49 protein-coding genes and 5 pseudogenes (2 of these 54 cut by a window edge) are annotated in these 57,671 nt (G+C 41.5%); 31 read left to right on the forward strand and 23 right to left on the reverse strand.

Annotated elements, in window-relative coordinates; all coding sequences use genetic code 11:
- Positions 1 to 508 carry the 5' portion of a class I SAM-dependent methyltransferase gene (locus NSTC745_RS23625; RefSeq protein WP_445633136.1) on the reverse strand. The gene continues 203 nt to the left of window position 1, outside the view, so the window shows 508 of its 711 coding nt (coding positions 1–508); the start codon lies at positions 506 to 508; its stop codon lies off the left edge, out of view.
- A 272-nt stretch (positions 509 to 780) separates the two neighbouring features.
- Between NSTC745_RS23625 and NSTC745_RS23630 the strand changes: the two genes are divergently transcribed.
- The 3 genes from NSTC745_RS23630 to bioF all read left to right on the forward strand — a co-directional run bounded on the left by NSTC745_RS23630 (position 781) and on the right by bioF (position 3,455).
- On the forward strand, positions 781 to 1,542 hold the full coding sequence (locus NSTC745_RS23630) for a sucrose-phosphate phosphatase (RefSeq protein WP_445633137.1): 762 nt from the start codon (positions 781 to 783) through the stop codon (positions 1,540 to 1,542).
- Positions 1,539 to 2,177 carry a Holliday junction branch migration protein RuvA gene (gene ruvA, locus NSTC745_RS23635; RefSeq protein WP_096538744.1) on the forward strand — a complete coding sequence of 213 codons (639 nt, stop codon included), beginning with the start codon at positions 1,539 to 1,541 and terminating at the stop codon, positions 2,175 to 2,177. Before NSTC745_RS23630 ends, ruvA begins: the two co-directional genes overlap by 4 nt.
- A gap of 105 nt (positions 2,178 to 2,282) precedes the next feature.
- Positions 2,283 to 3,455 (forward strand): 8-amino-7-oxononanoate synthase, encoded by a 1,173-nt coding sequence (gene bioF, locus NSTC745_RS23640; RefSeq protein ID WP_445633138.1) that lies wholly within the window; start codon positions 2,283 to 2,285, stop codon positions 3,453 to 3,455.
- A gap of 37 nt (positions 3,456 to 3,492) precedes the next feature.
- On the opposite strand, the gene NSTC745_RS23645 is transcribed toward bioF, so the two are convergent.
- Positions 3,493 to 4,194, reverse strand: coding sequence for an SDR family NAD(P)-dependent oxidoreductase (locus tag NSTC745_RS23645; RefSeq protein WP_445633139.1), 702 nt, complete (start codon positions 4,192 to 4,194; stop codon positions 3,493 to 3,495).
- A gap of 831 nt (positions 4,195 to 5,025) precedes the next feature.
- Between NSTC745_RS23645 and NSTC745_RS23650 the strand changes: the two genes are divergently transcribed.
- The 7 genes and pseudogenes from NSTC745_RS23650 to NSTC745_RS23680 all read left to right on the forward strand — a co-directional run bounded on the left by NSTC745_RS23650 (position 5,026) and on the right by NSTC745_RS23680 (position 16,825).
- A complete protein-coding gene (locus tag NSTC745_RS23650; RefSeq protein ID WP_445633140.1) occupies positions 5,026 to 5,220 on the forward strand; it encodes a hypothetical protein in 195 nt (64 codons plus the stop codon).
- A 711-nt stretch (positions 5,221 to 5,931) separates the two neighbouring features.
- Complete coding sequence (locus NSTC745_RS23655; RefSeq protein ID WP_445633141.1) at positions 5,932 to 6,222, forward strand: hypothetical protein; 291 nt, start codon at positions 5,932 to 5,934, stop codon at positions 6,220 to 6,222.
- Positions 6,223 to 7,553: 1,331 nt separating this feature from the next.
- Entirely contained in the window at positions 7,554 to 7,838 is a 285-nt protein-coding gene (locus NSTC745_RS23660; protein ID WP_445633142.1) for a hypothetical protein, read from the forward strand.
- Positions 7,839 to 8,366: 528 nt separating this feature from the next.
- Positions 8,367 to 8,621, forward strand: coding sequence for a hypothetical protein (locus tag NSTC745_RS23665; protein WP_445633143.1), 255 nt, complete (start codon positions 8,367 to 8,369; stop codon positions 8,619 to 8,621).
- A 1,215-nt stretch (positions 8,622 to 9,836) separates the two neighbouring features.
- Positions 9,837 to 11,276: an NHLP bacteriocin system secretion protein gene (locus NSTC745_RS23670; protein WP_445633144.1), complete on the forward strand. Its 1,440-nt coding sequence runs from the start codon at positions 9,837 to 9,839 to the stop codon at positions 11,274 to 11,276.
- A gap of 236 nt (positions 11,277 to 11,512) precedes the next feature.
- A pseudogene (locus NSTC745_RS23675) lies at positions 11,513 to 13,735 on the forward strand (NHLP family bacteriocin export ABC transporter peptidase/permease/ATPase subunit); the annotation flags it as partial.
- Between the two features lie 129 nt (positions 13,736 to 13,864).
- Positions 13,865 to 16,825, forward strand: a complete 2,961-nt coding sequence (locus NSTC745_RS23680; protein WP_445638670.1) for an NHLP bacteriocin export ABC transporter permease/ATPase subunit — start codon at positions 13,865 to 13,867, stop codon at positions 16,823 to 16,825.
- Between the two features lie 191 nt (positions 16,826 to 17,016).
- Here NSTC745_RS23680 and NSTC745_RS23685 read toward each other — a convergent pair.
- Together NSTC745_RS23685 and NSTC745_RS23690 are read right to left on the reverse strand one after the other, a co-directional pair.
- Positions 17,017 to 17,268 (reverse strand): annotated as a pseudogene (locus tag NSTC745_RS23685) (IS5/IS1182 family transposase); the annotation flags it as partial.
- 225 nt (positions 17,269 to 17,493) lie between these two features.
- On the reverse strand, positions 17,494 to 17,874 hold the full coding sequence (locus NSTC745_RS23690; protein WP_445633145.1) for a hypothetical protein: 381 nt from the start codon (positions 17,872 to 17,874) through the stop codon (positions 17,494 to 17,496).
- A gap of 654 nt (positions 17,875 to 18,528) precedes the next feature.
- Between NSTC745_RS23690 and NSTC745_RS23695 the strand changes: the two genes are divergently transcribed.
- On the forward strand, positions 18,529 to 20,817 hold the full coding sequence (locus tag NSTC745_RS23695; RefSeq protein ID WP_445633146.1) for an FUSC family protein: 2,289 nt from the start codon (positions 18,529 to 18,531) through the stop codon (positions 20,815 to 20,817).
- On the opposite strand, the gene NSTC745_RS23700 is transcribed toward NSTC745_RS23695, so the two are convergent.
- Together NSTC745_RS23700 and NSTC745_RS23705 are read right to left on the reverse strand one after the other, a co-directional pair.
- A complete protein-coding gene (locus NSTC745_RS23700) occupies positions 20,783 to 21,109 on the reverse strand; it encodes a hypothetical protein (protein WP_445638671.1) in 327 nt (108 codons plus the stop codon). The genes NSTC745_RS23695 and NSTC745_RS23700 overlap by 35 nt on opposite strands.
- A gap of 159 nt (positions 21,110 to 21,268) precedes the next feature.
- Complete coding sequence (locus NSTC745_RS23705; RefSeq protein WP_445633147.1) at positions 21,269 to 22,174, reverse strand: amino acid ABC transporter substrate-binding protein; 906 nt, start codon at positions 22,172 to 22,174, stop codon at positions 21,269 to 21,271.
- A gap of 209 nt (positions 22,175 to 22,383) precedes the next feature.
- On the opposite strand from NSTC745_RS23705, the gene NSTC745_RS23710 reads away from it, so the two are divergent.
- Entirely contained in the window at positions 22,384 to 23,301 is a 918-nt protein-coding gene (locus NSTC745_RS23710) for an ABC transporter ATP-binding protein (protein WP_445633148.1), read from the forward strand.
- 76 nt (positions 23,302 to 23,377) lie between these two features.
- Here NSTC745_RS23710 and NSTC745_RS23715 read toward each other — a convergent pair whose 3' ends face one another.
- The 8 genes and pseudogenes from NSTC745_RS23715 to NSTC745_RS23750 form a co-directional block, all read right to left on the reverse strand.
- Positions 23,378 to 23,827 carry a hydrogenase maturation protease gene (locus NSTC745_RS23715; protein ID WP_445633149.1) on the reverse strand — a complete coding sequence of 150 codons (450 nt, stop codon included), beginning with the start codon at positions 23,825 to 23,827 and terminating at the stop codon, positions 23,378 to 23,380.
- 418 nt (positions 23,828 to 24,245) lie between these two features.
- The gene (locus NSTC745_RS23720; protein ID WP_445633150.1) at positions 24,246 to 24,908 is read right to left on the reverse strand and encodes a tetratricopeptide repeat protein; all 663 of its coding nucleotides are present in this window, start codon (positions 24,906 to 24,908) and stop codon (positions 24,246 to 24,248) included.
- Between the two features lie 224 nt (positions 24,909 to 25,132).
- Positions 25,133 to 25,993, reverse strand: coding sequence for a sulfurtransferase (locus tag NSTC745_RS23725; RefSeq protein ID WP_445633151.1), 861 nt, complete (start codon positions 25,991 to 25,993; stop codon positions 25,133 to 25,135).
- Positions 25,994 to 26,225: 232 nt separating this feature from the next.
- A complete protein-coding gene (locus NSTC745_RS23730; protein ID WP_445633152.1) occupies positions 26,226 to 26,678 on the reverse strand; it encodes a hypothetical protein in 453 nt (150 codons plus the stop codon).
- 128 nt (positions 26,679 to 26,806) lie between these two features.
- Positions 26,807 to 26,944 (reverse strand): annotated as a pseudogene (locus tag NSTC745_RS23735) (oxidoreductase); the annotation flags it as partial.
- On the reverse strand, positions 26,932 to 27,654 hold the full coding sequence (gene hoxU / locus NSTC745_RS23740) for a bidirectional hydrogenase complex protein HoxU (protein ID WP_445633153.1): 723 nt from the start codon (positions 27,652 to 27,654) through the stop codon (positions 26,932 to 26,934). The gene hoxU and the pseudogene NSTC745_RS23735, both read right to left, overlap by 13 nt.
- Positions 27,655 to 27,688: 34 nt before the next feature.
- Positions 27,689 to 28,201: a DUF6920 family protein gene (locus tag NSTC745_RS23745; RefSeq protein ID WP_445633154.1), complete on the reverse strand. Its 513-nt coding sequence runs from the start codon at positions 28,199 to 28,201 to the stop codon at positions 27,689 to 27,691.
- 9 nt (positions 28,202 to 28,210) lie between these two features.
- Positions 28,211 to 28,525: pseudogene (locus tag NSTC745_RS23750) on the reverse strand (NADH-ubiquinone oxidoreductase-F iron-sulfur binding region domain-containing protein); the annotation flags it as partial.
- Positions 28,526 to 28,789: 264 nt separating this feature from the next.
- On the opposite strand from NSTC745_RS23750, the pseudogene NSTC745_RS23755 reads away from it, so the two are divergent.
- A pseudogene (locus NSTC745_RS23755) lies at positions 28,790 to 29,353 on the forward strand (transposase).
- Entirely contained in the window at positions 29,340 to 29,501 is a 162-nt protein-coding gene (locus NSTC745_RS23760; protein WP_445633155.1) for a hypothetical protein, read from the forward strand. The pseudogene NSTC745_RS23755 and the gene NSTC745_RS23760 overlap by 14 nt, the downstream one beginning before the upstream one ends.
- Before the next feature lie 231 nt (positions 29,502 to 29,732).
- Here NSTC745_RS23760 and NSTC745_RS23765 read toward each other — a convergent pair whose 3' ends face one another.
- From NSTC745_RS23765 to NSTC745_RS23790, 6 genes are all read right to left on the reverse strand, one after another.
- Positions 29,733 to 30,329, reverse strand: a complete 597-nt coding sequence (locus tag NSTC745_RS23765; protein WP_445633156.1) for an SMI1/KNR4 family protein — start codon at positions 30,327 to 30,329, stop codon at positions 29,733 to 29,735.
- Positions 30,330 to 30,490: 161 nt separating this feature from the next.
- Entirely contained in the window at positions 30,491 to 30,925 is a 435-nt protein-coding gene (locus tag NSTC745_RS23770; RefSeq protein WP_445633157.1) for a hypothetical protein, read from the reverse strand.
- Between the two features lie 11 nt (positions 30,926 to 30,936).
- Positions 30,937 to 31,689 (reverse strand): DevA family ABC transporter ATP-binding protein, encoded by a 753-nt coding sequence (locus NSTC745_RS23775; RefSeq protein WP_445633158.1) that lies wholly within the window; start codon positions 31,687 to 31,689, stop codon positions 30,937 to 30,939.
- A 190-nt stretch (positions 31,690 to 31,879) separates the two neighbouring features.
- Positions 31,880 to 33,040: an ABC transporter permease DevC gene (gene devC / locus NSTC745_RS23780; RefSeq protein WP_445633159.1), complete on the reverse strand. Its 1,161-nt coding sequence runs from the start codon at positions 33,038 to 33,040 to the stop codon at positions 31,880 to 31,882.
- A 165-nt stretch (positions 33,041 to 33,205) separates the two neighbouring features.
- Positions 33,206 to 34,495 carry an HlyD family efflux transporter periplasmic adaptor subunit gene (locus tag NSTC745_RS23785; RefSeq protein ID WP_445633160.1) on the reverse strand — a complete coding sequence of 430 codons (1,290 nt, stop codon included), beginning with the start codon at positions 34,493 to 34,495 and terminating at the stop codon, positions 33,206 to 33,208.
- Positions 34,496 to 34,680: 185 nt separating this feature from the next.
- Complete coding sequence (locus tag NSTC745_RS23790) at positions 34,681 to 35,253, reverse strand: TetR/AcrR family transcriptional regulator (protein WP_445633161.1); 573 nt, start codon at positions 35,251 to 35,253, stop codon at positions 34,681 to 34,683.
- Positions 35,254 to 36,067: 814 nt separating this feature from the next.
- On the opposite strand from NSTC745_RS23790, the gene NSTC745_RS23795 reads away from it, so the two are divergent.
- The 5 genes from NSTC745_RS23795 to pabB all read left to right on the forward strand — a co-directional run bounded on the left by NSTC745_RS23795 (position 36,068) and on the right by pabB (position 42,248).
- Positions 36,068 to 36,421, forward strand: coding sequence for a hypothetical protein (locus NSTC745_RS23795; RefSeq protein WP_445633162.1), 354 nt, complete (start codon positions 36,068 to 36,070; stop codon positions 36,419 to 36,421).
- A 170-nt stretch (positions 36,422 to 36,591) separates the two neighbouring features.
- Positions 36,592 to 37,944, forward strand: coding sequence for a histidine phosphatase family protein (locus tag NSTC745_RS23800; RefSeq protein WP_445633163.1), 1,353 nt, complete (start codon positions 36,592 to 36,594; stop codon positions 37,942 to 37,944).
- Positions 37,945 to 38,100: 156 nt separating this feature from the next.
- Complete coding sequence (locus tag NSTC745_RS23805; RefSeq protein WP_445633164.1) at positions 38,101 to 39,414, forward strand: dihydroorotase; 1,314 nt, start codon at positions 38,101 to 38,103, stop codon at positions 39,412 to 39,414.
- Positions 39,415 to 39,584: 170 nt separating this feature from the next.
- Positions 39,585 to 39,845 (forward strand): hypothetical protein, encoded by a 261-nt coding sequence (locus NSTC745_RS23810; RefSeq protein ID WP_445633165.1) that lies wholly within the window; start codon positions 39,585 to 39,587, stop codon positions 39,843 to 39,845.
- A gap of 240 nt (positions 39,846 to 40,085) precedes the next feature.
- Entirely contained in the window at positions 40,086 to 42,248 is a 2,163-nt protein-coding gene (pabB, locus tag NSTC745_RS23815; protein WP_445633166.1) for an aminodeoxychorismate synthase component I, read from the forward strand.
- A gap of 470 nt (positions 42,249 to 42,718) precedes the next feature.
- On the opposite strand, the gene NSTC745_RS23820 is transcribed toward pabB, so the two are convergent.
- Entirely contained in the window at positions 42,719 to 43,462 is a 744-nt protein-coding gene (locus NSTC745_RS23820) for a Ycf66 family protein (RefSeq protein WP_445633167.1), read from the reverse strand.
- Positions 43,463 to 43,887: 425 nt separating this feature from the next.
- Between NSTC745_RS23820 and gndA the strand changes: the two genes are divergently transcribed.
- From gndA to NSTC745_RS23855, 7 genes are all read left to right on the forward strand, one after another.
- Positions 43,888 to 45,321, forward strand: a complete 1,434-nt coding sequence (gene gndA, locus NSTC745_RS23825; RefSeq protein WP_445633168.1) for an NADP-dependent phosphogluconate dehydrogenase — start codon at positions 43,888 to 43,890, stop codon at positions 45,319 to 45,321.
- Positions 45,322 to 45,565: 244 nt separating this feature from the next.
- Positions 45,566 to 45,970, forward strand: coding sequence for a 50S ribosomal protein L21 (gene rplU, locus NSTC745_RS23830; RefSeq protein ID WP_445633169.1), 405 nt, complete (start codon positions 45,566 to 45,568; stop codon positions 45,968 to 45,970).
- Between the two features lie 36 nt (positions 45,971 to 46,006).
- A complete protein-coding gene (rpmA, locus tag NSTC745_RS23835) occupies positions 46,007 to 46,288 on the forward strand; it encodes a 50S ribosomal protein L27 (protein ID WP_190953597.1) in 282 nt (93 codons plus the stop codon).
- Between the two features lie 463 nt (positions 46,289 to 46,751).
- Positions 46,752 to 47,267 carry a hypothetical protein gene (locus NSTC745_RS23840; RefSeq protein WP_445633170.1) on the forward strand — a complete coding sequence of 172 codons (516 nt, stop codon included), beginning with the start codon at positions 46,752 to 46,754 and terminating at the stop codon, positions 47,265 to 47,267.
- Positions 47,268 to 47,759: 492 nt separating this feature from the next.
- Positions 47,760 to 48,965: a sigma-54-dependent Fis family transcriptional regulator gene (locus NSTC745_RS23845; protein ID WP_445633171.1), complete on the forward strand. Its 1,206-nt coding sequence runs from the start codon at positions 47,760 to 47,762 to the stop codon at positions 48,963 to 48,965.
- Positions 48,955 to 49,344, forward strand: a complete 390-nt coding sequence (locus NSTC745_RS23850) for a response regulator (protein ID WP_445633172.1) — start codon at positions 48,955 to 48,957, stop codon at positions 49,342 to 49,344. Before NSTC745_RS23845 ends, NSTC745_RS23850 begins: the two co-directional genes overlap by 11 nt.
- Before the next feature lie 233 nt (positions 49,345 to 49,577).
- Positions 49,578 to 51,110: a YifB family Mg chelatase-like AAA ATPase gene (locus NSTC745_RS23855; RefSeq protein WP_445633173.1), complete on the forward strand. Its 1,533-nt coding sequence runs from the start codon at positions 49,578 to 49,580 to the stop codon at positions 51,108 to 51,110.
- Positions 51,111 to 51,136: 26 nt separating this feature from the next.
- On the opposite strand, the gene NSTC745_RS23860 is transcribed toward NSTC745_RS23855, so the two are convergent.
- Positions 51,137 to 51,778, reverse strand: a complete 642-nt coding sequence (locus tag NSTC745_RS23860) for a type I restriction endonuclease (RefSeq protein WP_445633174.1) — start codon at positions 51,776 to 51,778, stop codon at positions 51,137 to 51,139.
- 194 nt (positions 51,779 to 51,972) lie between these two features.
- On the opposite strand from NSTC745_RS23860, the gene NSTC745_RS23865 reads away from it, so the two are divergent.
- From NSTC745_RS23865 to NSTC745_RS23880, 4 genes are all read left to right on the forward strand, one after another.
- Positions 51,973 to 53,004 (forward strand): YihY/virulence factor BrkB family protein, encoded by a 1,032-nt coding sequence (locus NSTC745_RS23865; RefSeq protein WP_445633175.1) that lies wholly within the window; start codon positions 51,973 to 51,975, stop codon positions 53,002 to 53,004.
- Positions 53,005 to 53,245: 241 nt separating this feature from the next.
- Positions 53,246 to 53,797, forward strand: coding sequence for a DUF421 domain-containing protein (locus tag NSTC745_RS23870; protein ID WP_445633176.1), 552 nt, complete (start codon positions 53,246 to 53,248; stop codon positions 53,795 to 53,797).
- Between the two features lie 40 nt (positions 53,798 to 53,837).
- Positions 53,838 to 55,133 carry an adenylosuccinate lyase gene (gene purB, locus NSTC745_RS23875; RefSeq protein WP_445633177.1) on the forward strand — a complete coding sequence of 432 codons (1,296 nt, stop codon included), beginning with the start codon at positions 53,838 to 53,840 and terminating at the stop codon, positions 55,131 to 55,133.
- Positions 55,134 to 55,415: 282 nt separating this feature from the next.
- Positions 55,416 to 55,979, forward strand: coding sequence for a DUF4126 domain-containing protein (locus NSTC745_RS23880; RefSeq protein WP_445638672.1), 564 nt, complete (start codon positions 55,416 to 55,418; stop codon positions 55,977 to 55,979).
- Positions 55,980 to 56,016: 37 nt separating this feature from the next.
- Here the strand turns inward: NSTC745_RS23880 and hemH are convergent, their stop codons facing one another.
- Positions 56,017 to 57,183 (reverse strand): ferrochelatase, encoded by a 1,167-nt coding sequence (gene hemH, locus NSTC745_RS23885; protein ID WP_445633178.1) that lies wholly within the window; start codon positions 57,181 to 57,183, stop codon positions 56,017 to 56,019.
- Positions 57,184 to 57,276: 93 nt separating this feature from the next.
- Between hemH and NSTC745_RS23890 the strand changes: the two genes are divergently transcribed.
- A protein-coding gene (locus NSTC745_RS23890; RefSeq protein ID WP_445633179.1) for a class I SAM-dependent methyltransferase crosses the window boundary here: on the forward strand, positions 57,277 to 57,671 show its 5' portion. 229 nt of this gene lie beyond the right edge of the window; the window shows 395 of its 624 coding nt (coding positions 1–395); it begins with the start codon at positions 57,277 to 57,279; its stop codon lies beyond the right edge, outside the window.

A 57,671-nucleotide genomic window follows, 5' to 3' on the forward strand; every position in this document is an offset into this window, starting at 1 on the left:
TTGAACTTTTATACTCTACAGGTGGAAATGAAAAGATTACATCACGTAGATAAAAAATACCTTTAGGTTTTAGTAGTTCAGCTATTCTCAAAAAAGCAATCATTTTCCAAAAGTCTGGCAAAATGTGAAGCGCATTCTTGGTAACTACGAAATCAACAGGTTCATCTTGATGTTGATAAGTCAAAAAACCTGCTTGGTGAAATTTGATATTAGTAGCGTCAAATATTTTGGCCTTCTTCTGAGCGTAATTTATCATGGCTTGTGAGATATCAACAGCGTGTACGTTAGCACCAATTAGTGAAGCTTGGATTGCGAAAGTACCTGTACCTGCTCCTAAATCAATAACAGTATGTCTCGAAGAAATGCCCAAGCGATTTACTAAAGCTTGCTCTTTTTCTGGCGTACTTACTGTCTGATTGCGATCGTAAGCTTCAACTTGTGCTACATCCTCGAAGTCAACACCAGCCATTTTAGATTCATCGAAGTACCAGGCGGGAAAGCTGTTCATTTTGCTATCTCTTTGTGATATTAATTTTCAATCCGACTGCGATCGATCGCACTAGTTCAGTGGTGAGAAACGCTCGGACTTGATTAGATACAGAGAAACTCTGGTTTTTTAACCTTTGAAATAATTCTTACACAGGTAGGACTACATAAGAGCCAAAATCTGGTAAATTGACTCGGAACGTATGTTTAAGCATTCGTTCCTAAGTATTTTATTTGGTCAATTTTGATATTTTCAGGTATTTTGGCAACTACTAATTTAGGTACATCAAAATTATGAAACCATTTCTTTTTGTAACCGATCTAGATGACACCCTTGTATATCGCACCGTGGGTAATGACGACGCTTTACCAAAGCTGAATCAACTGCTGAACCAGCATCGTGAAGAATACGGTACTAAAATTGTTTATTCTACCGGGCGATCGCCTCAGCTTTACCAAGAACTCCAACTTCAAAAAAACCTTTTGCAACCAGATGCTCTAGTCCTTGCTGTAGGAACAGAAATCTACCTTGATGGCAGTAATACTCCAGATTCGAGTTGGTCAGAAATCCTCTCCCCTGGTTGGGATCGCGAACTCATTTTATCCGTAACCGAGACTTTCCCGGAATTAAAGCTGCAACCAGAGTCAGAACAGCGTGCTTTTAAAGTGAGTTTTTTTGTTCCTCAAGAAATAGCGTTCAGCATTCTACCCCAACTTGAGGCGGAGTTGGATAAATTTAAATTAAATGTAAAGTTAATCTACAGTAGCGGAATAGACCTTGACATTGTACCCCTTACCAGCGATAAAGGTCAAGCAATGCAATTTTTACGCCAAAAGTGGAAATTTGCAGCAGAACAAACAGTTGTCTGCGGTGATTCAGGTAATGATATTGCTTTATTTGCTGTAGGCAACGAAAGGGGAATCATAGTCGGTAATGCTCGAAAAGAGTTACTCCAGTGGCACAACGAGTATCCGGCTGACCATCGTTACCTAGCACAAGATTTTTGTGCGGGTGGAATTCTGGAAGGATTAAAATATTTTGGTTTTTTAGAATGATTAGCTATCTCAAAGGAATCGTTGCTGGTATTCAAACAATTGGTAATCGCACTGTTTTGACTTTGGAAGTCAATGGCTTGGGGTATGATTTACAAGTTCCTCAACGCTTGGCACAGCAGTTACCAGATTCAGGAGGAGTGGCGCAAATTTTTACCCATTTGCAAATTCGCGAAGAAGTGCCATTCCTATATGGCTTCGCTTCTCCATCTGAACGCGACTTATTTCGCCACTTATTGACTGTTAGCGGTATTGGTGCAGCCTTAGCGATCGCTCTATTGGACACTTTGGAACTACCCGATCTAGTCCAAGCAATTATCGCCGGCAATACCCAAATCTTAATTCAAGCCCCCGGTGTCGGCAAAAAAATTGCCGAACGCATCTGTTTAGAACTGAAAAGCAAATTGATCGAGTGGCGCAAATCAGCGGGCTTCTTCGTCGCCACAGGCGGCCCTGCACCAGGAATTCTCGAAGAAGTGCAAATGACGCTGTTTGCTTTAGGGTATACTGCCCATGAAGTCAGTCACGCCTTGCACGTAGTAAGTGAAGACATCGGACTACCAAAAGATGCCTATGTAGAAGATTGGATTAAACAAGCGATCGCTCATCTCAGTAGTAGCGAACAAGTTGGTTATTAGTCATTAGTCATTAGTCATTAGTCATTAGTCATTTCCCCCATCTCCCCACCTCCCCATCTCCCCATCTCCCCACCTCCCCATCTCCCCACCTCCCCACCCTCCTCTATGCCCCATGACCCTTATGCTTGGATAGAAAAATCTCTGGCAACGATTCATCGGGCTGATTGGTATCGTTCAGTACAAACTATTGACGGTCGTCCGGGTGCAACGGTGGTTTTAGCTGGGCAAGAGGTAATTAATTTTGCTAGTAATGATTATTTGGGATTGGCTGGAGATGAACGTTTGATGACAGCGGCGATCGCTGCTATTGAAGAATTTGGTACTGGTAGTACTGGTTCTAGATTACTCAGTGGGCATCGTAAATTACATAGAGAATTAGAAAAGGCGATCGCATCTACCAAACAAACTGAAGATGCCTTGGTATTTAGCTCAGGGTATCTAGCTAATTTGGGTGCAATTACCGCTTTGGTCGGAAAGCGGGATTTAATTTTATCTGACCAATACAATCATTCCAGTTTGAAAAATGGGGCGATTCTCAGCGGTGCAGCAGTTGTGGAATATCCGCACTGTGATGTTGTCGCACTTAAAACTCAGTTAAGTCAACAGCGACAAAATTACCGGCGCTGTTTGATTTTGACTGATAGCGTCTTCAGTATGGATGGCGATTTATGTCCAATGCCAGCACTTTTGGATCTGGCTGAAGAATTTAACTGTATGCTGCTAGTTGATGAAGCTCATGCCACTGGGATATTAGGAAAAAGTGGTGCTGGATGTGTTGAATATTTTGGATGTACGGGAAAACCTCTAATTCAAATTGGTACTTTGAGTAAAGCTTTAGGTAGTTTAGGCGGGTATGTAGCAGGAAGTAGCGTCCTAATCGACTTTTTACGGAACCGCGCACCTAGCTGGATTTACACCACTGGACTTTCACCTGCTGATACAGCCGCAGCCTTAGCAGCGATCGAGATAGTGCAACAAGAACCGCAACGCCGCACCCAATTGTGGGAGAATGTGCGTTACTTGAAAGCTTTGCTCGAACATCTACCTAATTTAAAATTACTGCCTTCAGAATCACCCATATTATGTTTTCAATTGCCTAATGCCACAGATGCACTCAAGGCTGGAAAGTACCTCAGAGATGCTGGCATTTTTGCCCCAGCAATTCGTCCGCCCACAGTGCCCACAAGTCGCATCAGAATATCTGTAATGGCAACTCATGAAGCAGCGCATATTGAAAAATTGGTAGCGGTGGTGAAAGAAATAGGGAGTAGGGAGTAGGGAGTAGGGAGTAGGGAGTAGGGAGAAGAAAATAAAGCTAAAAAGAAATTATTTTGCGATCGCGCAAAAACTTACCGCTTATATTGCGTGGAGCATCAGTAGCCAACCAGATTGCAGTGTCGGCTCCTTGTTCTGGCGATCGCGGTGCTGATGACCCACCCATATCCGTTTTCACCCACCCCGGACAAATAGAATTCACAACGATGCCTTTGGAGTGCAAAGCTTGTGCCAGCATAATTGTTGCGCCATTCAATGCCAGCTTTGATAAGCAGTAACTTGGGACATCGGCAGATAAATCTGACAATGCTCCATAACCGCTGGAAACGTTAATAACTCTAGCATTTGGGGATTTTTCTAACAGAGGTAAAAATGCCTGCACCATGCGAATTGGGCCAAACGTGTTGGCATTCATCGTGGAATCGAGCAACTCACGGTCAATGGTGAGAATATTTACATCCTCGTCTGGATACACTCCGGCATTATTAATCAAAACATCTAAGCGATCGCTCCTTTGGTGCAGGGTTTTTACAGCTTCATTGATGGAGCGATCGTCAGCCACATCCAATTCGATAGGAATTACCTTTCCTTGGAGTTTCTGGGCTGCTTGTTTGGCGTTATCAAGCGATCGCGAAGTAATAATCACTTCATAGCCTTTTGCCAGTAGACCTTGGGCGATCGCAAACCCAATCCCCCGGTTACCACCTGTAACTAATGCCCGTTTATCTTGTATCGGTTCCATCACAGTACTTGCCCTCCAGTTATAGTTGGCAAAAAATATAACAGGCTGTTATCTATTCCCTGCCATATCAACATTCTAGATATCTGCATGGGGATTTAAACTCTAATGCAACAAGCATCTTGCATAAGTCGGGAAAAGGGGAAGGGGAAAAGCTTCTGCAAAAGTCCCCTTCCCCTTTAACCTTTACCCTTTTCCCCCTCTTCCAAAAAGCAATTGATTGCAAGAGGTCTATTCTGTTCATACAAATCCCAGCCACTCGCCGAAAATCATCAACTAGCAAAAGGACTGGGTTGCAATTGTTCGCTGTTGATCGTTGAGTGTTAATTGTCAGTAGACCGGAAACTTTTCAGTCTGCTGAATGATTTCTATTTAAAGGCGTATTGACAAAATGCGCTCTTTTTTAACTTATGACAAATGGTAGGGCTTGACAGCTAGCTGTGCGCCCCTGTTAACGTGTTTTTATTTTGATTAAAATAAATTATATAAATTGCTTATTAATGAACTTTAATCAGCCTTTTGATGTTGACAACATTTATTTTTATATGCTGTGTGTAAGTAACTTGTACACAACTTATCTGTTGATTTACCGTATTGCCCAAAAACTCAACCCATATCAAGCTCACAAGGAAATTTTTTAAAAAACATCTTCCTTTAGGATGAATACAATAAGGTTTTATTAAATACTAAATTCGTAGAAACAATAGTAATAAAAGTAGGAAAAGTAATAAAAGTGGGTTGTTTTTTAAAAGTATTGACAAGCTATTAATTAAACTGTTATTTGTAATTACATCAAAGGCACAAACGCCTACACATTTTCTGGAGAAAAAAATCATGGTTAACGAAAATAACTTGGCACAATCCATCAATCAAGAAGTTATTGTTGAGGAAATTAATGAAGAAGAATTAGAAGAAGTAGTGGGAGGAATAGGATTATTAGGTACGGTAGGTAGAGGAGTGGGTACTTTACTCGTAAGAATCACAGATGGTCTCGACGAGCTTTTAACAGGTCTTGGGACTTTTGGTTAAGTTGCCTAATCTGACGAAGTAAAGTAGAAGAAATCTAATTTCTCAGATATGAGAAGTATTTGAGCGAACCAACATCATAAAATAACTCAAGGTAATTCTTGAGAATTAACTAAAAGCGGTAAACTAACTAGCATAAAAATCTAGCCTACAAAGGCTGTGGTTTTTATAAAAGTTTGTTTAACCAAGAGAATGTTAAAAATTCGTATTCACGGTCGCTTAACTAATTCCTAGTATAATCCGAGTTATACACTCCTCATTATCTGTTTACTATATCGGTCAGAAGTTGGAATACTCTTACTTCTGACCTTTACAGTGCCACAAGCCTAAAGTTTGAAATGAAATTCAAAAATTTGAAACCTTAGAGATTCAGTGTTCTACTAAAAATGTATGATGCTGCCTATATCAGTAGTAATTTTGCAAGTAGCGAACGAATATTTTTATAGTTTTTATTGGTAATTGAATAAAATTAGACTAAATTTTATTCAATTTGGTGGTTGTAAAACAATAAAATTATTCATACGTCATTCATTCTGAATTTTGAATTTTAAATTTTATTCTAATAAACTTAGAAATAATTATAAAAAAGTAGGAAAAGTCAGTTAGTTTATAAAAGTGCATTTTTTGTATTAACTGTTGACAATATAATAAAAAAATTGTTAGTAATAAATACATGTTTAACGCAAGTTATCTACAATATTTTTGGAGTAAATTATGGCTCATACCAATCGAGTTAGTTTAAAATCTCACAGTCATCAAAAAGTTCTTATCGAAGAGCTAAAAGATGGTGAATTAAAGGGAATAGTGGGTGGTGAAACAGTATCTTATTCAGCTTCAAATGTAACGGGGGATGGAACTGAAATTATCATTGAACAATCCATTGAAGACAAGCAGACTGGAAATAATAGAACAGTCACAACAAAGACAAGTAAAACTGTGAATGGAACAAAAGAAGCAACGACAACAATCTTGAATTATGTTAGTGGAGTTCTTCAAGTTCCCTAGCTATCTATAGCATTCCTAAATGAATTGTGAAATTTTTCGTTGAGGTAGCGAACAGGGTTGGGGGAATAGGGAACAGCAAAGAAGGGTTACAAATGTACTTTGATTTTTCACAAATGATTTAGGACTGCTATATGAAGTAGAGCAAGAAGATGTCGAAGTACCAGCTAGAGTGAAAATATTACCCTGGAAAGGTTACAGTTTTTCTAAAAATTTATCGATTGAAGGGAGTACTGTAAATTCATTCTTCGTTGTTGCTCGCATGATGTCTGCTATAACTCCACATTTTACACTTCTGTCTTTCTGAGTTCGACTTTATCCAAAATTAAGAAGCTAGTTATCTTGATACACCCAAAACACCACCTTTTTGGCAAAAACTTTTTCGCTATTGCTGACAATTGGCGAAATTAAAAAGTACAGTTACCGTACTACAAAAGTTTCGCCTCAGCTTGAGCGATGCCAAAAAATGGATAAAGTTGAGTTAACACCGCATTGTTCAATTAAGTCTAACCAACTACTTATTCCAGTATTCCCTAACTAATTGATGGAAAATATCTTAGCTTAAAAGCTAGATATTGCTAATATTCTCGGCTTGTTCAAACAAGTCGAGAATTTTGTTATTTACGAATATTTTATGGGTGTTATTTTAATGCCAAATAAGTAATCTAACCCTGTAATTTGCTTATAAAATTGAAAGTGACTACCTTTAAATATATAATTTTTTATTTTTATATTAGTTCTATATTTACATAGCAGCATTATTTTAATTTTGATGATTCTGTATACTTATAAATCCCTGTAATGTTTTCTGCGCAAAGATTATAGGGGTTGATAATAACTAATCTTTTTTTAGATTGCTTAAGTAAAATGTATAATTTTTAGCACCAAATATTGGTTTTAAATAAATCATTTATAGACTTATTGTGTATTTAGCTATTAGTAGTTAAATTATTTCGCTGATATTGTACTATTTTTAAACTTCCTACTTTTCTTACTTTTATTACCTTGAAAATTTTGCTAATTTTAATTTGAATTACTGTTTTATTTGATATTTTTTAAAATTCAGTCTTTAATAATCCTTTTTATTAACTTTACATTTTCTTTATATATTTTATAAATAAAAGTTGTATAGTTTAAATATGGTGAAATTCAAAGACAACGCCAAGAAAAAATCTTGAGATGTATTAATTTAGTACTATCGAAAGATAAAGTTAACAAAAAAGCATTAGATACTCTTTTTTAAGTATCTCAATTCTTTTGTTAGCCATAATTGTTGGTGAAGTCAAAGAAGAATTGCACTATCCAAATATCATTTTTTAGAAGGAAATAATTTTATGTCAGTTGCAACATTTGAACAAGAAACCCTCGTAGTAATGACAGAGTTAGCTGATGAAGAAATCAGTGGAGTTGTAGGTGGTGGCTACACTTTCGGTGCCAAAAAAGTAGATGTTGATGTCGATAATGACAATGACGTTTATGTCGGAGGTGTCAAAGGCGGCAAGAACGACATCAATGTAACCAATCAAACAGCTACTGCTGTAGCAATTGGTGGTGGAAATGCTTATGCTTCAAACTCCTCTGATAGCAGCAGAGATCGTGCTACCTTGATTAATTGGTAATAAGTTGTCTCTCTAGTACGCTCTGAATTGAGTTATCACCTCAACAAAAGTCACTTTAACCGTTTCGTTTGTTTGTATTGCCAAAAATTTTTCTATCATGATTTGTATTATCGCTACAAATCACGGCAGCACTAAGCTAATAGGTATGGAACTTACACATTATTTCGTTAAGACCTTTATAAACCAGTAGTCCTTCGCCAATTGCTACCAACAACTGACAAAGGACTAGAGACGAGCCTTACGAACAAGTGTATTGACATCTTATAACATAGTGGGCCCACTATTTCTGGCATCACAACTCACAACAACGACAATACTACGTGAATATTGGCGGGTGTAAGCTGGATAATGTGAAAGGTCAAAGGTAAGCGACCAATCATTATTATTCCTTACTTCTTACCTACCCGTCAATGTTTTCTTATAAAGATTACAGAATCGTTACATTAACGGAACTTACTGTAATTTTTGGTTAAGTGACTAAAAAAAATTCGCTAGACCAGAGTCATTTTGTAGACGGAAGGATTTGTTATGGTCAACATCGCTTTTGAACCAGAAGAGGTTGCAGTTATTACAGAGTTGGATGAAGAAAAAACGTTTGCCCTCGTTGGAGGGAGTGGTTGGGAACCATTAAAGTGGGTACCAGTGAAATGGGAATCACCAACCCCACCAGCCCCACCAGCCCAATCAAATTCCCCATTAGGACAACTACCTTGCGATAGTATTGTCATAAACATCAAGATTGACAATAAAGTTGTGGTTGATATCTCAACGAAGGACAAATAATATACTCGTCCTAAATCAACCGTGAGAATTAATCCCGGCTTGAATGCTTGTAAAATAAGGATTTTTTCTCAGTACTTTGTTACGAATGATTCGGGATTGTTATAGAAGAGGACGCTTGCGGTTAAGTGACTTTTTACGAGTTCTCTAAACTCTTTTTTCTACTATTGGCGCGACAAGACTAGAATAATGCATTAGTAAGTTGGGTTGAGCATCGCTCAACCCAACAAACATATTAGCGTAGCGTTGAGTTTTCTTACGTCAAACGCTAGTTGCTCAATTTGGCGTTTCCCCAACCTATAATTTCTTTGCAACATTTAAAGCTTGCTACGCCACTAAATGTAACGATAAATATTCACGCTGACCTATTTAGAACCTCCAGGCAGTAGAGAAGCTGATACCGATTTTAAAAGATAAAGGGCTAGATTCTATTGAATAGACTTCTTGCAGAAGTCGGGACAAGGGGGAAAGGTTTAGTATTTTCCCTTTCCACAATAAAGATGAGTCCCTTTGACCACAAAAGTGCAAAAAGCAATTGATTGCAAGAGGTCTAATGATGCCGCACCACTCAAACACAAATCTCATAAGCGCTCTGGAATTTGTTGCATACCTTATTGATGATTAGCAAATCTTACTTTTCTTACTTTTCTTACTTTTCCTACTTTTCCTACTTTTAGACATCAGCTATATGTGTTTATTTTTAAAGACTTTTAAGCTTTGAAAAATTTAGTATTGACTTCGCTTTTAAAAGTTAGTATTCTCATAAAGATGGCGAAATTCACACTACCCCAATTCATCAGCTAAGTTTAGCTTAGAAGTAGACTGATTGTAAATTATGTCAACTCTGTTCGATATAGAGTGTAAAAGATTGATTATTTAAGTGTAAAAGTATTTTCCATAAACATTACACTATTTTATAAATGCTGTGAAAAGTTTGATTTGTCCTACAGTTCTGAGCAAAGGAGCCTTTACTTAGAAGTTTATTCATGCTTATAAAAAATCAAATAATTAAAAAAATTTAATTTATAAATCTCTCGTTTTCTCATCAGATGATATGATTAAAATAATTTCTATTTGTGAATATTAATACTGTCAAATAAGCAATTGTATTGCCTATTTTTAATTTAGGCTGCAACTCCTAGCGATCGCAGCAACAGTATTGTATTCAGTCAAAGGTATTTTATGTTTTTATTCCCATAGAAATGGGGACGGTGTTTGGTGGTTAGGCAAAAAAGCGACCTGTTCCGCAAAGAAGCTTTAGAGCGTGCTTCTTCACCTGAAGAACTAGATCAAATCATGCAGGTAGTCAGCCCGAAAAAGTGGCTACCTCTAGTCGCTGTTGGTTCTTTGGTGGCGACGGGGCTGACTTGGAGTTTTTTAGGTAGAATTCCAATTACAGTAACGGGTACTGGGATAATAGTTTATCCCAGTACAGTTACCTTGTTTCAGTCACCGATCGCAGGTAAATTGCGAACAATCAACGTCCGAGTTGGTGACTATGTAACTAGAGGAGATGTGCTGGCGACGCTAGACCAAAGCGAACTGTTGAAACAGCTACAACTAGTGCGCTCTAAATTACAACAACTACAAGCACAAGATCGCGCTGCTAACTTAGTGCAATTACAGCGGCAAAACGCAGACAAAGAAGCCATTAAACAGCAACGCCAATCTTTGCTGCAAAATCTCCAGGCAGTACAGAAGCTAACACCGATTTTAAGAGAAAAAGGGCTAGACTCGATTGCTCGCGATCGCGCCAATCAAACTCAAAGCTTACAAGCACTACAACAACTGTTGCCTACCTTCAAACAAAGATGGGACAACCGCAATAAACTATTGGAAGAGGGAGCAATTTCTGGCGATTCAGTCCTACAGTCACAGCAAGACTACTTAAATGCCGTGTCACAAATCAATGAAGCCGAATCGCAACTCAAGCAACTGGATGTCAAGGAAGCAGACGCTCAACGCCAATACCTAGAGAACTTGAACGCAATTAAAGATTTGCAAGCGCAGTTAAAACAACTAGATAGTAAAGAAGCGACTGCCGCACAACAAGACTTAGATGCCGTAACTAACCGCAGAAAAGAAATTCAGGAAGCTCAGCGCAATATTGCTCAATTAGCACTGCAACTATCGAGTAGCAGCTTAGTCAAAAGCAATTACTCCGGACGAGTTTTAGAAATTTCCGCCACACCAGGGCAGGTTGTTTTACAGGGTACACCCATAGGAACGATCGCCGCACAACAGCGAGCCGCTAAACCTGTAAGTGTGGCATTTTTTCCCGTTGGCGATGGTAAGCAAATTCAACCGGGGATGAAGTTACAAGTCACGCCTACTACAGTCCAACGCGAACGCTTTGGTGGCATCATCGGTGCTGTCACAGAAGTCTCAGCTTTTCCCGTGACTAAAGAAGGTGCATTAAGTGTAGTCGGTAATTCTGAATTTGTAGAAGCTATTATGTCACAAGGGCCACAGATGCTAATTACTGCACGACTGCAACCAGACAATTCGACCTTTAGCGAGTACAAATGGTCTTCTTCCCAAGGGCCGCAGATGAAAGTCACTTCTGGAACTACCACCTCCGTACAAGTCATCGTGGAAGAACGCGCCCCGATTACCTTTGTTCTACCGATTCTGAGGTCGTGGAGTGGTGTTTCTTGATACTGGAGATGAGGGAGCAGGGGGGCAGAGGGGCAGGGGAGCAGGGGAGGAGGGAAAGATGAAACTTCTGCCTTGTGCCTCCTGCCTTGTGCCTTGTGCCTCCTAACAACTGACTCCTTATTTAAAAAAATATTTTTATGTTCTGGCGAAATTTGCAAAATATATTAGAGCGATGCCTGCGGTGGGTAAAGCCGACGCGTAAATACAAACGATGTCGCACTCCGACTCTGCTGCAAATGGAGGTAGTAGAATGCGGTGCTGCTGCTTTGGGAATTATTCTGGGTTATTACAATCGCATTGTCCCACTGACGGAATTGAGGCAAGCCTGCGGCGTTTCGCGGGATGGAGTTAGTGCCTTAAATATCTTGAAGGCTGCCAGAAAATATCAACTTACCGCTAAAAGCTTTAAAACCAACTTAACTGGTTTATTACAGTTAAAATCTCCCTATATTGTATTTTGGAACTTTAACCATTTTTTAGTAGTAGAGGGATTCGATAAACAGCGAGTTTATCTTAATGACCCCGCTACTGGACGGCGCACCGTCTCCTTAGAAGAATTCAGCGGTGCTTACACTGGTGTGGTGCTATTTCTAGAGCCTAGTCCAGAATTTCAAACCGGAGGACGCAAGCCCAGCACAATCTTAGCTTTGTGGTCGCGGTTGCGAGGTTCTCTTGGCGCATTACTTTACTGCGTGCTGGCAGGATTTTTGTTAGTCATTCCTGGGCTGGCAATACCCGCATTTTCACAGGTATTTGTAGACAACATATTAATTGAGCGTCGTTATGAGTGGTTGCGTCCGCTAATTTTAGGCATAATCTTCACAGCCGGACTCAGTGGATTTTTGACGCTGCTACAGTTGCAGTTTTTACGTCAAATGAAAATTAAGTTGTCCGTGGGCATGAAGAGTCGGTATTTGTGGCACATTTTACGCCTACCCGTTAGTTTTTACGATCAGCGTTATGCTGGGGAAATCAGTAGCCGGATGCAACTCAACGAGAGCATCGCCGACATGCTTTCGGGTGAGTTAGCAACTACGGTAATTGCGGCAGCATCAATATTTCTATATGTAATAGTGATGTTGCAATATGATGTTGTACTAACTTTAATTGCGATCGCCTTTGTCATTATCAACCTTGCCGCCTTGCAGTGGGTGAGAGGGCGACGGGTAGATGCCAATATCAAACTCATCCAAGAACAGGGAAAAGTTCGCGGCGTAGAAATTTCTGGTCTTCAAAGTATGGAGACGCTAAAAGCATCCGGCTTAGAGTCAGATTTCTTCTCGCGGTGGGGGGGTCACTATGCCAAAGCCATCAACACCCAGCAAGAATTAGAAGAAACAAACCAGACAATAGGTGTTTTACCATCTTTTTTGTCAGCGATCGCTTCCATGCTACTTTTAGCTGTGGGCGGTTTGCGAGTTATGGATGGAGCCTTAAGCATCGGTATGTTAATAGCCTTTCTCGGGATGATGCAAAGATTTTTCGCTCCAGTAAATAATCTCATCAGCTTGGGAAGCGAACTCCAAGAAATGGAAGGTAATCTCAATCGCCTCGATGATGTCTTGCGTAACCCTATTGACCGGCAGTTGCAGGAAAGAGGCAGGGGGGCAGAGGAGCAGGGGGGCAGGGGGGCAGAAGAGGGGGAAAGGGAAAAGGGTAAAGGGAAAGAGACGGATCTCCTCCTTTCCCCTTTTCCCCTTTCCCTTTCCCCAGCGCAGCCATCCGCCTACCCCCTGCCCAAACTCCAGGGGTATGTTGAATTACGCAATGTGACATTTGGCTATAGTCAAATTGCACCGCCGTTGATTGAAAATTTTAATCTTACGCTCAAGCCAGGGCAGCGAGTTGCTTTGGTGGGTGGGAGTGGTTCTGGTAAGTCTACTGTTGCCAAACTTTTATGTGGGCTTTACGAACCGTGGCAGGGAGAAATTCTATTTGACGGCAAACCTAGAGAGCAAATTTATCGTCAGGTACTAGCCAATTCTATTTCTGTTGTAGAGCAAGAAATTTTGTTATTTGCTGGCAGTGTTAGAGACAACTTGACGCTTTGGGATACTACCATACCTGACACTCATCTCGTCCGAGCCTGTCAAGACGCAGTGCTTCACGATGTCATCCTTTCACTGCCTGGAGGCTATCATGCTGACCTTTTAGAAGGTGCTACCAATTTAAGTGGCGGTCAAAGGCAACGTTTAGAAATTGCGCGAGCTTTGGTGAATAATCCCAGTATCCTGATAATGGATGAAGCCACCAGCGCTCTAGATGCCGAAACAGAAAAGAACGTCAATCGTAATCTGCGGTTGCGCGGTTGTACTTGCATCATCGTGGCGCATCGACTCTCGACCATCCGAGATTGTGATGAAATTATTGTCCTCGATCGCGGCAAGATAGTCCAACGGGGAAGTCACGAAAAATTGCGGCAAGTTGAGGGGCCGTACTTACAACTAATTCGCAGTGAAGAAGCAGAGGAGGAGGGGAGCAGGGGAGCAGGGGAGCGGGGGAGCAGGGGAGCAGGGGAGCAGGGGAGCAGGGGAGCAGGGGAGCAGGGGAGCAAGGGAGCAGGGGAAGAAATTACTCCCTTGTCTCCCTTGTCCCCCTCATCACCCTCATCCCTCTTATCCTTCTCAAACCTTAAAGGACAACACCATCGTTTTCAATGCAATGAATCGCTACTGCTAGACGATCCTGAGTCAATTTGGTTAGTGAAATCTGGTTACTTGGCGCTATTTGCGATCGCAGTTAATAATGGCGTTCCCGAAGGTACCCGTCGCTATTTATTTAGCAGCACACCAGGACAGGCGATGTTTGCGATCGCGCCAAGTAACATCGGCAAACAGCAAGATATTTTGGCAGTATCCCTAGAGGAAACAGAAATTCTCAAAATATCGAGAACTGACTTTAACCAGTTGTTTGCTGAGGCTAATCGAGAAGTAATAACTCTGATAGAACGCTGGATTTCTCAATTTGGTTCGGTACTTGCTGGTATTACTACGCCAATAACACCAACATCGCTGCCAGAAATCGGCCACTTATCCTTAGTCAAAGACCAAATCTTCCAGCCGCATCAAATAGTATGGGTGGAAATTCTCCAAGGACGTGCTAGATGGATGGGATTTGACGATCTGCCGTTCACTTGTGCCTGTGGAATGTTGCCTTTAGCTGCAAATATGTGGTTACAAGCAAATAACACTTTAGAATTGCAAAGTATTAACACCGCAGACATCAAAGATATCAATTCTTTGTTAGATGGTTTGTCCGAACTACAAACCTACTTCCTCCAGTGCGTTAATATGCTCCAACAGCAGGAAATGGATGCAGAATTGCTCAGATTTCAAGCTAGGGAACGTCTTGAGAGCCAAGTGATGCAAGAGACGTTAGCAGAATTAGCATCTGTCTTGCCACAGCCAAAGTCAAACAAGCTAACTAATATAGGATTTAGTACTAGTCTTGATGCAACCGATCCAGACCAAGCCTTACTAATTGCTGCTGGTGCTGTGGGACGAGCATTAGGAATTAAGATTTGTCCGCCAGCTGCCTCAGAAGATTTATCAAGAGTACAAGATCCTGTAGAAGCGATCGCCAGGGCTTCCCGCATCCGCGTGCGACGAGTTCAGTTGCGGGACAACTGGTGGCAAAAAGATTGCGGCGCAATGTTGGCATTTACACTTGCCGATAAATTGCCAGTGGCACTATTACCAGTGTCTGATACCAGTTACGAACTCTACGTTCCTGGGAAAAAAACGCCTATCCCTGTCGATGCCAACATAGCAGCAGCCCTAGTTAAGACTGCCTACGCATTCTATCGACCCTTACCCGATAAAAAGCTGAAAACTTTTGATTTACTTCAGTTTGCCCTCCAAGGACATTACAAAGAACTAATTTTAGTTTTTGTAATGGGAATAACTATCAGCCTGTTAGGAATGCTGACACCGCAAGCTACAGCTATTCTCATCGATAAAGCTATCCCAGATGCGAATCGAGGGTTATTGAGCCAAATTGCTCTTGCTTTGGTGGCTGCTGCCTTTGGCGGAACGCTATTTCAACTCGCCCTTGGATTTGCCACCATTAGGCTGGAAACTTTTGCCGATTCCTCTACCCAAGGGGCAGTGTGGGATCGATTATTAAACTTGAAGGCTTCGTTTTTTCGCTCTTTCTCAGTTGGAGACTTGGATTCTAGAGTTACAGCTATTAGTCAAATTCGCCATAAGCTGGGTAACACTGTTTTGAAAACAATCTTTTCCAGTTTGTTTTCGTTGCTAAATCTAGGATTGTTATTTTACTACAATGTCTCCTTAGCTCTCATAGCTTGTGTAGTAGCACTAGTAAACATTGCCGTTACCATCATCTCTGGCGTTCTGATTGTCCGTAAAGTTCGCCCATTACTAGAACTACAAGGACAAATCTTTGGCGTCATGGTGCAGTTAATTAATGGAGTTGCCAAACTCCGAGTTGCCAAAGCTGAAGCCCGCGCCTTTGGCTACTGGGGTAAACAGTATACGCATCAACTGAAACTTATGCTGAGTACCCAAGGCATTGAAGATAGCGTGGTAGTAATCAATCAAATATTACCTGCAATCACCACTGCTGCCGTGTTCTGGTTTGCTACTAGCTTAATTGTGCAGTCCCAACAAACTCCTGGAGGAGGTGGTTTATCCACTGGCACTTTTTTAGCATTCAATGTTGCTTTTGGTACTTTTATTAACGGAGCCACTAGCCTCAGCAGCACAGTTGTGGAAGTTTTGCAAGTCTTACCCTTGTGGCAACGCGCCCAACCAATTTTACAAGCTGAACCAGAAATTAGTTCCGCTCAGGCAGATCCGGGTAGGCTATCGGGCAAATTAGTTGTAGATCGGGTAACTTTCCGCTATCGTGACGACGGCCCTTTGACGCTGGATAATGTCAACATCAGTGCTGAACCAGGAGAATTTATTGCCATTGTCGGGCCTTCTGGCAGCGGGAAATCAACTTTATTGAGGTTACTTTTGGGGTTTGAATTCCCGAAATCTGGCACAATTTACTACGACGGGCAAGACTTAGCTTCTTTGGATGTCCATGCTGTGCGCCGTCAATTAGGCGTGGTATTGCAAAATAGTCGCTTAATGTCAGCTTCAATTTTTGAAAATATTGCCAGTGGAGCCTTGGTGACAATGGACGAAGCTTGGGAAGCGGCTCAGATGGCGGGTTTTGCGGATGACATTGCCGCGATGCCGATGCAGATGCATACAATCGTCAGCGAGGGAGGTAGTAATCTCTCCGGCGGACAACGACAGCGGTTGTTGATTGCTAGGGCGTTGGTATTGAAACCGAGAATTTTGCTGTTTGATGAAGCTACTAGCGCTTTAGATAACAGAACTCAGGCAATTGTCAGTGAAAGCTTACAAAAGCTAAAGGTGACTAGAGTGGCGATCGCTCATCGCCTCAGTACCATTCAAAACGCCGATCGCATTTACGTCCTCGCAGGTGGCAAACTAGTGCAGCAAGGCAGTTTCGCCGAACTAGCAAATCAACCAGGGCTATTTGCACAACTCATGTTGCGACAAATGCTTTAATGCACATAATAATAGCTATTTGATTTCTTGATTGCAGCGATACTGATGGCTGTCTACTTCCAAAAAATGAGCCGAATCAACCAAATGCATGAGGATGTATTTTATCTAGACAGAGATTTTCTCACTGCATTGATGCGGCTTTGTTGCATGAAAGAAAAAAAAGACACACCAATTTGCTATTAGAACAGAAGTTAGTTTTCTACTTTGTAACTGTCTGGCTTGCCCAAGTGGATCGTGCGATTAAGCGCGGCACATTGTAGGAACAACTCAACAGCCTGATTGTCAAAAAAGCGTCTTCTCAACTTACCGCCAAAGATGGTTTTGAGGCGAAAGATAGCAGTTTCGGACAAAGAACGGCGATGATAACCAGACTCTTGTTTCCATTGCTTGCGTCCCACTTGGTTACAGTAGCGCAGGTTTTCATCTCTAGGATGCGGGTGTGCTATCTCGTGTGAGTTTTGTTGAGAAAGATCCAGGTAATGGATAGGGTAAGGGGAGGGGGTTCTTATTTTCGATTTATGCAAGAGGTCTATTATTCTGAGAATTAGAATGAGCGATTAACCTACAACTCTAGATTTTTGCGTTAATACTAAACTTTTAACTTAATAAAGCACCAGCTAAATCCGCGAAATCAAAAAGTTTTAAATTTTTTAATTTTTGATTGATGCTTAAATTCCATAATCTTTTTTTGGTGCCAGTCCTAAGTAGTAGCGCAAAAATTCTAGAAAATTATGCGGTATCGGTCTAGGATAATCAGAAAATTCGCCGCTAATAACAATAAACCCAATAATAAAAGTAATTATCACTCCTAATATACCCATCCCTACTGATGCACGTTTTTTCATTCTGACACGCTGTGCCAAATTGGACATTATGTATCCACTGATGGTAAATAAAATGAGCATTACAGGTGCGACAAAGAAAATCAGACTAAACGAATTAGCTGATGCATTGATGCCAATCTCGTAGTAATTCCAGTAAGCAGCCATTAGATGAATAAAGAAAAGTGTTGTTGGGATAGAAATAACACTATAAAAGCATAAACCCATAAATAAACAGCCTTTGAAAATGTTTGAAAAGTTGGGAGTTGAGTGAAAAAAAGCTCTCAGGGCATAAGCTGTACGAACGTCAGAATACTACTATGAGAGTATGAGTAAACCATACTCTAGTAACCCCATTAATGACCAATAGGAATTGCTATAAGCCAATACGGTTCAGTTAACGGTATTTAGCTCCGGAAGATCCCCCCAACCCCCCTTAAAAAGGGGGGCTTAGTTCCCTCCTTTTTAAGGAGGGTTAGGGAGGATCGAGTCTTAACTGAACTGTATTGTGCTATAAGCTTTAATTCCAAGGAGTTTGGTATAAAAATTGATTTTTCGCCACTCTTTAAATACCTTTTAAGTTAATACGCTTGGTGTTAAGGTTAAAACTCTTTGTCTTTTAACGAACCGCCATCGCGCAGCGTCTCGTTAGAGAAGGGCGCCAAGGACGCAGAGAGAAGAAAGAAATGCTTAACTCAACTGTATTGTCCTTTAAGGAACGTCAGCTAACTGAAGCAGGACTGACGCAAAGTCATGAACCGCAAAGGACGCATGATTAAGTTTATCTATGGGGATTTGATATTATATTTGTTTTCCACGTAGTTAGATGTAGGTAAAATGCTCTAATAGACGATCGCTTTGTTATAGTCCCTAGCCTAAATAATGTCATTTACAGATAAACGCTCTGTGGGTTGGTTGTTACAGCAATTTCAACTCAAGCCAGGTAAACCCGACATTTTTGCTGGATTACGTAGCCTTTTGATACTGGGCGTACCCATTGGAGTCGGAATTGTTACTGGTCATGCTGCTACAAGTGCGATCGCCACTATGGCCGCTTGGTTTGTTGGTATGGTAAATGTTGAGGGCACTTACCGCCAAAAAGCGATGGCAATGAGCGCTGCAACCATTGGGGTAACTGTGGTATTCTTGATTGCAAGTCTGGTTAGCAGTCATTTGTGGTTAGCTATCCCAGCGACATTTTTGGTAATATTTATTGCAGGTTTAGCAAGTCTCTACGGCAACGTCGCTGCATCTGTCAGCTTAGTAACTTCAATTATGTTTGTCATCGCCCTTGCTAGATTTGCTTCATTCTCTAATTTTTCTACTCTTATCCAACATTGTGCGCTTTGTTTGACTGGCGGAATATGGACAACTGTTTTATCGTCACTGCTGTGGGTGGTGCGTCCTGATGCACCTGTCAAGCAAGTAGTCGCTAGGTGTTATGATTCGCTGAGTAAATTTGTAGATTTGGCAAAGGAGAGGGCATTAAATCCACAGGATTTGCAAGAGTGGACGCAACGATTTTTGCAAGCTCAGGATATCGTCACTCAAGATTTGACATTTGCCCGTAGTGTTTGGACAGCGATGTGGACTAGGCAAAGAGGTGCTAATCTGCGGGGGAATTACTTGTTGATGTTAATTGAGGATGTAAATCAAATCCTTAATTCTGTTGTCGCATTGAGTGAATTGTTAGCGATCGCATCCACAGGCCAACTATATTCTCAGCTGCAAAGAGAAATTGAGCAAGCGATCGAACAGTTGGTAATTGCTGTGCAAATGTTATCGCGAGGAATTGCCAAAGAAAAAAACTTAGTTCGTTTGGGAGATTTAGACCGGACAATTGAAGCACTAGAACATCAATGGCAAGTTATTCGCGCTCAAGTCCTCAATCAAACCGTAAATGTTCAAACAGATGAATATGCCGAACTACTCAACCTAAAAAAGATTACAGCCAGTTTGACAAACCTGGCACAGCAAATTCATATTGATGCAGAAATTATTGCAGATTTCAAACAGGGTAAACAGCGCCCCATTTCTCAGCGAAAAATTGCTCCTCCAACTCAGTCAGAGAATTCTACAATTATTGATACACTGCGAAATAACTTCACTTTTGATTCAGTTTTGTTTCGTCACGCGTTGCGTTTAGCACTGGTGACAACGGTTGCTGAATTGCTTGCCTCAGTATTGCAATTACCTAGAGGTTATTGGATAACGCTAACAGCTTTAGTTGCACTCAAACCGAACTTTGGCGGAACTTCCGAGACAACGGTGCAAAGAGTAATCGGTACTATTTTGGGGGGAATTATTGGTATAGGTGTAATTTTATTAGTTAAGAATCAGTTGGCTAATGGAGTTTGTTTTTTGCTGCTGGTGTTTACTGCCATGTCAGTGCGATCGTTGAGCTATAGCATATTTACTATACTGCTAACTCCCGCCATCATCTTATTGCTCAACCTGATTAGTGCAGGTGACTGGAAAATTGGAATATTGCGTATCGTTGATAGTTTGGCTGGCGGTGTCTTAGCACTGCTTGGCAGTTATTTGCTTTTTCCCCGTTGGGAACGACAGCAACTTCCGGCACAACTAGAAAAGACAATTCGAGCAAATCTCGCTTACTTTCAGCAGGTAATAGCTAACTATCTTCATCCAAAACGCGGTACATTTACTGATTCTATTAATACACTACGTCATCAAGCAGCACTGGAAAACGCCAACGCTACCGCCGCCGCTCAAAGATTGTTCAGCGAACCTCGCCATGTCCAGGGAGAAATCGAACCTGTAATAACGTTGATGGTATACATTCGGAGCTTTTTCAGTTCAGTAACAACTCTGGCAGAACACATGCGCGAATTTAGCGGCGAGTACCAATTTACTGAACTCAACCGCCTGACTGATACGATTATTCAAGTTTTGGAAAACTTAGCAGATGCGCTGCAACAAAGGCAGCCACCCCAAAAGTTACCACCACTAGATAACTATCTCGAAACAATTCACGGTCAAATTCAACAATTACATACTGTCAGATTATCAGAGATTGCCACAAATCCGAACGCTTTAACTACTCCTACATTACAAGCGGTTCGAGAACAAACTCCTTTATCGATAGAACTGGAGAGAATTGTTAATGAAGTTAAAGTTATACATTGTGTAATTGCGCGGATGCAAGATTGAAGAAATCGGCTTTTTCAAACTGAATGTAAAAAACCTGGCTTTGAAAGCCTTTGTAAAGGGGGCTAAAGAGGATCGATGCAATTGAATTGTGACCCGATGCAATTGAGTTGTCACCCGATGCAATTGAGTTGTCACCCGATGCAATTGAGTTGTCACTCGATGCAATTGAGTTGTCACTCGATGCAATTGAATTGTGACCCGATGCAATTAAGTTGTCACCCGATGCAATTAAGTTGTCACCCGATGCAATTAAGTTGTCACCCGATGCAATTGAATTGTAACTCGATACAATTCAATCGTGACCTAATATTACCTGTGCTTCTCTGTTCCCTGTATGATAAATATTAGACCTCTTGCATAAATAATTTTTTATCTCACGCAGAGGCGCAGAGGCGCAGAGAGAGAACGCAAAGAAGGACTTTTGCAAGAGGTCTATTCAAGCAGAGGCATATTATAGTTCGCTTTTCGGAATTTCTTCGCGAAATTCTATGACCAATTTCATAGTTTCCACTACCAAATCGCGTAAATCGCGATTGAGTGCTACAGTGCCTTGAGATCCAAACGAACGGTCAAAAATAGCGACATATCGAGGATCGCCATTGACGAATCCTTGCATGAACTTGACCAGAGAATAGTTGACTGTATCCAAGAATTTCGAGTTATTTTCTGGTACCATGCAAGCGATACCTTCTTGTGAATAGGGGCGATCGGGTACGATCGCAAAAGCATCTGGATTTTTTTGCTGTTGCAGCCATCCCTCCAAAATAATGCTATCGGATGAGAAAGCATCAATAGTACCTTTTTGTAATGCTGTGTATCCCTCCGTTCTAGTTTTAAAATATACCAGTTTAGCTTTAGGTTGTATGCGAGCGATCGCCTGTTCGTTTGTGGTTCCAGGTAACACACCAATTCGCTTATCAATCAAGGATTCAGGAGAACCTAGATTACTTCCTTTGTTAACTAATAATTGAGTTCCAGTCGCACCGTAGCTTACAGAAAAGTCTACTTTTTTATCTCGCTCCCATGTAAAACTACTAGCATCACACACAATATCAACTTGTTGATTAACTATTTTAGGAATCCGTTCAGAGGGGCTAAGACCAACTAATTGCAGTTTAATTTTTTTTCGGAGATTTTTTTCTAATTGCTCTTTAATCAGAGTTAGCATATCTACAGAATAGCCATTTAACTTTTCTTGACTATCCACATAGGCAAAAGGTAGCGCATCTTTACTAGTACCAGCTGTTAATACTCCTGTTCTGGCTACTTTTTGCATTACAGTCTCAGCAGCTACCACATTAGGCACGAGCATTGCAAACATGAGACTTAAAATAGGAATAGCAATTTTTTGAGACATCAGCTTTAAGAGTAGGTCGTTTTTTTAGAAATCAAATTTGATTTATATGTTAAGTTCAAAAAGTTATCATTATCGAGTATATAGTAAGGTTATACAGTAACTATTCTTTACATTAGCTTTCTTTTGCAGGCTGGGGAGAGTGAAATCAGCAATTCTATTCCAAATCTTTTTTGATAATCTCAATCTATGCAGTCTAAATTAATGTTGATATGCTAATAATCCAAAATTTAAATAAGTCTTATAAGCTGAGGAAAGTTTTACAAAATTTAAATTTACATATTGATTCAGGAGAAATTTATGGCTTACTCGGTGCTAATGGTGCGGGTAAAACGACCACTATTAATATTATTTGTAATTTACTTAAACCTGATAGCGGTAATGTGATAATTAATAATCAGCCTATTTCTCAAGCAACCAAAAAAATTCTTGGAATTGCACCCCAAGAAAATTTACTATATAAAACTTTAACTTGTGAAGAAAATCTCAAGTTTTTTGCTGATATTTATGGTTTAGATCGGAAAACGCGCCAAAAACAGATAAAAAAAACTCTGGCGGCTGTAAATTTATTAGACAGAGCAAAAAGTCCGGTAGAAACTCTCAGTGGGGGAATGCAACGACGATTAAATATTGCAGTAGCTTTGGTACATCAGCCAAAGTTGGTAATCCTTGATGAGCCAACTACCGGATTAGATATTGAGTCGCGATATGAGATTTGGGAGTTGATTCGACAACTCAAAAATCAGGGAGTTACGATTCTACTGACAACTCATTTATTAGATGAAGCGGAGCGTCTTTGCCAGAGAATTGGAATTTTGAAAGATGGTCAAATTTTGGCTGAAGGTAGTTTAACGCAATTACGTAAATTAATTCCAGCTTCTGAAATTATAGCGGTGCAAACTCCAGAAGAAGAACTAGCGATCGCCCGTGCCGAAGAATACGGTTTTACACCCCGACGTTATGGTGATGAGTTAACTTTTTGGTTACCAGAACCGCTAGAATTAAAAGAAATTATTTCCCGGTTTGAAGGCATCCATATTAATGCGATCGCACGTCAGCCTGTGCAGTTGGAGCATATATATATAGAACTAACATCAAGTTCGGCTAATCATCGAACAAGGCAAAATTAAAAAATTAAAGAAAACAGGGAAATAAAGGCGCTAAAACCATGTTACCTGCGATGGCAAGTAAACATTCAGGAAAATTTTAAAGAAGTACGTTCAAATTTTCGTCTACAATTTGTGTAATTTTTTGTAAAGCGATCGCCACTCCAGTTTCAGCAATGGATGATAAACTCTGTCCTAATTCAAAGTTTACTCCTGGTACTTTAATCCACCAAGACCGCGGACAATAACCGTAGATTGCTTTAGTCAGAGCTAAAAGCGATCGCGGATCGCCCATGTGTCCGGCGATAATCTTGAAAGATGCAGGTGAAAGTGGTTCTACTTGTATTTGGGAACTTTGGGAAGCGAAACAAGCATCAATGAAGATTGCCAAATCAGCATGGGCTAAACGTTCAGCAAGTTCGGGGGTGAGTTGGTGGACAGCAAGAGATTGCACATTAGATAGGTGCAACGCCTTAGCTACTCGTTGACCAATGCCATCATCACTACGCAACTCATTACCGTAACCAATAGCTATTACATTGCAATTCATAATTTTTAGCTTTCTAAGACTAGTTTCAAGTTATGGAAAAAACTTGAAGAACTTGTGAAGAAGTGTTAAATTCACAAATTCTCTACTGGTTAATAACAGCTAAGGGCTTTTCAAACAACCTGTTATCAGATTTAACTAAATTTTTATACATACACATTTTCCGTAGGTGCGGACAGTTGTCGCCCCTTGAAAACTAGTGGTCTATCGCATTAATTTTGCAGGTTTAATAAACGTAGACGCATTAGCGAAGCGGTAGCGATGAAGGAGCGTCAGCGGCTTGCCGCAGGCTACCGCAAAGGACGCAAAGAGGAGGCAGCGACGGGTACGTAGGGGGTTTCCCCCATGAGCGACTGCCGTCGCAAAGAAAGAAAAATTAAGAAGAAGTTCACCCCTCAGAATTAATGTGACAGACCACTAGTTAGGAATTTAGTTGTGATAATTCAGTTCTGACTTTCTCCAGCATTTCTTGATACATCGGATCTTGTAAACCACTTCCGAAAACTCCACTTAAATATTGCTGTAAGAGGTTTTCTGCTATTTTATAATCTGCGATCGCTCTTTGTTTATTTCCTAAATCACGATACATATTTCCTCTGAAAGAGTATGCTTCGGCAGAAGAAGGACTTTCACTAATTACTTGAGTCCAATCAGCAATTGCGTTATACTTTTCGCGTAACTTTTCATAAGCCCTTGCCCTGTTCCAGTATGCAGGACTACTAAAGCCGAATCTACCTCTATTTTGTCTAATTACTTCGCTATGGTCTGCCACTGCTGCTTGATAATTCCCAAGGTTATAATAAGCATTGGCACGATGATAGTAGGCTTTTTCAGCTTTAGGATTTAGCCGAATTGCCTTGGTGAAAGAAGAAACCGCAGCGAGTGAGTCTTTTTTGCAGTCTTCTTGAAAGTGCCCCATAGCTATGAAGTCGTCTATTGTATTCAGCTGTTTTGGCATAATAGTTTGGCACTCACTAGAAGCATTAGAAGCTGGTATTTGTGCAACTAATGGTAGGGAAAAACCTAATAACAAAATAGATGATGCATAAGCTAATAAAGAAGGTCTAAAAAAAGCAAAATTCATCACTATCAAATCCAGAATTATTTTCGTTAAGTAGGAATAGTGTTTACATATTGCATTTTCCACGAGAGTGACTGCATTATGTCAACAATAATATTATAATATTATCAAAAGAACCTTAGGTAATTTTAGATACTCGCTTTCAAATCAAGTCTGCGATCGCCCTGAGCAAATGCACCTTAAATCAAGTCGCTAACTAAGACGCAATTGTAGTATTAATCCGAAGCTTAGACGCTTATGACTGTGTTATCAACAGGTAATGAAAAATCACGAGACCATTCATTCCAAGAGCCAAAATAATTTCTAGCAGAAATTCCTGCCTGTTCTAGGGCTATTAATGCATTAGCGGCCCTGGAACCTTTAAAGCAGTAAATATACACAACGGACTCAGAGGTAATACCTAAAGACTGACAAATGTCTCGGATTTCATCTGGCGATCGCAACATAGGAATTTCCGACTCAGAATTCATTAAACGATGCCATTCTAACCATACAGCATTAGGAATTCTACCTTTGCGAGGGCAGAAATCAGGATTGTAGGGAGAAGAACTCAGCCCAATCCATTCATCGCGATCGCGTACATCTAATTTAATAATTGCTGGATTATCAATTGCTTGCAACATTTCGGCAGTAGTTACCATTATGTCAGCGTTGGGATGCAATCTAAAGATGCTGCTTTCACGCTTGGGGACTTCATCGGTAGTGGGTAATCCTGCTTTGAGCCATGCTCTATATCCTCCGTGTAAAATAGATACCTGAGTGCAACCCAAATACTTCAGTAAAAAAGCTGCTCGACAAGATTGACCGTAACCTCTATTTAGAGCATCTTCATAAACAATTAAGTGTTCTGTACCAGATATTCCTACCCTACTCATAATTTCTGCAAAATATTCTTGCAATTCCTTTAAACCTGCTGGTGAAGAATCCTCTAAAAGATAGGTAAAAAAATCTCTAATATTTATAGATTGGGGAATATGAGAAATACCATAATCTTCTTGAATTCGCGTATCGATAATGACAGTTTGTGAGGATTTTTCTGCTAAGAGCGACGTGAGTTCTTGAGGAGAAATGAGGAGTTTTGTGTTCACGCTTTCATCTTCTGTTATTCTACCATTAGGCATTATCGCCCTTAGCAGATTTGCATTGTGAAATGCAAATCACAGAAGAATGGAAGTTAAATGTTATAAGAGAACTTTTCAAGTGAGAATTCCGAACTCACAAGTAGGAATATTTTGATACCACAGTCTAATAATTAATTTGAATTACATCTTGGGCAGAGCGTAGCCGAAGCCCGATTTGTAGTAGGGGTGCACAGCTATGCTAAAAATGCGATCGCTCTAATTTTTTTTGTGATTCCTTTGTTGTATTATGCAATCGCATCCATTTAAAAGCAGTAATGTTTAGTAATAAACCTACAAGGAATAAAAATACCATTAAGGCTATTTGATACCAGAGAATTGGCTGGACAAATAAATCTAAAATTAAATGTAATAAGTTCATGATGGTGTAAAAGATGGTTACACCAAAATGAACCATTCGATAACGCTTTGAACCAGTAAAAGCACTGGCAATTATTCCTACCATTGGGATTGCAAAAAAGCCCAACATCAACCACATAATTGCAGAAATATCATTAATATTTCTAGCTTTTTGAGATTCGACAACAGATAAGCCGTGAAAAAGCGGCATTAAACCTAGTTGTGTATGAAACAGCGTTCCTAATAAAAACACTGTCCAAAGAGCAATGATTCTTTCCTGATAATTAACTGCCATAAGCATAATTTGGGGGTTGTGAATTGGGGACTGGGAAGATGGAGGGCAAAATTCCTAACTCTTAACTCAACACTCCCAATTCGCCAGTCCCCTTTACCTTAGATAAAGAATCTGAGTAACTTGTGAAGTTAACCAAACTTGATAAATTCACGTCCTTGTAGCAGTGGTTTTTCTCCTCTTAACAATGGTTCTAATACTGCTTTAATCCGAGTTGCATTAGGTGGACAGCCTGGTAAATAAATATCAACTGGTATTACTGTATGAACAGCCATTGGTGTTTCTCCCTCGCTGTAACCAAAAAATCAAGTTTGGCGCGATTGCGTTTCATTTCACCGATGCTAGAACCTTTGTCAAAAAGCGCACCTGTAGGGCAAGCATTGACACATTTACCGCAGGATGTACAAGTATCTGAGGTTCCCCAAGGTTGATTCAAATCAGTGATGACATGGGAATTTGTGCCTCTACCCGCCATGTCCCAAGTGTGCGCTCCTTCAATTTCGTCGCAAACACGCACACAGCGAGTGCAAAGAACACAACGGTTATGGTCAACACCGAAGCGCTCGTGAGAAAAATCGACTTTGCGATTAGGATATTGATAATGCAACCGCACACGATCCATACCAATTTCAACTGCTAAATCTTGCAATTCACAATTACCATTAGCAACGCACACCGAGCAAATGTGATTGCCTTCAGCAAATAGCATTTCGATAATTGTGCGACGATATTTTTGCAGGCGATCGCTATTTGTTTGCATTTCCATACCTTCAGCAACTTTCGTCACACACGCAGGTTGCAGTTTATTAGTGCCTGCAATTTCCACCAAACAAAGCCGACGAGCTCCCACATCTCCAACTCCTTGCAAATGACACAAAGTCGGAATATGAATTCCTGCCTCTTGCGCTGCTTGCAAAATAGTTTCCTCCTCACGATCGCTAATTAATTGTTCATTAACTGTTAAAGTTTTGACTACCATTTCCGCCTCACTTTTATTACTTCTTTTGAGTTACTCAACGAAACTCTGCTTGCTCAATCTTTGCTCGAAAGAACTCAAAATAATTCTCTGTCCCAAATTGCCATCCTGCCCCGACTTGGGAGGGAATTGTATAGCTGTTAAATGTTTTTTCTGCTGTAAATTCTCCACCAAAGGGAATGTAAGTATGAGTATTATCTTCAGTACGTTTTCCCCAACGCAGGAAGTAAATCTTCAGCGCTGAGATAATCTGTTTTGCTCGCATTGGTATCCAAGGTTGCTCCTGCGCCATGCGAAAACTGCCACTCATTTCCAAGCTGACAGAGGAAGCCAAAGGAGTTCCCAGTGCAATGCTATGCAAAAAGTAGCGCTGCACGGGAAGAGGTAATCCCGCAACCATATCTTCGGTGAAGCGATCGCTTGTTGGCGTTACTTCGAGCGATCGCCAAATTCTATCTACTTCTTGTTCGTTCTTTATCTTAATGATGACTAAAGCGATAAATGCGATCGCCAGCAATACACCAATGGTGAGGAAAATTTTGGTAAACATCTGGTTCACCTATTTAGATATGGCAGTTTCTTGAATTAAAGCTAAATACTCATCGCGGAAATAACGCAATGTACTAAATACTGGATTGGGTGCAGATTGACCAAGACCGCACAAACTAGTATGTTTCACCATATCGCATAGTTCTTCTAACAGTTCTAAGTCAGCTAAAGATGCCTTACCTTCACTAATCTTGGTTAACAATTTATGTAACTGCACCGTTCCTACCCGACAGGGAATGCATTTACCGCAAGATTCATCCATGCAAAATTCCATGAAGAAGCGGGCAACATCCACCATGTTGGTAGTTTCATCCATGACAATCATGTTAACGATGATAAAAGAACAATTTGAGAAACTTGTGAGGGCGCAGGCAGATAAAGACGCAAAGACACAGGGAAATATTTCAAAGGTAAAAAATCGCCTTTTTCAAACTGAATACGTAATACCCAAGTAAAATGCTCACAACTTCCTCAGATTTTTGGCTTAACCTCAAGATGTAGCTAAAACAACGTGAGTTCGACGGGTGGAAAAAGGTACAAAAAAAAGCTGAGACTGGAATAAGAAGAAAAATTCAAGGGTGTCTCAGCTATGTCCACAATTGTATCTCGCCTAGATGTAACCCAGATTTTCTGTGACGTAGATGATTTGTGTTCGTCATGGGAGAGGATGTGGGAACAAATACCGCAGGTACCATCAATGACTGGAGAGCGTCGCAGTACTTCCCGGATGCATCTATCGGAGGTGATGACGATTGCGAACGCCTTTCATGGTTCTGGCTACCGGACATTCAAAGAGTTTTATACGCTGCATGTATTACCAGGTTGGCATAACGCCTTTCCAAATCTGGTGAGCTACACAAGATTTGTGGAATTGATGCCTTAGAGCTTGATGTTACTGTGCTGCTTTTTAAACACATTAACAGGTGAGATTACTGGGATTAGTTTCATCGATTCCACACCAATAAATGTCTGCCATAATTGCCGTGCACATTCTCATAGAGTATTTGAGGGATTAGTTGGATGGGGAAAAAATTCCGTTGGTTGGCATTATGGGTTCAAGCTACATTTAATTTTTGCCCTAAAAACTTGCCTGCCCTACCTCCTGCCCTTTTTTAGTTCATCGAACTCACGTTTATTTAATGCGTATTTGTGACGATCGTCATTTTTGGTACTTGGCAACTGAAACTCTCCAAAAAATAGGTATTGGTAATAATAATGCTATTGCCACATTAATTGAACTACTACCAACACTTAAAAGTGTTGATTATTGGGATGCCGTTAAGACGTTAGGAGAAATTTGAGTGGGAAATTTCGCTGCAATTCCTGTTATTACAGAAATCCTTTTTACCTGCCAAGATGATAATCATCGGCATTTTTTGAGTGGTTTATTGGAAAAAATGGCAGTAAATCAATCCTAATAAATAATCGGTTCCAGAATATTTTAAGTTATTGAATATCATATCTCTGTAATTTTAATTATTTGCGATTTTACTACTATTCAGATATTCCATTTTATTGAATATCCCAATTTATCAAATAAATTCTGGATCGTTGAATATTTCCTTCATCATTTCACCAAATGACCGATAACGCTGTGCGCCAAATGAAGCAGTTGAAAAACTACAAAACCAAGCTTCCCATTCACCATCTATTGCAACGATCTGAGGATTCAGTAAAAATATCATACCCATATCTTCACTGCTTATTTCCAATGCTGTTTGTAGATACTCTGGTCGGGATATGACATCATATTGCTTATCGCCATAAACAAAATACTCTTCATCTGTTAATGGTGATTCAGACCAAGTTTCCATTAATTCATCTACCCAATCTTGGTGGTCAGGAGCATACCATACAATATCTTCAGTTCCACAAAATTCTAGACGATATTCTGATAGAGAACGCAACCCATTAGAAGCTTTTAGAAACTCCCGGTAAGAAGGTGGAAAAGTTACATTTAAACGAGCTTCAGTAGCAACTATTTCCTCCTCAGTTGCACCAGGATAACCTAAGTAGCCAGATTTGCGAATTTCTGGGGATAAATCTTCTTCATCATAATCTTCAAGAAATATTTCTATTCGCTTTTGACTCCATTTTCTAATACGGTTTTCCCAGTGAGTTTTTTTCATTCTTTGTAATCTTTAATGTTGTAATAGATTTTGGGTAAAATTAAGATAAATCAATATTTTTCACATTTTTATTAATGCACTATTTTAATCCGATCGCGCCAGTAAGTGCCGCAAAAGATGTGCAACTTAAATAGACCACAACTTACATCATCTCTACTGCTTCAGTTACGAAAATAAGTAATCTTCAGCATTAACGCTGCTACAAGTAATAGCCAAAATATCGGCAATCCAAAGTAGATTCCTGCGTAAATGGCGTTAGTGGTGCGTGTCTTGATAGGCTCGACAGAAAGCCAAAGATTCATTATTGCAATATTAATTACTCCAAGAATAAAGTGTAAAACTAACACGAAAATTGTCAAAGAAATCGCAGAGACAGGTTGTAAGTTTAGGTATTGCCCCCAAGCGTTCGCCACTAGAAACAGAGTGCTAGCAAGACCCAGCCAGCGTATGCCTGCAACAGGAAAAAAGATAATAGCTGCTTCATTGGCCTTCATTCCTGGATGTGTAAATGGGGACATAGGCAATGACCAAAAAAATAGTAAAGCGGTACTGGCAAGTGAAGTAAACCAGGAACCCCAGAAAAAAGCTTGGTTCATGAACTTTATACCTATTTAAGTGTTATAGGGGTATCTATGCTATCAGTTTTCAGCTGACCATCTTCCATATAAATGATGCGATCGGCAATATCGAGAATGCGGTTGTCATGGGTAACTAGCAAAATCGTACAGCCTTGCTCTTTGGCTAACTTCTGCATTAATTCCACGACATCGCGTCCGGACTTTTTATCAAGTGCAGCAGTGGGTTCATCTGCTAAAACAATCTTAGGATGGCTGACTAAAGCACGAGCGATCGCCACACGTTGTTTTTGCCCTCCAGACAGTTTTTCTGGATAGTAATCTACCCGATCTCCTAAACCGACTGTTTCCAAAATGGCGATCGCTTTAGCATCGATATCCTGATTCAGAAAATCTTCATGCAATTCCAGAGACATTCGCACATTTTCTTTCGCTGTCAAAAAAGTCATCAAATTATGCGCCTGAAAAATATAGCCAATATTACGACGCAGCTTCGTTAACTTCTGCTTTTTGGCACCGCGAATTTCCTCTCCTAAGATTTTGAGACTACCATCTTGGGCAGAACGCAAGCCACCCATTAGCGTTAACAAAGTGGTTTTTCCCGATCCTGAGGGGCCAGTCATGATGACGATTTCCCCGGCATTAATCTCCAAATTAATATCGAATAATACTTGTTTGCGAAGGCCACCTTCACCAAAATAGTGGTTGAGGTTAGCCACAGAAATCACAGGTTCTGAAGCAGAAAATATCGAATTGGAATTTAGTGGTAAAGATTTTTGCAACATAATATTTTATAGAAAATAGGGAATAGGGCATTGGGCACTTGTACTGAGCGTAGCCGTTGGCGCAGCCTCTCGTAGAGAAGTATGGGGCATTGGGCATGGGGCTTTCGAGGAAGTGTGGGACGTGTGGGAGGATGAGGAAGAAATCTTTCCCCCCACACTCCCCCATCTCCCCCAATCCCCAGTCCCAAAACTAAAATACATCAGCAGGATCGGCAGATCGCAGCTTTCGCATAGCGATCGCCCCAGAGAAAGTACACATGATTAAGGTCAAAATCCAGACGGAAATTGCTCGTTCGAGCTTCATAAAAAGAGGCAGCATCGTCGCAGTGTAAGCAAGTTGATATAAGCCAGTAGACAGAATTAATCCAGGAATGAAACCTAAAATGGCTAAAAACAATGCTTCTTGAAATAACACTCTTAAGAGATAGCCATCAGTGTATCCCATTGCTTTGAGTGTGGCATATTCTGGCAAATGGTCAGAAACATCTGAATAAAGGATTTGGTAGACAATAACAATACCAACAATGAATCCGACTGCCGTACCTAAACCGAAAATGAAACCAATGGCAGTACCGGCTTCCCAGTATTTTTTCTCGATTTGGGCAAATTCTTCTGGGGTCAGGACTTTGACATCTTTAGGTAGTGCTGCGGCAAGTTGCGATTGCACTTTCTGGGGATCGGCACCTTGTTTGAGAGTGATTAATCCCACTGTGATGCGATCGGGTTTACTGTCTGGGAATAGTTGCCCAAAGGTGGAGTCACTGGTGATGACATTACCATCGGCAGCAAAGGAAGCACCATCAGTAAACAAACCCTTAACGGAGACAAGTTTATCGTTCAGTTCTGTTTCAAACTTGCCTGTTTTATTAAAAATATCGGCAACTGTTCCGTATTCCGGACGCCCAGCTTGGTCAAATAGAACTTGATACAACTGTTTGAGGTGGTGCTGATTTTGTTTGATTTCGGCAGATTTGAAGGCGGGTTGTGTAGGATCGATACCCCAAACTAAAATGGTGCGATCGAGACGTGTTTCTGAATTTCGCCACTGTGCGCTGCCGATGTAAACAGAATTCACCGATCGAACGCCGTTAAAACCCAATGTTTGGTACAGCCGCTCTCTGGGAAAATTTTTCACCGAGAACAGAGTTTGAAATTGGGGATTAATTAAAACTAAATCCGCCTGTAAATTGCGATGGGGTTTGATGGCTGCATCAAACAGCGCACTTTCAAATCCTAACTGAATGAACATCAGTAAATCGGCAAAAGTAATACCTGCCACCGCAACAGCCAGACGCGTTTTTTCTTTCATCAACTGCCGCCATGCTAGGGGCGTTTTACGAAACAGTTTCATAATTGGGGATTGGGTATGGGATATGGGGCATAAGAAGAGGACAAGAGGAAAGGGAAAAGGGTATGGTTCGACAAGCTCACCAACCGGGCAAAAGGGGAAAGATTAAATTTATTCCTTTTCCCTTTTCCCTTTAACCTTTTCCCCTGCCCAATGCTCCATGCCCTTTTACAATTCAATAGCTGTCTGTACTTGTAAGTTGGTGAAACCTGCAACTTTCTTGCTCTCTTTGGGATTGAGGCGAATTTTCACTTCAATGACTCGGCGATCGAGGTTTTCACCAGGCTGGTTGCTAAAAACGTTTTGTCTAATGACTTGGCGGCCAATTTGAGCAACGGTTCCTCGCAGTTCTCCGATAAATGCCTGTCCTGTAATCACTGCCTGTTGTCCTAGTTTCACTTTAGCGATGTCGCTTTGATAGACTTCTGCTACTGCCATCATTTGGTCGTTTGGCGCTAACTCTGCAATGCCAGACTCACTAATTTTTTCTCCGACTCGCGTGTGAATTTTGATGATCTGTCCGGCCATCGGTGCTTTGATGTAAGCTCCAGCTAACTCGGTTTCGGCATGTTTGAGTGTGGCGATCGCATTTTCAACTTCTGTTTTGGCAGCGACGACATCGACATCTCGAACTTCTGCAATACTGGTGAGTGTGGCTTTGGCTTCGCTGACTTGTTTGTTACCTGTGGCGTTGGTGCGGGCGAGTGCTGCTTTAGCTTCGGCCAGTTGTTTGCTTGCGGTGGTGTTAATTCGGTTGAGAACTGCTTTGGCTTCGTCTACTTGCTGTTTGGCAGTTTCTACAGTAAGGTTTTTACTGTCATATAAAGAATTAGAAACTGCTCCTTGGGAATATAACTGCTGATAGCGTTGATATTCAGCTTCGGCATTTTTCAGTTCTGCCTCTAGTTTCTTAATGGTTGCTTCTTGGGCGATTTTGTCTCCTTCCCATTGTGCTTCGATGCGGGCGATCGCTTCCTGTTGCGCTGTGATATCGCCCTCTGATTGGGCTTGCAGGCGTTCAACGCTTGCCTGTTGGGCTTTGATTTCTCCTACTTTGGCTCCAGCTTGGACTTGAGCGAGTTTAGCTTGGGCGACTTTGACTTGTTTTTGCGCTTGTTGGACGGCTGCTTGCAAGCGATCGCGGGCGTCTAAAATTGCGATGGTTTGTCCGGCTTGAGCGCGATCGCCTTCTTTGACTAAAATTTGGGCAACGCGATCGCCATCCAAAGCCAAGGGCGCAAACAAGCTAATTACCTCGGCTTCTGGTTCTAATCGCCCCAGGGCGGTCACTTTTTGAGTCTCTGGTGTAGTTTCTAGTGACTCAGATGAGGCAGTTTTATTAACTTGTCCAAATTGAGAAATTCCATAAAATACAATTCCACCTGTAATCGCAGTAGCCGTAATTACTAATGCAATTAACCCTTTATTTCCGGTTTTTAACGATACGTTTTTAACCATCTCTTTTGTTTTCATAAAATTTGTCTTTACCAGACAATTTGGGTTTTTATGTTTTGCAAAAAATTGGATCGCCGATTTACAGCAGTCTCAAATTTCCAGACAGTTTTGGATTAATTACACGAATAAATCCTGGAAGTTATACATCAAATAATCATTGGTATTAATCACCAATTAATTTCAGATGATTAATTGTAATGCGGCAAATATGCCGTCAGCATTTTACCTAATAAGGCACATTGTTCAATAAAATCGACTCTTTCATCCCCCCATAGCTTCTCCAGAATTAAACCATTGACAAAACTCAATACAAAGGAAGCTAGCACTGGATCTTGAACGCCCAAAAAATCAAAAACAGCCTGCTGATACTGCTTATTAGTATGCTTAAAAACACTATTGCTCTGTATACTATTAGCATCTTGATGCTGGCAAAAATCAATCCAAATATAAGTCCACTTCACAAAATAATCTTCATTGTTCGCTAGGTATCTTCCTAGTGCCTCCATTGCCTCTTGTAGCGTTTGCGCTCCTTCCAATTCAGCTAAAGCCGCACTTACATCTTGCTCGCATATCTCTTGGGCTAGTTGCTCAAATAAACTTTGTTTGCTGGGAAAATAGTGGTATAACGTCCCCGTGGAAACCCCTAATCCTTCAGCAATCTGGCGCATAGTAATCGAGCCATAACCTTTTTCGGCAAATAAATCAAAGCACTTTTCGAGCAGTTCTTTACGATACTGCTCGCGGTCAACAATTTTAGGCATGGCTCAATTTATTTATATCGAACGGTCGTTATATTTTATATAACCAAATCGATCGCCCCTATGTCAAGATATGGCTGATTGATTTAAATCGAACATCGATTACAGTTTAATCTAGTTTCGTATTACATGTAATACTAGTCGCTATTTTTGTCCTCACTTATGCAGACAAGCAAGAATTATATTAATTTTTTTTATATGGTATTCCAATTCGATCCATAAACCGTAAAAGGCAAGAGGCAATAGGTAAGAAGTCTCTTTAGTCAGCACTCGGTAGATAGTTGTTAACAAAAAGGGTTTGGAGGAATCTGGCGTTGCTGATTTTATGTATGAAAACAATTGTGCATAATATCAAAATCCTGTAGAGACTAGCAATTGCAACGTCTCTACATCTGGATTCATACCACAATTCAGTAACGCCAGGAATCTTAAGCGCTACTTGTCCTACGAAAATTTCTATAATCCAGCCATGAATAATATTTTTTGGTCAAGAAATATTGTCTAATTTGCAATATCGATTAAATATACAAAACTCGTATTTGATTGCGGTAAAAAATTACCTATAACTTGAAGAGGCTTATTGCCTATTGCCTATTGCCTCTTGCCTGCTGATAGCGCTTCTTGAACCACGCAAATAATTTCAGAAATCCAAGGCAAAATTACAGTATTTTATATGTTGATTTTACGTAACATAGAATTGACAGCCTAGGTATATACGGAATACAATCATTATTGTTAAGGCTAAAGATAGAGTAAATTATTTTAATTTACCCAAAAAATAAAGACAAGCAATATAAAAATAATTTGGATAAAACAAATGAACGCCAAAATTATTGCTTTCTTGGGAATTACGGCTGCCTTTTTAAGCTTAGGAAGCCAAGTATACGCGCAGTCGTCACCATCAAGCCAAAATCTCCAACAATACACAATAAATGGAGATTCTTTAGTTGGGATTGATAACAGAACTGCCGAAGATGACTTTAGAAGCTTTTTTGAGCAAACTAATCCATCAAGCATTTCCAACAATAATCGAAGAGACAATAAAACTCGGACTCAAATACGCTTTAACGAATCATTATCACTGCCAGATACTTCGGTTTTTCTAACACCTGCTCAGTCTGGAAACGATAATGATGGATTGCAAGTACAGTTAGATCTAGGCGGAAAATAGTTAAGTTTTATACTTAACTATCTACTTATCGTAATTTGTCAGCTAGCAACAACTAATGACCAATGACCAATGACCAATGACTAATTTTAATAATCCGCTTTCCCTAGTAGATAATTGTGCAATCATTTTGCAGTAAAATTAGTCGTCTAGATACAGGAGGGCTTTTTGCGATGACTCGTGTCATCATAGTACGTCATGGTCAAAGCGGTTATAACACCGAGCGGCGTATCCAAGGGCGAACTGATGCGTCAACATTAACCGAAAAAGGTGGTAACGATGCCAGTAAAGCAGGCAAAGCCCTCAGTAATCTTTCATTTAATGCGATTTACAGCAGTCCGCTGCAACGAGCCAAACATACAGCAGACATTATTCATAGTGAGTTAGCTTCTGTTGGTGGACAGTCTGCGTTAGTGCAGGTTTCTGATTTGCTCTTAGAAATTGATTTGCCTTTGTGGGAAGGAATGCTCACAGCCCAAGTCAAGCAGGAGTTAGCCGAAGACTACCGCACTTGGCACGAACGACCCCACGAACTGCGGATGCTGCTCAATGATGCACGAGGAACAAGAGAACATTTTCCGGTTCTGGCTTTATACGAACAAGCGCGGCAATTCTGGCAAGAAATTTTGTCCCAGCATCAAGGCGAAACCGTTCTCATAGTGGGACATAACGGTATTAATCGCGCCCTGATTAGCACAGCATTAGGAATTCCCCCAAGTCGTTACCATTCAATACAGCAATCCAACTGTGGTATCAGCGTCCTAAATTTTGCTGGGGGATTAGGGGAACCAGTACAGCTAGAATCTTTGAATCAGACGCAACACACTGGAGAGATTTTACCCACCTTGCGACCGGAACATCAAGGAGTCAGGTTGCTACTAGTGCGTCATGGGGAAACAGAGTGGAATCGCCAAACCAGATTTCAAGGGCAAATTGATGTTCCCCTCAACGATAACGGCAGACTACAGTCGCAAAAAGCAGGCGAATTTCTCCAAAAAGTAGCGATCGATTATGCTGTGAGTAGCCCAATGCTACGTCCTAAAGAAACAGCAGAAATTATCTTAAAACAGCATCCTAGCGTTCAGTTGGAATTACAAAGTGGTTTAAGAGAAATCAGCCACGGACTTTGGGAAGGAAAATTAGAAACAGAAATAGAGCAAGAATTTCCCGGAGAGTTACAGCGGTGGCGGTTAATCCCAGCCGAAGTTCAAATGCCTGAAGGGGAAAATTTGCAGCAGGTATGGGAACGTAGCGTTGCAGCTTGGGAATCAATTGTGCAGACAGCCTTAACTAACCAAGTGAAAACCGTCTTAGTAGTAGCCCACGATGCTACGAATAAAACCTTGCTTTGTCACATTCTCGGTTTACCTTTAGAAAATTTCTGGAACTTTCGCCAGGGGAATGGTGCTGTTAGTGTTATTGATTATCCTTCTGGATTAGATGGTTTACCAGTACTGCAAGCAATGAACATCACCGCTCACTTGGGTGGAGGCGTATTAGATAAAACAGCAGCCGGGGCGTTGTAGGAGTGCTGAGTTAATAGTTAGGAGTGAGGAGTTAAGAGTTAGGAGTTAGAAATAAGTTGGGAGTAAACAATCAAGTTAGAAGTGATGAGCAAAAAACAAATACTTACAACTCCTAACCCCTAACTCCTGACTCCTGACTCATAATTAAAGATTTTTATGATTGAACTGCTGCAACAAGTACGAGTAATTGACCCGGTTTCCGAAACTGATGAAATATTTGATGTCCTGATTGCTGATGGTTATATCCAAGCAGTGGCTTCGCGTATTTCTGATATCAGTTCTGATACTCAAATCAGAGATTGTCGGGGATTAGTTCTTGGTTCTGGGTTAGTGGATTTATACAGCCACTCCGGCGAACCAGGATTTGAAGAACGAGAAACTCTTGCATCTCTTTTGCAAGCTGCTGCTGCTGGCGGCTTTACTAGAGTTAGTCTATTACCAGATACATCCCCAGCTATCGATAATCCTGCGCTTGTGGTGCAGTTGCAGCAAAGAAGGGCACAGGGGCACAGGGGCACAGGGGCACAGGAGAGTTTGCATTCTTATTCTCCCCTGCTCCCCCGCTCCCCTGCTCCCCTGCTTAATCTCTGGGGTGCGATTACCCTAGATGTTGCCGGGAAGCAAATGACGGAGTTGGCGGATTTAGCCTCGGTTGGGGTTGTTGGTTTTACTGATGGTAAGCCTTTGGAAAATTTAGCGCTGGTGCAGCGGGTGTTAGAGTATCTTCAGCCGTTAAAGAAACCTGTTGCGTTTTGGCCTTGCGATCGCCAATTAGCTGCAAATGGTGTAATCAGAGAAGGTGCCCAAGCCCTACGTTTAGGTTTACCGCCAGTACCAGCCAGCGCGGAAACAAGTGCGATCGCTGCAATACTTGAATTAGTTGCAGCCATCGGCACGCCAGTACATATCATGCGCGTCTCCACAGCCCGCAGCGTGGAATTAATCTCTTCAGCCAAAGCTGCTGGTTTACCCATCACCGCCAGCACTACTTGGATGCATTTATTACTTGACACAAAAGCAATTAAGAGTTATAATTCTAGCCTGCATTTAGACCCGCCTTTAGGTAATGCCAGTGATGTAGCGGCCTTGCGGACGGGGGTGAGAGGAGGGGTTATAGATGCGATCGCCATCGACCATGCACCCTACACCTACGAAGAAAAAGTCCAGGCTTTTGCCGAAGCGCCAGCTGGAGCGATCGGTTTTGAATTAGCATTGCCTTTGCTGTGGCAATATCTTGTGGAAACTGGCGAATTTACAGCTTTAGAATTATGGCGGGCATTAAGTAGTAATCCAGCAAAGTGTTTGGGGCAGAAAATAAATGCAATTAGCCCTCATCAATCAGCAGAATTGACTTTATTTGACCCGCAGCAAACGTGGAAAGTTGAACGGAAAAATCTCCATACACTTTCACAAAATACACCTTGGTTTGGACAACAATTACAGGGTCGGGTTGTGCAAACTTGGTATTAGTTGCGTTCAATCCGGTTAATATAAATTCTCTAGGTAATTTGTCAATATCAGTAGACCGAAAAGTTTTGCGATCTATGCTTATGCTACTGTCTATGTTAGCGATCGCGTCTCCATAATTTAGCGGAAATTTCCACCAACGTAGCACCATTGAAAATCTCGCTGAAGATTTTGTGGTTAGTTTGCGATCGCGAATTGCTCGTTGTTTATCTGCGGATGTATCTGAAAATCAGATTATTCAAAGCCGCGATCGACAAATTAATAATTCCGAGCCTGCGCCCCTACATTTATTAGAACTTCCAGAGGCTATCTCTAAGTTAGTGCCTGACGATACCGAATTGGCATATCCTCTTGCCAAAATGCAGGAGTTTATGTTGCATCATTACTCAATACTTGTCGGGTTTTGGGGAAAAGGGGAAAGAAAAAACCTTTAACCTTTACCCTTTAACCTTTTCCCCAAATCCAATTCCGAGTTAAAAATCCTTAACGAGCAGTATTGCATCATTACTCGAATGACCATCAAAAAATGAGGGTTTACCACGAACAGGAATCATACGATATATATGATGACAATCTTTCCTTAGATGCCTTTAAGCAGGCTTTCAAACTTATGGTAGAAAAACACCCAATTTTTAGAACGGTTGACCAAGATTTACAACACCGAGACTGACAAAATGAAAACCCTAATCATTGATAACTATGACTCTTATACCTTTAATCTTTACCAATTAATTGCAGAAGTCAATGGAGAGTATCCCACTGTAATTTATAACGATCGATTTGCATGGGATGAAGTGAAACAGTGGGAATTTGATAACATTGTGATTTCACCAGGGCCTGGCCGTCCTGAGAACTCAAAAGATTTTGGAATTTGTCGTCCAGCTATTCAAAATGCCCAAGTACCGCTTTTAGGTGTTTGTCTTGGACATCAGGGGCTTGGTCATGGATATGGAGGAAAAGTTATTCATGCACCTGAAGTTTGGCATGGTCGCCAGAGTAAAATTTATCATAATGGGAGTGATTTGTTTGCGGGAATTCCTTCTCCTTTCTTTGTTGTACGCTACCATTCCTTGCTAGTTGCAGATGACCTACCAGACTGTTTAGAAAAAGTAGCGTGGACAGATGACAACCTGATCATGGGAATCCGCCATCGTTCTTTACCGCTATGGGGCGTGCAGTTTCATCCAGAGTCAATCTGCACTGAATATGGACACACCTTATTTGAGAATTTTAAAGAGATTACCCTCAAATTTGCCCAAGAGGGCAACAAAACTCCCAGAAAACAGTATTGGACAGGAGATAGCACTGCTCCAATACCTTCAAGTTCTTCTGGTGAAAAACAGCAGCAGAAATTTGAACTTTGTACGCGCAAGCTGAATCTGAGTCTTGATACAGAGCAGATGTTTGTGCATTTGTTTGGTAAATCACCAAATGCATTCTGGCTGGACAGCAGTCGTGTTGAACTTGGTCTTTCTCGTTTCTCGTTTATGGGAGATAGCAGTGGCGACAACAGGCTGCTGATTCGTTATCAAACCCTAACGCAGGAACTCACTGTTACAAAGTCCAATACCATCAGCCTTAGGAAGGAGGGAATTTTTGAGTATCTCAAGCGGGAAATTGAACGGCGACACTGCTCATCTGACGAGCTACCCTTCGATTTTAACTGTGGGTTTGTGGGTTACTTTGGATATGAATTAAAGGCAGAGTGCGGATCTCAATTAAACTACCCTTCTGCTTTACCTGATGCCATGTTTCTGTTAGCCGATCGCATGATTGCAATTGACCACCAAGAGCAAACTCTGTATCTGCTTTGCTTAATTCAGCAGGGACAAACAACTTCAGCACAAGCCTGGTTTGAATGGATCGAACAACAGATTGAGAACCTTCCTTCCCTGTCGCCGATTGTCATCGAAAAGAAAGAGACACCTGTAATCTTTCGATTAAGTCGGTCGGAAAAAACTTATCTCAATGATATTGAAAAATCTTTGCAGGAAATTCGCGAAGGAGAAACTTATCAAGTTTGTTTAACAAACCAGATTCATACAGATACCACACCCGATCCACTGGAATTTTATCGTACATTACGCCACATAAATCCTGCGCCATACTCTGCATTTTTGCGCTTTGGTGATGTGGCGATCGCTTGTTCATCCCCAGAGCGATTTCTACGCATCGATCGCCAAGGTTGGGTAGAAACAAAGCCTATCAAAGGAACACTCCCACGAGGAAAAACACCAGAAGAAGATTTTATCCTGCGCGAACGATTACGCAACAGCGAAAAAGACCGGGCGGAGAATCTGATGATTGTGGATTTGCTTCGCAACGATCTCGGACGGGTATGTGCAGTCGGTACTGTCCATGTTCCTAAATTGATGGATGTAGAAACCTATGCGACGGTGCATCAACTGGTGACGACGATTCGCGGTCAATTACGCGCTGGGATGAGTGCCACAGACTGTATTCGTAATGCTTTCCCCGGTGGTTCTATGACAGGCGCTCCCAAGCTCAGAACTCTTGAGATTATCGATCGATTAGAGCAGTCAGCACGGGGAGTTTATTCAGGAGCGATCGGCTTTTTGGGATTGAATGGTTCAGCTGATTTGAATATTGTCATTCGCACTGCTGTGCTGACTCCAAAACAAACCTCGATTGGCGTTGGCGGTGGTATTGTGGCGCTTTCCGATCCCCAGATGGAGTTTGCAGAAACAATGCTCAAAGCAAAAGCATTGATTCATGCCATGGCGATCGCAACACATGGAGCCTTCGATCCTAACCAATCTTACATCCAGGGAATAGAAACAGAAGTTTCTCATCACCATCAAAAAGTGCGGGCATAGGTGCAGAAATATAATTTTAAAGTATGTCTCAAAAGTCAGAAAGCCCGGTAACGGTATCCTGTCAGTAGAAAAAATACTTAAATATGACAGCGTTACGAGAGCCATGAATCCGTCGCATCCAAGTAAACAGATATACCTGATAGCAATCCTGAATCATTCATGATAAAACACGTAACTAAAATTCAGCTTTTTACTAAATGATAGATTTTAAAATAGGCAAAATTTCTATGAAGGTGTTTGTTTAGGCTATAAGCAAAACCCAACATTATATAAGTTAACGTTGGGTTTCAGTGACATTTCCTACACTTCTGCGACGCCGAAATGTAGGCTTCTGGGCGACTCCTGTTTATAGATTCCCTCAAAGTTAAAAATGGCAACTCCGACGCTCGAAGACTCGCTAACGCTTCGCTATCACCGACCAACAACCAAATCAATCCGCAGGATTGATTTGGTTGCTGTTCTAGCTAAATTTAACTAGCCTGATTATTTGGCGGGATTGCATCCGGTGGCGTTTCCGCTGGGGGAGCCAGAGATGCATCTGGAGCAATTTCCTCCACCGGAATCTTTTCTTTGTTCTCAGTTTCGGGATCTGGTTGCGCTGCTTCCACCAATTCCCAGGAAGGAGGATTTGGTGGAATCGCCTCTGGAACACTCTCAGTTTTTGCTTCGGTGTCAGTACTACTGACCGTTTCCTGTGTTGGTTGTTCTGGTGTGGCAGTAGTATTGTCGATAATCTCAACAGCAGGTTTCTCAGCCAATACAGAAGTAATGTCTTCAGGTTTGGTCGTTGTGGGTGTCTTTGAACTCACAGTTTGCTGCACCTTGCCTTTCACGCCACTCAAGGTGCTACCAATATCCTGTTGCAACTGAGCTAGCCGTTCCTGAAGAGACAATTTATTCACCTGTTCCTGAATGCCAGTTTTCACCGTCTCAGGACTAGGTACTTGGGTTTGTTGTGCCTGTGGTGTTAGTTGGCGACGTAACGAAAGAGTTTGCCAGCCAAACCAGACCAAAAGAGCGACGCTAGCCACATGACCAAGCAGCAACCCCCCAGTAATGCGTGGTGCAAACACCCATAAAACCAAGGCGTAGAACAACCCGACACCACTCCAAATAAAATCATTCTTGCGGTGGATTTCTGGGAAAAAGAACGCTGCTATGTAAATGGCTAAACTACCAAGACCGACCACCAAAGCTAGGACATATGCCAGCATTATTTGGTTACTCCTTTGACTAGGGATTGGGTATAGGGCATGGGGCATTGGGCAAGCTGGGAGTGTGGGAGGTGTGGGAGGTGTGGGAGGAGAGGGAGGTGTGGGAGGTGTGAGAAGAGAGGGAGGTGTGAGAGGATGGTGAAGAAATTTTTCCCCCCTCTCCCCCCACACTCCCCACCTCCCCACACTTCCCCATCTCTCTTTGTCTCCTCATCTCCCACACTCCCCAGCCCCCAGTCCCCAGTCCCCATTCCCCATTTCCCATCTCAATTGTTGATTTAGATACAACTTAAAATTAATTATCTGTGTTAGTTGTGGATTTTTGTCATTGAGATCAACTCTTAAGGTCTTCTTTAGGAGATCGGCGAAAATCTCGGACTACCCTAAAAGATGAAAGGATCTGCAAGAGTTAGCCAAACAAATTTATGACACTACAAAGCTTTGGTGTGATTGGATTAGCCGTTATGGGTGAGAATATCGCTCTAAACGTCGAGCGTAATGGCTTCCCAATTGCAGTTTACAACCGCTCCAGAGAAAAAACGGATGCATTTATGGCGCAGCGTGCGCCAGGACGGAACGTCAAAGCCGCTTTTACCCTAGAAGAATTTGTCGCCTCATTGGAACGTCCCCGCAAAATCCTTGTCATGGTGCAAGCTGGTAAGCCAGTGGATGCGGTGATTGCTCAACTCAGACCTTTGTTAGATGAAGGCGATATCGTTATCGACGGTGGTAACTCTTGGTTTGAAGATACAGAAAGACGCACTCAAGAATTAGAACCTGCTGGACTGCGGTATCTTGGTATGGGTGTCAGTGGCGGTGAAGAAGGAGCGCTAAACGGCCCTTCACTAATGCCCGGCGGTACAACCAGTTCTTACGAGTATCTATCACCAATTTTCAACAAAATTGCTGCCCAAGTTGATGATGGCCCTTGTGTAACCTACATTGGCCCTGGTGGTTCTGGCCACTATGTCAAAATGGTACATAATGGCATTGAGTATGGCGATATGCAGCTAATTGCTGAGGCTTACGACTTACTCAAAAATGTCGGTGGGCTAGACCATAACCAGCTACATGAGGTGTTTGCCGAATGGAACACCACCGATGAACTCGATTCATTTTTGATTGAGATTACGAAGAATATCTTCCCATATATTGACCCAGAAACAAATCTACCCCTAGTGGACTTGATTGTTGACGCAGCAGGTCAAAAGGGAACTGGACGCTGGACTGTACAAACTGCCTTGGAATTAGGAGTTTCGATTCCCACAATCACAGCTGCTGTGAATGCTCGGATTATATCTTCGATTAAAGAAGAACGGGTAGCAGCATCTAAAGTCCTCACAGGCCCCAGCGGCAAATATGATGGGCAAACCAAGGACTTTATTAATAAAGTACGCGATGCTCTCTATTGCTCAAAAATCTGTTCTTATGCTCAAGGGATGGCGTTGCTATCTACAGCTTCAAAAACATATAACTGGAATTTGAATCTGGGCGAAATGGCGCGGATTTGGAAAGGTGGTTGTATTATTCGCGCTCGCTTTTTGAATAAGATTAAGAAGGCTTTTAGCGAAAATCCAACTTTGCCTAACTTGCTGTTAGCTCCCGAATTTAAGCAGACAATTCTCGATAGACAAACAGCTTGGCGGGAAGTGATAGCCACAGCAGCGAAGCTAGGAATTCCAGTACCTGCATTTAGCGCATCTTTGGATTATTTTGACAGCTATCGCCGCGATCGCCTACCCCAAAACCTGACTCAAGCACAACGCGACTACTTCGGCGCACACACTTACCAACGTCTTGATAAGCCAGGAACCTTCCATACTGAATGGGTACCAATCGCTGAAGCTGATAAAAAATAAACTTTCACACTTACACTCCAACAGATTGTGAAAGTTGAAAGAGTTTTCAACTGCAATTTTTATAGTGACTCTGAATTTCAGAGTCATTTTTTTTCAATTGACTCAAAACCCTTTAATAGAATACGATTATAGATTGTCTGTCTAATTCCGCTCGGAACAGGTGGACACATAGCAAAGGCTGGCAAAAGCATCTGCAAACAAGATCGAAACCAGCTACCTGTACGGCAACTTCAAGGACAATTTCATGACCTACGCAATTATTGAAACTGGCGGCAAACAAATAAGAGTAGAGCCAGGCCGGTTTTACGACATCGAGCTGCTGACAGCCCAAGCAGATGAAAAAGTTACAATAGATTCAGTATTATTGGTACACAACGATGGCGAAGTCACCATCGGACAGCCACGGGTATCAGGTGCAACTGTAGAAGGGACTGTACTACGAAATTTCAGAGATCGTAAAGTCCTGGTATACAAAATGAAGCCGAAAAAGAAAACCCGCAAAAAGCGCGGACATCGCCAAGAAGTTACCAGGCTTTTCATTGACTCCATCACTCTTAACGGTACTGTGTTTGCTGCCGAAGCAGCAGCAAATGAAAACCCTGTTGTAGATGAGGCTCCTGCACAAGAAGCTGAAACCGTTGCAGAATAATAAAGAAAACAGAAGTAGATAGCACAAAAGGAAATCATGGCTCATAAGAAAGGAACAGGTAGTACGCGCAACGGTCGTGACTCTAATGCCCAACGTCTAGGCGTGAAGCGTTATGGCGGTCAAACTGTACGTGCAGGAAATATTCTCGTGCGTCAGCGCGGCACCAAATTTCACCCTGGTAACAACGTCGGTATTGGTAGCGATGACACTTTGTTTGCCTTAATCGACGGCGTGGTAACCTTTGAAAGAAAGGGCAAAACCCGTAAAAAAGTTAGTGTTTACTCAGCTGCAACCGCCACTGAAGAAGTAGCAAGTTAGAGTAATGAGGGTGGGTAACAGTGCCCACCCTATTCGCTATTTATGAACGAAAAAGTATTAATATCTCCCTGTTTTTTAGACATTTACCAAAAGTTAGATTTTTGGAAAACGATACAATAATTATCTTTTTCCCTGCTCTTCATTAATCATCTGACTTTCGTTTTTTATATCTTGTGATTGCTAAAATATAGATAACTTAATCCAAGATACAAAGTTCAAGCTAACAGTAAGTTGCAGAATACATTAGCTGGCATTGAGTAAAGTGGACTGAAAAAATTGGTGCGATCGCCAATTAAAATACTGTTCCCTTTTGCAATAAATAATGATTTTTGCTTAATTGTTGAGTAAATTTTTAATTAAGACAGAGAAAAATTCAGATAAAAAAAGCCTGTTTTGTAGAAGCACCATGACCGCTTTTACAAACCTCAATAGATTTGAATTCGTAAATAAGTTGAGGTAGTTTATGAATTACGTTGTTGCAGTTTTACCAGACATAATACAAGTTGAAGCAGCTTACTCTGCGTTGGCAGAAAATGGCTTATCAGATAACCAAATTGATATTTTAGGAAGTGGCTATAAAAGTGCTGATGAATATAAATTAGTTGACTCAAATCAACAAGCTAAAAAAGGAGTAAAAGGTTCATTTTATTGGCTGATACTCTTTGGATTTCTTGCAGGTTATATTTTTAACTATTTAACTGGCATTGAAATCCTGGCTACAGTCGGTACACTTGGGAATCATGTTATTGGCGGGCTTTTAGGAGCTATTGCTGGTGCATTAGGCGCTTATTTTGTTAGTGAAGGTATAGGTTTAACTAAAGGTATTGGGGATGCTTTACCTTATCGTAATCGCCTGAATGAGGGTAAATATTTGATTGTAGTCAAGGGTACTGAAGAATTAATTCATCAAGCAACTCGTGTACTGCGGCAGTTTGAGCCTGAAAATATTCAAGGTTATATAGAACCAACAAGCGCTTAAATAAATGATTTTTATACGTAAGCGTACAGTATAACCGGATTGTTGAAGCTGGTGACTGTACCTTATTACTCAATTTTTAGGGATAAGCGCAACCACTGTTATAGCAAAGTGGTTTTAGCGCAAGCGAAGCGTTGGGAGAGTCTTGGGTGGTGAATCAAAACCCACTTTCTTAAAGGCTTTGTGCAATCAATACTGGTTTAATCTATGTGAATACATTTATATTTAATGTAATAAATAAAACTGATGGCGTACAATAGCTTTCTAAACGCTTAGCGATTAATTCCGTATTTTTACTGTACCGTTTTGCTTTGATATCTATGTAATGTTGTGTAGCCCCATATCCTATATCTTATTATTAACTCAAAATTTGGAATTTTTTTCAAAACTTAGTTAAAACAAAAAATAAAACTTAAATATTCGCTTATTTGCTGTCTAAGTGAGATTAAAATCTAGAACATTAAAATCAATCTATTGCTAAGAGTAGTTAAAGCCATGTCTTCTCAAACAAGTAATGTATTAGAAGCAGGGCGCATATATAGAAGTATAGGCGCAATACCAACCGATCTTTTGCGTGCAGACATCTATCGTGCTTGGGAAAGATCGCATCTGCAAGGAGCTAATCCCCACACTCTGCAAGCAGAAAGGCTATCAAGTTTAGATACAGAACGTTTGTTAGAAAAACACAGTTATTTACTCAATGCAGTTCGTCCTTATTTCCGAATACTATCACAGGCAGCTGGGAGGGAGCGCCATGCAGTAATGCTAAGCAATCATGAGGCTATCCTGCTAGATGTAATTGGCGATGAACAGACTATACACGGGCCAGAACCATTTCCTTTGCCTGGTGCCCTACTATCAGAAGCCGTAGCTGGTGCTAATGGCATTGGCACAACACTAGCTGAAGAAAATTACACAGAAATCATAGCAGCAGAGCATTTTATTGATGGATTTTATCCATTTACTTGTCAGGGAACTCCTTTGCGTAATGACAAAGGAGAAATTGTTGGAGTCTTTAGTATTTCAGTACGCAATAAAGATGCAGGACAGCGCCTGAAAGAGATATTACTGTGTGCTTCCCACGGTATTGAAGCAGAATTTTTAGTAGCTAGCCTTGAAAAAGATGTTCGCGATGTCTTGGCATCAAATCCCGATGACTATCAGGCGTTAGAAAACCTGCGTCAGGATATTATCCAAGCACATCAAGCAACAAGGTTGCAGCTTGAAATCATATCTCGAATGGTGGCAGTTAACACTTTAGATTATGCGATGCAATTGCTTCAGCAAGCAGAGAAATCAATTCAAATATTTCGCCGCCGTGCTAAAATTTGGCGTGATTTAGCATCTTTAGAGCCTGGTACACCCCAAGTTTTGGTACTCACTGATGTTGTGCAAGATTTAGTCGATATTTTATCGACTGAAGCTGCGATTCGGAAAGTGGAAATTATCATAGATTTTTCAGAGCAAATTATAGTATTTGCTGATTTAAAAAGCCTTTTGCGTAAGCTACTTAGTTATTTTCTATCTGCTTTTGAAAGTGCGAATAAAGGCGGAACAGTAAAAGTGGAAGTGGATAAAATACTGCATTCAGAATTGGGAAAAGTCACTTTTCACTCAATTCCAGGATTAAATATTCCTCAATCAGATTTGACTTCGTATATTTTTACCTTACCTATAGGAAAAAAAGACTATGAAAACTGAGAATTTAGCCACACGTAGAGTACTTATTGCAGATGACGATCATGATAGCCGAGTTCTACTTGCTTTTTTACTAGAACAAGAAGGTTGGGAAGTAAAACAAGCCAAAGATGGCAAAGAAGCTTTAGAAAAAGTATTTCAGGAACAGCCAGATTTATTGATTTTAGATCACAGGATGCCTGAATTCACAGGAAGTGAAGTTTATCAGCATCTTCAAAGACGAGGAATTAGTTTAACAATTGTATTGGTTACAGCTTATGGATATTTAGAGGAGTTATCCTCATCTCTAGGTATTTCCTATTTTGTTAGTAAACCATTTGATATTCCAGATTTACTACACATTGTTGAGTCTGCCTATAAAAAATCTCTGGAGCCAGTGTAAAAAAAGTTGAAAATAGGGATTGGGTACAGACAAGGGTTATACTCTTACGAGAAGCCGCTCTTCGAGCGTCTACGCTTCTGTAGAGAGTAGGGAAAGATGAGAAAATATTTTTCATCCTTGGTTGTAGGATTTTTTCATGAATGACTGGTGTGAAAATTGTCTCTGTGGTTTTACCCATGCCAATCTCCTAACTCATCTGCTAGAGATGCTAAAGGTTTAGTGTTATATAACAAATGCTTGCTAGAGTCTGGAGTGCATCAATTGTCGGTATCGATGCCGTTAAAGTAGGCGTGGAAGTCGATGTTTCAGGAGGATTACCGGGAATTGTTGTCTTGGGACTCCCAGATTCGGCGATTCAAGAATCGAAAGAGAGAGTGAAGGCAACGCTGAAAAATGCAGGTTTCGCCTTTCCGATGCGAAAAATTGTCATTAATTTAACTCCAGCAGATTTACGCAAAGAGGGGCCGTGTTTCGATTTACCTATTAGTGTGGGAATTTTGGCGGCTTCTGAGCAAATTAGCGCTGATTTGTTAGGGGATTATCTATTCTTAGGGGAAGTATCTCTCGATGGCACCTTGCGTGCGGTGGCTGGCGTGTTACCGATCGCTGCTGCTGCTGAAAAGATGGGAATTACAGGTTTAGTTCTCCCTGCTGATAATGCCCAAGAAGCAGCAGTGGTTCGAGGTTTGGCTGTTTACGGCTGCCAACATCTGTCTGATGTGGTGAACTTTTTAAATAATCCAGGGCGTTATAAACCCGTGCAGATGTCGGATAATGTAGAGACGTTACATGTAACGTCTCTACATTCACCAGATTTACAAGATGTTAAAGGACAGACTCATGCGCGTCGTGCTTTAGAAATTGCTGCGGCTGGCGGACATAATCTTGTGTTTGTGGGGCCGCCTGGTAGTGGGAAAACTATGCTGGCGCGGCGCTTACCGGGGATTTTGCCACCGCTGAGTTTTGCCGAATCTTTGGAAGTGACTCGCATTCACTCGGTGGCTGGTTTACTAAAAAATCGCGGTACCTTAGTACGCGATCGCCCTTTTCGCAGTCCCCATCACTCAGCATCCGGCCCTTCTCTGGTAGGCGGTGGTAGTTTTCCTCGTCCTGGGGAAATTTCTTTATCTCACAATGGGATATTGTTTCTGGATGAACTCACCGAATTTAAACGCGATGTTTTAGAATTTCTGCGTCAACCTTTAGAAGATGGTTACGTGACGATTTCCCGCACCAAGTTATCAGTTATGTTTCCCGCACAGTTTACTTTGGTGGCGAGTACCAATCCCTGTCCCTGCGGTTACTATGGCGATACTATCCAACAGTGTACCTGTTCTCCCCGACAACGCGAGCAATATTGGGCAAAACTTTCCGGGCCGTTGATGGATCGAATAGATTTACAAGTGGCGGTGAATCGCTTAAAACCAGAAGAAATTACCCAACAACCGACGGGAGAAGCATCAACATCAGTGCGTCAACGAGTACAAGAAGCACGCGATCGCGCAAGTATCCGTTTTCAAACAGAAGCAAATCTGCGTTGCAATGCCCAAATGCAGAGTAGCCATCTGCAAAAATGGTGCAAGCTAGATGATGGAAGTCGCAATTTATTAGAAACGGCAATTAGAAAATTAGGTTTATCAGCAAGAGCAAGCGATCGCATTCTGAAAGTAGCACGGACGATTGCAGATTTGGCAGCAGAGGAAGAGCTACAACCCAATCATGTAGCAGAAGCAATCCAATATCGCACAATTGATAGAATGCAGTAAAAAGGATTCAGAATTCAGGAGAGCAATTAGGACGCACAAGAGATTACCTGACCAATACGCTTGAGAATTTGCAAAACGGCGTACAGTTCTCTAGCAGATGCAAACGGCGCGAAAACCCTTGAGAGGTCGTACTGTGGGGTATTTGTTTGGGTGACTTTCACGAATAAAATATCGTCTCCATTTGTCACCATACCAAACACAGGTTTACTGGGATTGGGGTTAGCCATCATATAAGCTAGGGCTTGCGGTACAGCCGACCAAACAGACAGCGTGGTTTTTTTCGACTCTAACACCATCACCCAGAACTGATTTTGTAGCACTAAAACGTCAATCCGTCCGCGCAGTATCTCTTCACCATCATTCAGCACTAATTCCACGGATGACTCAGCTTTAATCCTGAAAGGAGGATCGTAAAACCCAGAGAGTGCAAGTATTGGTGACACCAACAACAGTATGACTGTCCCTTCTAGTAAATCACCTCCGGCACGGTGATAGAGATACCTACGCCGCACGACATCTACAGAGGCTTTTTCTGCTTCCGTAATTTCAGATAATCCCTCATACCACTCTGGGAAAAATTGCTCATCTTCAACACGGACAAAACCAAATAGATTTTCTGCATCTTGAAGATTGGTAATCGCTTCTGTAATTGCTGCCGTTTGTGTCATTGCTTTTAAGTAACAGTAGCTTGTCTACATTATGAACATCAGCGCATTTTTATTATCGCCAATTGGGGCAATAAAATTCTGAATTCCTCCTCAAGGAAGCGACACTAACATCCTTGGGAAGATGTGGCAAGAAAGCAAATCAGTATCCAATATATCAGGGACTAAACAACATCCCTTACAAGGAGACTGGCTCAATGAATTTGCAGGCGATTTTGAAGTTGTTCCAAGAGACTTTTCAGGAATGGAGTGAGGATAAAGCCTCTCGGTTAGCCGCAGCGTTAGCTTATTACACGATTTTTTCTATTGCACCATTGCTAATTATTGTAATTGCGATCGCCGGCGCAGTATATGGAGAAGAAGCCGCAAGGGGTGAAATTGTTCGACAAATTCAAGGTTTAGTCGGCCGAGATGGTGCAGAATTCATCCAAACAGCGATTCAGAATGCTAACAAACCACAGACGGGTGCGATGGCTTCGATTATTAGTGTTGGGGTTTTGCTCTTAGGTGCTACTGGTTTATTTACCGAATTGCAAGATTCTCTCAACACTATTTGGGAAGTAAAACCGAAACCCGGACGCACTGTAACTAACATGATTCGCTTGCGCTTTCTATCGTTTGCAATGGTGTTAGGTATTGGATTTTTACTTTTAGTATCTCTGGTAATTAGTGCGGTTTTAGCAGCATTAGCGACTTATTTTAGTAATTTAATACCGGGTATTGATTTCCTCTGGCAAATTATCAATTTTATCGTTTCTTTTGGCATCACTACATTTCTGTTTGGGCTAATTTTTAAAGTTTTACCAGATGTGAAAATTGCTTGGAGTGATGTTTTAATTGGAGCTATTCTCACTTCATTTTTGTTTTCCATCGGGAGATTTTTATTAGGACAATATTTAGGTAATGGCAGTTTTGGTTCAACCTATGGTGCTGCTGGTTCGCTAGTGGTAATCTTAGCTTGGGTTAATTATGCGGCGCAGATTCTTTTCTTTGGAGCTGAGTTTACCCAAGTGTATTCCAGAAGGCACGGAAGTGGAATCACGCCTACTAAAAATGCCGTACCTCTGAACAATAAAACCTCTACTTCCCAAGGAACGAATAGCAATAATACTGCTCAGAAAAAGCAAAGTAATAGTAAACAGTCATTTTCTAAATTACTGAGCCGCTTAATTCGCAATTTTACCAAACCAAAACGCTTGAGATATAGAAAAAGAACCGAACATTTTTAGTTGCTTAATAATCAAGCTAATGGTATCTAATTAATTTTTCAAAGCAAATAAGCTGCGTAGGCGTAGCCCATCGTAGACATCGCTAATTACGACTGACGGTAATAATTTTACTGTCAGATTTATCATTTACAAAGCAAACTTATTTCTAATTAGGACTAAAATTATTGCACTAAAACAAATTTCAATCATAAATCCTATAAACAACGGCATTCTTGACGAGATTTAAAGAAAATTAATGTTAATGCAAAAATTGTTTTTTATTGATTGGGAAGCAATCTTTGTTCCTAGTATGAGTGTCTCGGAATTGATTATACGCGGGTCGCTAGTTTACTTAGCGCTGTTCTCAGTGCTACGCTTGCTTCCTAGTCGCCAACTTGGAACTTTAGGAATTACAGATTTACTGGTAGTTGTGCTATTTGCTGAAGCTGCCCAAAACGCTATGGCAAGCCATTATACATCAATTACTGAAGGTGCAATTCTGGTGGGAACTGTAATTTTTTGGAGTTACTTACTTAACTGGTTAGGCTACAAGATTCCGCAATTTCAACGTTTTATGAATCCGCCACCGCTTTTACTGGTTAAAAATGGCCGGATGATTGAGCGGCATTTGCAACGAGAATTAATTACAGAAGAGGAATTGATGAGCAAGTTACGTCAGCAAGGTGTGGAATTTTTGGCTGATGTAAAATTGGCGTATATGGAAGCTGACGGTAGGATTAGTATCATTACCTCAGACTCAAAGCCTAATTCCATCGCTGGGCAAAAAGTAGAGTTAAAAAGCGATGTACACTAATTAGACTGTAAAATATGGCCGTTGTATTCTGTGCCAGATTGTGATTGAGCGTTATACTCTGCCCGAAATGGGTAATCTGTGGAGTGAAGCCTATAAGTTAAAAACCTGGCTGCAAGTAGAAATCGCAGTTTGTGAGGCTCAGGCTGAGTTGGGTTACATTCCGTCTGAGGCTGTTGAGGAAATTAAAGCGAAGGCAGATTTCGATCCAAAGCGGGTGTTAGAAATTGAAGCTGAAGTTCGCCACGATGTAATTGCTTTCTTGACAAATGTCAATGAATATGTTGGAGATGCCGGACGCTATATTCACTTGGGGTTAACCAGTTCCGATGTACTGGATACAGCTTTAGCACTGCAATTGGTTGCTAGTTTGGATGTGTTATTGCAACGCGTAGAAGATTTGATTGGTGCGATTCGCCAAAAGGCACAGGAACATCGTCATACAGTGATGATTGGTCGCTCGCATGGGATTCACGCTGAACCGATCACTTTTGGTTTCAAGCTAGCTGGCTGGTTAGCAGAAGTTTTGCGGCATCAAGAACGGCTGAGAATTCTCCGTCAAACCATTGCCGTGGGTAAGATTTCCGGTGCAGTAGGCACCTATGCCAACGTCGAACCGCGTGTAGAAGCGATCGCTTGCCAAAAACTCGGACTGCAACCCGATACAGCCTCCACACAAGTAATTTCCCGCGATCGCCACGCCGACTACGTGCAACAACTAGCCCTATTAGCAGCATCCATCGAACGCTTTGCCGTGGAAATTCGCAATCTGCAAAAAACAGACGTTCTAGAAGTCGAAGAATTCTTCGCCAAAGGTCAGAAAGGCTCGTCAGCCATGCCACACAAGCGCAATCCCATCCGTTCGGAACGGCTGACGGGAATGGCACGACTTGTGAGAAGCCATGCTGGTGCAGCCTTGGAAAACGTTGCTTTGTGGCACGAACGCGATATTTCCCACAGTTCCGTAGAACGGGTAATTTTGCCAGATGCTTGCACTTTGACACATTTTATGGTTGCAGAAATTACCGACTTAGTGAAAAACCTGCTGGTTTATCCTGAGAACATGGAGCGAAATCTCAACTGCTACGGCGGCGTTGTCTTCAGCCAAAAAGTGCTACTTGCCTTGATAGACAAGGGATTGAGCCGCGAAGAAGCCTATGCGATCGTTCAAGGAAGCGCTCACGCCGCTTGGAACAAGCCAGAAGGCAATTTCCAAGACTTAATTAGCAAAGACCCCCGTGTTACCGAAAAATTGTCCCCAGCAGAACTAGAGGTGTGTTTCGATCCCCAACAACATCTGCGGCACTTAGAAGAAGTTTACCAACGGCTAGGGATTTAAATTTTATTGGGCATGGGGCAAGCAGGAAGTGTGGGAGGGGTGGGAGGTGTGGGAGGTTTGGGAGGATGGGGAAGAAATCTTTCCCCCCACACTTCCCACACTTCCCCATCTCCCCATCTCCCCATCTCCCCTGCTTCCCCTGCTTCCCCTGCTCCCTCATTTCCCCATCTCCCCATTCCCCACTCCCAGAAAACACTTTCAATTTGCTGCTGTAATTACCAACAACGGTGGGTAGTATACATAACAAATACTTACTTACTTATTTGTGCTGCGAGTGCTTTGATGATTGAAATCCTAGCCACACTCTCTGCCTCTGCGGCAGCAGGAATGAGAATAGGCACACCTTTGTTAATTATTGGGCTGTTGCAGGGTAGTAACCTGTGGTCGCAAGTGCCGATTTTATCTCATATTTCTGAGCCAATATTATTAACCTGCCTCACCAGTTGGTCGTTAGTTGAATTATTAGCCTCAAAAAAGCTATGGGGACAAAGACTACTACAAATGATTCAGTTATCAATGTCTCCTCTTGTAGGGGCAATTATGGGGTTAGCGGTAGCTTCTGCCACAGCAACACCACACTGGCTAATTGGCTTAACTGGGGGTCTGTTAGCTTTGGTACTCCAGCTAGTTCAAATTGGATGGTTCTATCGGTTACGCGGCTTACCTTTGTGGGCAGTATTTCTTCAAGATACCTTATGTATTGCTCTAGTACTTTTTGCCTTTGATGCTCCCTGGCAAGGAGGATTAATCGCTTTAATTTTGCTGTGGTTTGCAGTTCGTAGCGCCAAGCAGTGGTATGACTGGTATCACAAGGGAATCGGGATTGGGGAAAAGGGGAAAGGTTAAAGGGAAAAGGAGGGATCTTTCTTTTCCCCTTTGCCCTTTACTGCAAAATCCCAATCATATGCAATACACCGTGACCGGTGATTAGCTCGATGATTAAGGCAATGAAGCCGAGCATAGCGATGCGACCATTCCAGACTTCGGCGCTAGTAGTTAAACCCCACTCCCAACGCTCTTGGGGATACATCTTCACCATTTTTTTCATTTGGGCTGCTTGCGACAGCTTGAAACTGGGGTTTTTCAGCGCATCAATCACTAATTCGGCTAGGGCATTAATAAACACTGGATGGGTATTGGGAGCAGGTACGCGACGGAAGTTGTGAATTCCTGCTTCTTCTGCGACTTCTCGATACTCGATGTCAATTTCTTGTAGGGTCTCAATGTGTTCTGAGACGAAACTGATGGGCACGACTACTAAATCTTTTACGCCTTGGGCGCCTAGTTCTTTCAAGGCATCCTCAGTATAAGGCTGTATCCACTCTACCGGGCCGACGCGACTTTGATAAGCCAAGGTGTGGGCATTGGGTCGATTGAGGGTCTGCATAATTAAGGCAGTACATTCCTCAATTTCTTGTTGATAGGGGTCGCCTGCTTCTTCAACATAACTTTTCGGAACGCCGTGAGCGCTGAAGAAGACGTGAACCTCATCTGGGTTCGGAAATTGGTCTAGTTCTTGGGCTATGAGTTCCGCCATTGCTTGTAGGTAACCTGGTTGTTTGTACCAGGAAGGAATGACGGTGTAATCAATGCGTTGCAGTTTAGGATCTTCTTGCCAAAGCTTTTCTAAAAGCCGGAAGCTGGAACCGCTGGTACTGATAGAAAACTGGGGATAAAGTGGTAAGATTACCAGCTGTTCTACATTATCCTGGGTGAGTTGCGCGATCGCTTCTTCTGTATACGGATGCCAATAGCGCATTCCCACATAAATATTAGCTTCTTGCCCCAAATAACCCAACTGTTCTTTTAAAGCTTCTCCTTGGGCTTCTGTGATCCGCCGCAGTGGGGAACCGCCACCGATTTGCTTATAATTTTCTTGAGATGTTCTGGTTCGCCGGGTGGCTATGAACCAAGCTAGGGGTTTTTGCAACCAACGAAACGGTAGGCGAATAATTTCCGGATCGGAAAATAGGTTGTACAAAAACGGCCCAACATCCTCTAGCTTATCGGGGCCACCGAGATTGAGTAATAAGACGCCTACACGACCCATAGCAGTTACTTTCCCCCGATCTTTTCAGGTTTTTTACTAATGTTAACAATATATCTTTATTAAATATAAAGCTTAATAGCAAGGAAATATGCAATGGCAACAATTTTAAGGGATTGGAGTTACCGCTATCAGTGGCTATATGATACTATTTCTCGTTTAGCAGCCTTGAGCGTAGGTGGTGAAGGTCGTTTTCGGCAACTTGCTTTGCAAGGCTTAACAATTGATTCAGATACTCAGGTTTTAGATTTGTGTTGTGGTAGCGGCCAAGCAACACAATTTTTGGTAAAACTTTCACAAAATGTAACAGGGCTGGATGCTTCGCCCTTTTCTTTGCAACGGGCGCAAAAAAATGTACCATCAGCGTCCTATGTGCAAGCTTTTGCCGAGTCAATGCCATTTGCAGATAATCTGTTTGATGTGGTACATATCAGCGTTGCACTACACGAAATGGAACCCCAGCAATTACGAAAGATTATTAATGAGGTTTA

Source organism: Nostoc sp. DSM 114161 (assembly GCF_052692665.1).

Excerpts from the sequence above, each read along its gene's own strand:
- NSTC745_RS23710 (WP_445633148.1), top strand. The coding sequence starts at position 22,384 with ATGCTAATAATCCAAAATTTAAATAAGTCTTATAAGCTGAGGAAAGTT.
- NSTC745_RS23770 (WP_445633157.1), bottom strand. The coding sequence starts at position 30,925 with ATGAACCAAGCTTTTTTCTGGGGTTCCTGGTTTACTTCACTTGCCAGT.
- gndA (WP_445633168.1), top strand. The coding sequence starts at position 43,888 with ATGACACTACAAAGCTTTGGTGTGATTGGATTAGCCGTTATGGGTGAG.
- pabB (WP_445633166.1), top strand. The coding sequence starts at position 40,086 with ATGAAAACCCTAATCATTGATAACTATGACTCTTATACCTTTAATCTT.
- NSTC745_RS23765 (WP_445633156.1), bottom strand. The coding sequence starts at position 30,329 with ATGAAAAAAACTCACTGGGAAAACCGTATTAGAAAATGGAGTCAAAAG.
- bioF (WP_445633138.1), top strand. The coding sequence starts at position 2,283 with ATGCCCCATGACCCTTATGCTTGGATAGAAAAATCTCTGGCAACGATT.
- rplU (WP_445633169.1), top strand. The coding sequence starts at position 45,566 with ATGACCTACGCAATTATTGAAACTGGCGGCAAACAAATAAGAGTAGAG.
- NSTC745_RS23850 (WP_445633172.1), top strand. The coding sequence starts at position 48,955 with ATGAAAACTGAGAATTTAGCCACACGTAGAGTACTTATTGCAGATGAC.
- NSTC745_RS23785 (WP_445633160.1), bottom strand. The coding sequence starts at position 34,495 with ATGGTTAAAAACGTATCGTTAAAAACCGGAAATAAAGGGTTAATTGCA.
- NSTC745_RS23650 (WP_445633140.1), top strand. The coding sequence starts at position 5,026 with ATGGTTAACGAAAATAACTTGGCACAATCCATCAATCAAGAAGTTATT.
- NSTC745_RS23820 (WP_445633167.1), bottom strand. The coding sequence starts at position 43,462 with ATGCTGGCATATGTCCTAGCTTTGGTGGTCGGTCTTGGTAGTTTAGCC.
- NSTC745_RS23800 (WP_445633163.1), top strand. The coding sequence starts at position 36,592 with ATGACTCGTGTCATCATAGTACGTCATGGTCAAAGCGGTTATAACACC.
- NSTC745_RS23865 (WP_445633175.1), top strand. The coding sequence starts at position 51,973 with ATGAATTTGCAGGCGATTTTGAAGTTGTTCCAAGAGACTTTTCAGGAA.
- NSTC745_RS23805 (WP_445633164.1), top strand. The coding sequence starts at position 38,101 with ATGATTGAACTGCTGCAACAAGTACGAGTAATTGACCCGGTTTCCGAA.
- NSTC745_RS23795 (WP_445633162.1), top strand. The coding sequence starts at position 36,068 with ATGAACGCCAAAATTATTGCTTTCTTGGGAATTACGGCTGCCTTTTTA.
- hoxU (WP_445633153.1), bottom strand. The coding sequence starts at position 27,654 with ATGGTAGTCAAAACTTTAACAGTTAATGAACAATTAATTAGCGATCGT.
- NSTC745_RS23775 (WP_445633158.1), bottom strand. The coding sequence starts at position 31,689 with ATGTTGCAAAAATCTTTACCACTAAATTCCAATTCGATATTTTCTGCT.
- ruvA (WP_096538744.1), top strand. The coding sequence starts at position 1,539 with ATGATTAGCTATCTCAAAGGAATCGTTGCTGGTATTCAAACAATTGGT.
- NSTC745_RS23705 (WP_445633147.1), bottom strand. The coding sequence starts at position 22,174 with ATGTCTCAAAAAATTGCTATTCCTATTTTAAGTCTCATGTTTGCAATG.
- NSTC745_RS23730 (WP_445633152.1), bottom strand. The coding sequence starts at position 26,678 with ATGGCAGTTAATTATCAGGAAAGAATCATTGCTCTTTGGACAGTGTTT.
- NSTC745_RS23860 (WP_445633174.1), bottom strand. The coding sequence starts at position 51,778 with ATGACACAAACGGCAGCAATTACAGAAGCGATTACCAATCTTCAAGAT.
- NSTC745_RS23665 (WP_445633143.1), top strand. The coding sequence starts at position 8,367 with ATGGTCAACATCGCTTTTGAACCAGAAGAGGTTGCAGTTATTACAGAG.
- NSTC745_RS23720 (WP_445633150.1), bottom strand. The coding sequence starts at position 24,908 with ATGAATTTTGCTTTTTTTAGACCTTCTTTATTAGCTTATGCATCATCT.
- NSTC745_RS23790 (WP_445633161.1), bottom strand. The coding sequence starts at position 35,253 with ATGCCTAAAATTGTTGACCGCGAGCAGTATCGTAAAGAACTGCTCGAA.
- NSTC745_RS23655 (WP_445633141.1), top strand. The coding sequence starts at position 5,932 with ATGGCTCATACCAATCGAGTTAGTTTAAAATCTCACAGTCATCAAAAA.
- NSTC745_RS23855 (WP_445633173.1), top strand. The coding sequence starts at position 49,578 with ATGCTTGCTAGAGTCTGGAGTGCATCAATTGTCGGTATCGATGCCGTT.
- NSTC745_RS23660 (WP_445633142.1), top strand. The coding sequence starts at position 7,554 with ATGTCAGTTGCAACATTTGAACAAGAAACCCTCGTAGTAATGACAGAG.
- NSTC745_RS23690 (WP_445633145.1), bottom strand. The coding sequence starts at position 17,874 with ATGGGTTTATGCTTTTATAGTGTTATTTCTATCCCAACAACACTTTTC.
- rpmA (WP_190953597.1), top strand. The coding sequence starts at position 46,007 with ATGGCTCATAAGAAAGGAACAGGTAGTACGCGCAACGGTCGTGACTCT.
- NSTC745_RS23870 (WP_445633176.1), top strand. The coding sequence starts at position 53,246 with ATGCAAAAATTGTTTTTTATTGATTGGGAAGCAATCTTTGTTCCTAGT.
- NSTC745_RS23840 (WP_445633170.1), top strand. The coding sequence starts at position 46,752 with ATGAATTACGTTGTTGCAGTTTTACCAGACATAATACAAGTTGAAGCA.
- hemH (WP_445633178.1), bottom strand. The coding sequence starts at position 57,183 with ATGGGTCGTGTAGGCGTCTTATTACTCAATCTCGGTGGCCCCGATAAG.
- NSTC745_RS23630 (WP_445633137.1), top strand. The coding sequence starts at position 781 with ATGAAACCATTTCTTTTTGTAACCGATCTAGATGACACCCTTGTATAT.
- NSTC745_RS23845 (WP_445633171.1), top strand. The coding sequence starts at position 47,760 with ATGTCTTCTCAAACAAGTAATGTATTAGAAGCAGGGCGCATATATAGA.
- NSTC745_RS23880 (WP_445638672.1), top strand. The coding sequence starts at position 55,416 with ATGATTGAAATCCTAGCCACACTCTCTGCCTCTGCGGCAGCAGGAATG.
- NSTC745_RS23645 (WP_445633139.1), bottom strand. The coding sequence starts at position 4,194 with ATGGAACCGATACAAGATAAACGGGCATTAGTTACAGGTGGTAACCGG.
- NSTC745_RS23695 (WP_445633146.1), top strand. The coding sequence starts at position 18,529 with ATGTCATTTACAGATAAACGCTCTGTGGGTTGGTTGTTACAGCAATTT.
- NSTC745_RS23760 (WP_445633155.1), top strand. The coding sequence starts at position 29,340 with ATGCGTATTTGTGACGATCGTCATTTTTGGTACTTGGCAACTGAAACT.
- NSTC745_RS23745 (WP_445633154.1), bottom strand. The coding sequence starts at position 28,201 with ATGTTTACCAAAATTTTCCTCACCATTGGTGTATTGCTGGCGATCGCA.
- devC (WP_445633159.1), bottom strand. The coding sequence starts at position 33,040 with ATGAAACTGTTTCGTAAAACGCCCCTAGCATGGCGGCAGTTGATGAAA.
- NSTC745_RS23715 (WP_445633149.1), bottom strand. The coding sequence starts at position 23,827 with ATGAATTGCAATGTAATAGCTATTGGTTACGGTAATGAGTTGCGTAGT.